The sequence below is a fragment of the Bradyrhizobium sp. genome (assembly GCF_049519115.1).
Classification (GTDB): Bacteria; Pseudomonadota; Alphaproteobacteria; order Rhizobiales; family Xanthobacteraceae; genus Bradyrhizobium.
The window spans coordinates 1-48,085 of sequence record NZ_JBEKRB010000045.1 but is presented as its reverse complement, the minus strand read 5'-3'; the positions used below and the strand labels follow the sequence as shown (position 1 = coordinate 48,085).

At 61.3% G+C, this 48,085-nt stretch carries 46 protein-coding genes; 18 read left to right on the top strand and 28 right to left on the bottom strand.

Annotated features, from left to right (window positions below; all coding sequences use genetic code 11):
* Window positions 1-431: 431 nt before the first annotated feature.
* From ABSE61_RS27445 to ABSE61_RS27415, 7 genes are read right to left on the bottom strand one after another with little or no spacing between them, the layout of a single operon-like run.
* On the bottom strand, window positions 432-1,355 hold the full coding sequence (locus ABSE61_RS27445) for a dihydrodipicolinate synthase family protein (protein WP_423874290.1): 924 nt from the start codon (window positions 1,353-1,355) through the stop codon (window positions 432-434).
* A 31-nt stretch (window positions 1,356-1,386) separates the two neighbouring features.
* A complete protein-coding gene (locus tag ABSE61_RS27440) occupies window positions 1,387-2,559 on the bottom strand; it encodes a M24 family metallopeptidase (RefSeq protein ID WP_423874289.1) in 1,173 nt (390 codons plus the stop codon).
* Window positions 2,552-3,652 (bottom strand): mandelate racemase/muconate lactonizing enzyme family protein, encoded by a 1,101-nt coding sequence (locus ABSE61_RS27435; RefSeq protein ID WP_423874288.1) that lies wholly within the window; start codon window positions 3,650-3,652, stop codon window positions 2,552-2,554. Before ABSE61_RS27435 ends, ABSE61_RS27440 begins: the two co-directional genes overlap by 8 nt.
* 1 nt (window position 3,653) lies before the next feature.
* Window positions 3,654-4,817: a M20 family metallopeptidase gene (locus ABSE61_RS27430; protein WP_423874287.1), complete on the bottom strand. Its 1,164-nt coding sequence runs from the start codon at window positions 4,815-4,817 to the stop codon at window positions 3,654-3,656.
* 20 nt (window positions 4,818-4,837) lie between these two features.
* Complete coding sequence (locus ABSE61_RS27425) at window positions 4,838-5,572, bottom strand: amino acid ABC transporter ATP-binding protein (protein WP_423874286.1); 735 nt, start codon at window positions 5,570-5,572, stop codon at window positions 4,838-4,840.
* A 24-nt stretch (window positions 5,573-5,596) separates the two neighbouring features.
* Window positions 5,597-6,322 (bottom strand): amino acid ABC transporter permease, encoded by a 726-nt coding sequence (locus ABSE61_RS27420; RefSeq protein ID WP_423874285.1) that lies wholly within the window; start codon window positions 6,320-6,322, stop codon window positions 5,597-5,599.
* 12 nt (window positions 6,323-6,334) lie between these two features.
* Entirely contained in the window at window positions 6,335-7,144 is an 810-nt protein-coding gene (locus ABSE61_RS27415; RefSeq protein ID WP_423874284.1) for an ABC transporter substrate-binding protein, read from the bottom strand.
* Window positions 7,145-7,329: 185 nt separating this feature from the next.
* On the opposite strand from ABSE61_RS27415, the gene ABSE61_RS27410 reads away from it, so the two are divergent.
* Window positions 7,330-8,253, top strand: coding sequence for a GntR family transcriptional regulator (locus ABSE61_RS27410; RefSeq protein ID WP_423874283.1), 924 nt, complete (start codon window positions 7,330-7,332; stop codon window positions 8,251-8,253).
* Between the two features lie 50 nt (window positions 8,254-8,303).
* On the opposite strand, the gene ABSE61_RS27405 is transcribed toward ABSE61_RS27410, so the two are convergent.
* Window positions 8,304-9,014 (bottom strand): GntR family transcriptional regulator, encoded by a 711-nt coding sequence (locus ABSE61_RS27405; RefSeq protein WP_423874282.1) that lies wholly within the window; start codon window positions 9,012-9,014, stop codon window positions 8,304-8,306.
* 152 nt (window positions 9,015-9,166) lie between these two features.
* On the opposite strand from ABSE61_RS27405, the gene ABSE61_RS27400 reads away from it, so the two are divergent.
* From ABSE61_RS27400 to ABSE61_RS27375, 6 genes are all read left to right on the top strand, one after another.
* Window positions 9,167-10,000 carry a substrate-binding periplasmic protein gene (locus ABSE61_RS27400; RefSeq protein WP_423874281.1) on the top strand — a complete coding sequence of 278 codons (834 nt, stop codon included), beginning with the start codon at window positions 9,167-9,169 and terminating at the stop codon, window positions 9,998-10,000.
* Between the two features lie 66 nt (window positions 10,001-10,066).
* Window positions 10,067-10,732 carry an amino acid ABC transporter permease gene (locus tag ABSE61_RS27395; protein ID WP_423874280.1) on the top strand — a complete coding sequence of 222 codons (666 nt, stop codon included), beginning with the start codon at window positions 10,067-10,069 and terminating at the stop codon, window positions 10,730-10,732.
* On the top strand, window positions 10,729-11,388 hold the full coding sequence (locus ABSE61_RS27390) for an amino acid ABC transporter permease (RefSeq protein ID WP_423874279.1): 660 nt from the start codon (window positions 10,729-10,731) through the stop codon (window positions 11,386-11,388). The genes ABSE61_RS27395 and ABSE61_RS27390 overlap by 4 nt, the downstream gene beginning before the upstream one ends.
* A complete protein-coding gene (locus ABSE61_RS27385; protein WP_423874278.1) occupies window positions 11,385-12,155 on the top strand; it encodes an amino acid ABC transporter ATP-binding protein in 771 nt (256 codons plus the stop codon). Before ABSE61_RS27390 ends, ABSE61_RS27385 begins: the two co-directional genes overlap by 4 nt.
* Before the next feature lie 39 nt (window positions 12,156-12,194).
* On the top strand, window positions 12,195-13,391 hold the full coding sequence (gene uxuA, locus ABSE61_RS27380; RefSeq protein WP_423874277.1) for a mannonate dehydratase: 1,197 nt from the start codon (window positions 12,195-12,197) through the stop codon (window positions 13,389-13,391).
* Window positions 13,392-13,401: 10 nt separating this feature from the next.
* Window positions 13,402-14,883 carry a mannitol dehydrogenase family protein gene (locus tag ABSE61_RS27375; RefSeq protein WP_423874276.1) on the top strand — a complete coding sequence of 494 codons (1,482 nt, stop codon included), beginning with the start codon at window positions 13,402-13,404 and terminating at the stop codon, window positions 14,881-14,883.
* Window positions 14,884-14,925: 42 nt separating this feature from the next.
* On the opposite strand, the gene eda is transcribed toward ABSE61_RS27375, so the two are convergent.
* Together eda and ABSE61_RS27365 are read right to left on the bottom strand one after the other, a co-directional pair.
* On the bottom strand, window positions 14,926-15,576 hold the full coding sequence (eda, locus tag ABSE61_RS27370; RefSeq protein WP_423874275.1) for a bifunctional 4-hydroxy-2-oxoglutarate aldolase/2-dehydro-3-deoxy-phosphogluconate aldolase: 651 nt from the start codon (window positions 15,574-15,576) through the stop codon (window positions 14,926-14,928).
* Window positions 15,573-16,475 (bottom strand): sugar kinase, encoded by a 903-nt coding sequence (locus tag ABSE61_RS27365; protein ID WP_423874274.1) that lies wholly within the window; start codon window positions 16,473-16,475, stop codon window positions 15,573-15,575. The genes eda and ABSE61_RS27365 overlap by 4 nt, the downstream gene beginning before the upstream one ends.
* 415 nt (window positions 16,476-16,890) lie before the next feature.
* On the opposite strand from ABSE61_RS27365, the gene ABSE61_RS27360 reads away from it, so the two are divergent.
* Entirely contained in the window at window positions 16,891-17,136 is a 246-nt protein-coding gene (locus ABSE61_RS27360) for a PilZ domain-containing protein (protein ID WP_423874273.1), read from the top strand.
* Window positions 17,137-17,241: 105 nt separating this feature from the next.
* Here ABSE61_RS27360 and ABSE61_RS27355 read toward each other — a convergent pair whose 3' ends face one another.
* From ABSE61_RS27355 to ABSE61_RS27305, 11 genes are all read right to left on the bottom strand, one after another.
* Window positions 17,242-18,882 carry an acetolactate synthase large subunit gene (locus tag ABSE61_RS27355; RefSeq protein WP_423874272.1) on the bottom strand — a complete coding sequence of 547 codons (1,641 nt, stop codon included), beginning with the start codon at window positions 18,880-18,882 and terminating at the stop codon, window positions 17,242-17,244.
* Window positions 18,879-19,424 carry a peptide-methionine (S)-S-oxide reductase MsrA gene (gene msrA, locus ABSE61_RS27350; RefSeq protein ID WP_423874271.1) on the bottom strand — a complete coding sequence of 182 codons (546 nt, stop codon included), beginning with the start codon at window positions 19,422-19,424 and terminating at the stop codon, window positions 18,879-18,881. Before msrA ends, ABSE61_RS27355 begins: the two co-directional genes overlap by 4 nt.
* 287 nt (window positions 19,425-19,711) lie before the next feature.
* Complete coding sequence (locus tag ABSE61_RS27345; RefSeq protein ID WP_423874270.1) at window positions 19,712-21,076, bottom strand: MFS transporter; 1,365 nt, start codon at window positions 21,074-21,076, stop codon at window positions 19,712-19,714.
* 75 nt (window positions 21,077-21,151) lie between these two features.
* The gene (locus tag ABSE61_RS27340; RefSeq protein ID WP_423874269.1) at window positions 21,152-22,216 is read right to left on the bottom strand and encodes a Rieske 2Fe-2S domain-containing protein; all 1,065 of its coding nucleotides are present in this window, start codon (window positions 22,214-22,216) and stop codon (window positions 21,152-21,154) included.
* Between the two features lie 2 nt (window positions 22,217-22,218).
* Entirely contained in the window at window positions 22,219-22,443 is a 225-nt protein-coding gene (locus tag ABSE61_RS27335; RefSeq protein ID WP_423874268.1) for a recombinase-like helix-turn-helix domain-containing protein, read from the bottom strand.
* A gap of 71 nt (window positions 22,444-22,514) precedes the next feature.
* On the bottom strand, window positions 22,515-23,522 hold the full coding sequence (locus tag ABSE61_RS27330; RefSeq protein ID WP_423874267.1) for a PDR/VanB family oxidoreductase: 1,008 nt from the start codon (window positions 23,520-23,522) through the stop codon (window positions 22,515-22,517).
* Between the two features lie 10 nt (window positions 23,523-23,532).
* Window positions 23,533-25,023, bottom strand: a complete 1,491-nt coding sequence (locus ABSE61_RS27325; RefSeq protein ID WP_423874266.1) for an aldehyde dehydrogenase — start codon at window positions 25,021-25,023, stop codon at window positions 23,533-23,535.
* 52 nt (window positions 25,024-25,075) lie between these two features.
* Complete coding sequence (locus ABSE61_RS27320; protein ID WP_423874265.1) at window positions 25,076-26,776, bottom strand: thiamine pyrophosphate-binding protein; 1,701 nt, start codon at window positions 26,774-26,776, stop codon at window positions 25,076-25,078.
* A 12-nt stretch (window positions 26,777-26,788) separates the two neighbouring features.
* A complete protein-coding gene (locus tag ABSE61_RS27315; RefSeq protein ID WP_423874264.1) occupies window positions 26,789-27,580 on the bottom strand; it encodes an SDR family oxidoreductase in 792 nt (263 codons plus the stop codon).
* A gap of 9 nt (window positions 27,581-27,589) precedes the next feature.
* The gene (locus ABSE61_RS27310; protein WP_423874263.1) at window positions 27,590-28,468 is read right to left on the bottom strand and encodes an IclR family transcriptional regulator; all 879 of its coding nucleotides are present in this window, start codon (window positions 28,466-28,468) and stop codon (window positions 27,590-27,592) included.
* A complete protein-coding gene (locus ABSE61_RS27305) occupies window positions 28,461-29,276 on the bottom strand; it encodes an alpha/beta fold hydrolase (RefSeq protein ID WP_423874262.1) in 816 nt (271 codons plus the stop codon). The genes ABSE61_RS27310 and ABSE61_RS27305 overlap by 8 nt, the downstream gene beginning before the upstream one ends.
* A 225-nt stretch (window positions 29,277-29,501) precedes the next feature.
* On the opposite strand from ABSE61_RS27305, the gene ABSE61_RS27300 reads away from it, so the two are divergent.
* The 10 genes from ABSE61_RS27300 to ABSE61_RS27255 all read left to right on the top strand — a co-directional run bounded on the left by ABSE61_RS27300 (window position 29,502) and on the right by ABSE61_RS27255 (window position 39,470).
* Entirely contained in the window at window positions 29,502-30,407 is a 906-nt protein-coding gene (locus tag ABSE61_RS27300; RefSeq protein WP_423874261.1) for an IclR family transcriptional regulator, read from the top strand.
* 48 nt (window positions 30,408-30,455) lie between these two features.
* Window positions 30,456-30,989 (top strand): cupin domain-containing protein, encoded by a 534-nt coding sequence (locus ABSE61_RS27295; protein ID WP_423874260.1) that lies wholly within the window; start codon window positions 30,456-30,458, stop codon window positions 30,987-30,989.
* Between the two features lie 109 nt (window positions 30,990-31,098).
* Window positions 31,099-32,049 (top strand): VOC family protein, encoded by a 951-nt coding sequence (locus ABSE61_RS27290; RefSeq protein WP_423874259.1) that lies wholly within the window; start codon window positions 31,099-31,101, stop codon window positions 32,047-32,049.
* Window positions 32,050-32,068: 19 nt separating this feature from the next.
* On the top strand, window positions 32,069-32,440 hold the full coding sequence (locus tag ABSE61_RS27285; RefSeq protein ID WP_423874258.1) for a hypothetical protein: 372 nt from the start codon (window positions 32,069-32,071) through the stop codon (window positions 32,438-32,440).
* A 17-nt stretch (window positions 32,441-32,457) separates the two neighbouring features.
* Entirely contained in the window at window positions 32,458-33,210 is a 753-nt protein-coding gene (locus ABSE61_RS27280) for an SDR family oxidoreductase (RefSeq protein WP_423874257.1), read from the top strand.
* 57 nt (window positions 33,211-33,267) lie between these two features.
* On the top strand, window positions 33,268-34,524 hold the full coding sequence (locus ABSE61_RS27275) for an MFS transporter (RefSeq protein WP_423874256.1): 1,257 nt from the start codon (window positions 33,268-33,270) through the stop codon (window positions 34,522-34,524).
* Between the two features lie 37 nt (window positions 34,525-34,561).
* Window positions 34,562-35,479 carry a LysR family transcriptional regulator gene (locus ABSE61_RS27270; RefSeq protein WP_423874255.1) on the top strand — a complete coding sequence of 306 codons (918 nt, stop codon included), beginning with the start codon at window positions 34,562-34,564 and terminating at the stop codon, window positions 35,477-35,479.
* A 146-nt stretch (window positions 35,480-35,625) separates the two neighbouring features.
* Entirely contained in the window at window positions 35,626-36,069 is a 444-nt protein-coding gene (locus tag ABSE61_RS27265) for a (2Fe-2S)-binding protein (protein ID WP_423874254.1), read from the top strand.
* Complete coding sequence (locus ABSE61_RS27260) at window positions 36,050-38,260, top strand: xanthine dehydrogenase family protein molybdopterin-binding subunit (protein WP_423874253.1); 2,211 nt, start codon at window positions 36,050-36,052, stop codon at window positions 38,258-38,260. The genes ABSE61_RS27265 and ABSE61_RS27260 overlap by 20 nt, the downstream gene beginning before the upstream one ends.
* A 73-nt stretch (window positions 38,261-38,333) precedes the next feature.
* Window positions 38,334-39,470 (top strand): FAD-dependent monooxygenase, encoded by a 1,137-nt coding sequence (locus ABSE61_RS27255; protein WP_423874252.1) that lies wholly within the window; start codon window positions 38,334-38,336, stop codon window positions 39,468-39,470.
* 81 nt (window positions 39,471-39,551) lie between these two features.
* Here ABSE61_RS27255 and ABSE61_RS27250 read toward each other — a convergent pair whose 3' ends face one another.
* The 7 genes from ABSE61_RS27250 to ABSE61_RS27220 form a co-directional block, all read right to left on the bottom strand.
* Window positions 39,552-40,367 (bottom strand): ABC transporter permease, encoded by an 816-nt coding sequence (locus ABSE61_RS27250; protein ID WP_423874251.1) that lies wholly within the window; start codon window positions 40,365-40,367, stop codon window positions 39,552-39,554.
* Window positions 40,364-41,179 (bottom strand): ABC transporter ATP-binding protein, encoded by an 816-nt coding sequence (locus tag ABSE61_RS27245; protein WP_423874250.1) that lies wholly within the window; start codon window positions 41,177-41,179, stop codon window positions 40,364-40,366. The genes ABSE61_RS27250 and ABSE61_RS27245 overlap by 4 nt, the downstream gene beginning before the upstream one ends.
* Window positions 41,163-42,140 carry an ABC transporter substrate-binding protein gene (locus tag ABSE61_RS27240; RefSeq protein ID WP_423874249.1) on the bottom strand — a complete coding sequence of 326 codons (978 nt, stop codon included), beginning with the start codon at window positions 42,138-42,140 and terminating at the stop codon, window positions 41,163-41,165. Before ABSE61_RS27240 ends, ABSE61_RS27245 begins: the two co-directional genes overlap by 17 nt.
* Window positions 42,137-42,859 (bottom strand): TetR/AcrR family transcriptional regulator, encoded by a 723-nt coding sequence (locus ABSE61_RS27235; protein ID WP_423874248.1) that lies wholly within the window; start codon window positions 42,857-42,859, stop codon window positions 42,137-42,139. Before ABSE61_RS27235 ends, ABSE61_RS27240 begins: the two co-directional genes overlap by 4 nt.
* Entirely contained in the window at window positions 42,837-44,582 is a 1,746-nt protein-coding gene (locus ABSE61_RS27230) for a hydantoinase B/oxoprolinase family protein (RefSeq protein WP_423874247.1), read from the bottom strand. Before ABSE61_RS27230 ends, ABSE61_RS27235 begins: the two co-directional genes overlap by 23 nt.
* Window positions 44,579-46,663 carry a hydantoinase/oxoprolinase family protein gene (locus ABSE61_RS27225; RefSeq protein ID WP_423874246.1) on the bottom strand — a complete coding sequence of 695 codons (2,085 nt, stop codon included), beginning with the start codon at window positions 46,661-46,663 and terminating at the stop codon, window positions 44,579-44,581. The genes ABSE61_RS27230 and ABSE61_RS27225 overlap by 4 nt, the downstream gene beginning before the upstream one ends.
* A gap of 188 nt (window positions 46,664-46,851) precedes the next feature.
* Window positions 46,852-47,817 carry a Bug family tripartite tricarboxylate transporter substrate binding protein gene (locus ABSE61_RS27220; protein ID WP_423874245.1) on the bottom strand — a complete coding sequence of 322 codons (966 nt, stop codon included), beginning with the start codon at window positions 47,815-47,817 and terminating at the stop codon, window positions 46,852-46,854.
* Between the last annotated feature and the right edge of the window lie 268 nt (window positions 47,818-48,085).

The window sequence follows — 48,085 nt, the reverse complement described above, 5'->3', positions numbered from 1 at the left end:
TCCATCATCGGGGCGACGGAAAATAGATAGTGTTGGTATTTCAATAGTTTAACCTACACTCCTAATAGGATAAGAGAAGAACGTGTGCACTCCAAACTAGACGAAAATTGCACACGTTTGTACCCGTTTTGACCTCTCGGTGCACACTTAGCTCACACCAAATAGGGAGTGCACACGACCTTCACTCAGTCGCCATCTGGAAACTGGCGCGTCCAGGTCCGAAGGAAGAACCGCTACGTGGCAGAGACCTTTCGCCGCCGCAAGGACGGCGAGAAATGGACGCTCGAGATGGAGTGCAATATTGATCGTAGCGGGTCACCGAAGCCGCGCGCTGCCGTGAAAGCCCCAACCTCCGGCGACATCATCGACCTGCATTCGCCAGCGGAAACCCTTGTCCGTCGGAATGTGCACAACCAAGCCGAGCTTCTTCGTCACGCCGCCAACGCGACGCTCGATCGCCGGTCGCTGGCAATCGAGCGCAAGACCTCCGCCACTTGCTTAACCATTGCCGGATCGAGATCGCGCAACGGCCGACGGACCGAACCGCCGTCGAAGCCGCGAAGGTTCATCGCAGCTTTGGTGGTTTGCGGCTGACCAAGTTCGCGCGCAAGCGCGCGAAACGGATACCAAAGCCGGTGAAGGTCACGCGCTTTCGCTGCATCTCCGTTCTCGATCGCGCGATAGGTATCAAGGATGAGTTCGGGCAATGCGCAGCTATTGGTCGAACTAATGCCGTCGAACCCACACATCATCGGACCGAGGAACGCGAGATCGGAGGCGCAGAACAGCTTGATTCGTCCACCGATCCGGTTCGCTATCTGGTCGATCGCGGTCGGCGACAGGTCGCCCTGCTTGACGCCAACCACGCCGTCAATATCGCTGAGCTGTTCCAGAATCGCCGGCGACAGCGTAATGCCGATGCCCGGCGCGTTGTAGACCAGCACGCCGGTGCGCGAAAGCGGAACGATTTCGCGGAAGAACGAGACGATCTGCGCATCCGTCACCTCAGATACAAACGGCGGCGTCACCATCGGCAGACCACCGAACTCACCGGCCAGCGTGGTCAATTCGCGGACCACGCGAACATCCGAGCCGGCGGTGCACAGCATTACCGGAACCCGATCGCCGACAACGTCCATGACGCGGCGGAACAGGTCGGCGCGCTCATCGGTCGACATCGCCGGAAACTCGCCGTAGGTGCCACCGATCAGAATGCCGTCGAAGCCGAGGCCGATCACGCGCTCGATGTTCCGCGCAAGGCCCGCATGATCGAAACTGCCGTCGGTCTTGAACGGCGTCACGGTGATATTGAACAGGCCACGCAGTCGCGCCTGACACTCGTTGATATCCTTCATGATCTCTTGTCCTCGTGTGCGTATTGGGTGATCAGGCGGCGAGCCGAAGCATCGGCCGGGCGACCTTGCCGAGCGGACGGCATCCCTTCTCCGTGACGACGACCGTTTCGCTGACGCCCACCGTGAACTGGCCGTAGATGCGCACCGCCGCCGGGATGTGGAACGTCATGCCCGGGCGCAGTTCGGTGGTGACGCCCGTATAAAGACTGAGAATGCCACCCTCGCCCCAATCGGGCGCGAACGAAATGCCGATGCTGTAGCCCGCGCGTTTCTTGAAATTCTCTGTGTAGCCGGCGCGATCGATCACCGCCTGACAAGCTAGATGCGGCGCCGCGCACGGCTCTCCGGGCTTGATGGCATCGATCGCCGCCTGCAAGCCATCCTGACAGGTCCGCTCCATGTCGATCGCAACCTGCGGTGCGTTGCCCAGCCACGCGCATCGCATCAGCGCCGCGTGGTAACGGTCGTGACACGCGGCCATTTCGAGAAACACGGGATCGTTGGCGGCGATTTTGGAGCGGCGCCAGGTACCGTGCGGGACGCCGGAGCGGCGGCCGACGGATACCAACGGCTCCATGCCGACATATTCGGAGCCTGCGGCGATCGCCTGCCCCATCATGGCCGCGACCAGATCGTTGTCGCTGGCGCCGGCCTTGATCGCGGCCAATCCTGCGCGCATGCCGGCATCGACATAGCCCGCCGCCGTTGCGATCTTCTCGAGTTCGGCCGCAGACTTGACGATGCGCAGCTGCTCGATGATGCCGGCGCCATCCCTGATTTCGCCGAGCTGGTCGCGCAACGCTTCATAGGTCGCAACGGGTAAGAACCAGCCGCGCTTGTCGATGGCGATGCGCTTGGAAGCCCAGCCGCGCGATTTGATGACATTGACCAGAAAATTTACCGGCTGATCGCCATCCTGGTAGACCTGGGCGCCGGAGATGAAAGTGTTGGCGACGAGGTTGAAATATTCGAGCTGGCGAACGACGAAGGCCGGCTCGCCATCGACCGGCAGCACCAGCGCCTGGAAGGTGTAGTAGCCAGGCGTCTGCTGACCGGTGAGATAGAAGATATTTTCCGGTCCGGTCACGATCATGGCGTCGATACCGGCAGCTTCGAGCAACCGGCGAGCTCGTGCGACCCGTTGTTCATATTCCGCTTTGGGAAAAGCCGATTCTGCACCTTGCAGGACGCCTGCACTATCCATTTCCGTAGTCTCCGATGAAGCGTGTGGTCGCGGGATTGAAGGTGACGCCAAGACCGGGCGCATCATTCGCCCGCACCGTGCCGTTATCGTAAGAAATGCCCGAAACAGGATCGTCGATCAGTCCGTCGGCACCGTAGAGCTCCGCAAAGGCGGGCGAGGTCGCACAGGCGACGTGAAGCGTAGCGGCCGTAGCGGCGGCGCCTTCATTCATCTGTCCGATCATGAAAGGCACATTCGAGCGAGCAAGCTGCCGCGCCGCGTGCATGGTCGGGGCTATGCCGCCGAACTTCACGAGCTTCAGATGCGCGTAGATCTTGCCGCCATAACCGCAGATCCTGGTGACATCGTCGAGACCTGCAACGCCCTCGTCCAGCATCACCGGGACAGGACTTTGCGCCGCCAGGCGATCGATGGCCTTCCAGTCGCCAGCGGCCACGGGCTGTTCGACATAGACGATACCGAACAGAGCGAGCGCCTTGAGATTGTCCAGCGCCTCCGCCTCCGACCAGCGGCCATTCGCATCCGCGGCAATCTTGATCTGGTCGCCGAATTTGACCCTCAACGCCGCGATCCGATGCAGATCCTCGGAAAAGTGCCCGGCGGCGACGCGCACCTTGAGATTCCGAAAGCCGCGATCGACGTAGGCCTGCGCCTGCGCCAGAAACGTCTCCTCCGATGAGATGAACAGCGACTGGTTGGTCGGCCAGACCATCACCCGTTCTCCGCTGCCAAGGAACGCCGCAACGCTCACGCCGGCGCGCCGCGCGACCAGGTCGTGCAATGCGCAGTCGATCAGCGCCCGCACGGGCGTGATCAGGCGCGCGCCCCATTCCGGCAGCTTCGCCAGCATGTCGGCCGGATCGCGCGCCCAGTCGACGGTGCTGACGGCGGCGATCGTCTCCTGCGTCACGGTTTCGGGCGCATAACCGTTGAGATAGGCGATATTCGCCCTGACCTCACCGACGCCGGAGGTCGCCCCATCGTCGAGACGCAAATAGATTTCCGAAAGCTGCGAGATGCTGCCGGACGAAGCGGTGTGCAGCACCAGATTGCCGCCATAGTGAAGAGCCCCCGAATAGAGCGATGCGCGCAACTCAGGCTCCGTTTTTCAGCATGGCGACCGCGACGTCGCGATAGATGAGGCTTGAGGTGATGAATTCATCCGTCGGCACGAATTCATCCGGCTTGTGGGCGACGGCCAGGTCGCCCGGGCCGATGACGGTTCCTTCGGCCCCGATCCCGGAAAAGTGCACGAGGTCGCAGCCACCCTGAAAGCCGTAAGGTCCCGGCTTGGCAACGCCGTGGGCACGGCTCGCGGCAAGGCTCGCCTGAACGATGGGGCGGTCGATCGGGGTCTCGGTCGCACCGCCGGTGGTCGCCTTGTAGTCGATGATCTCGGCGCGTAAACTGAAACGCTGACGAGCAAGCAGAAGCAGATCACCGATCTCACGTTTGACCGCATCCTCGTTTTCGCCCGGCACCATCCGGCGGTCGAGCAAGAGATCGCAGCCAGCCGGCAGCACGTTGTCGGCGTGACCGCCGTTGATCCTCGTCACCGTCAGGCTCGCGGCGCCGACCAATGGGTGGCTCCGATGGCGCACGACCTTCTCGTGATGCTCCGCGATCAAGCCAAGCAATTCGCCGGCGCGGTAGATTGCATTCTCGCCAAGATGCGGCGTACCGGAATGAGAGGCCACGCCGTGCACCCGCACGACCGGCCGCAGGCTGCCCTTATGCGCGGAAAACGTCGCGTTCGAAGTTGGTTCGCCGACGACGGCGGCATCGATCTTTGGACGTCCAACGGCGTAAAACTTGGCGCCCTCGCTCGCGATTTCCTCATCCGCGACGAAGACACCCAGCAGAGTACCGGACCATGCGGCCCGATCGGCTGCGAGCATGCGCATGGCTTCCAGCATCGACGCCAGCGGCCCCTTGCAGTCGCAGGCGCCACGCCCATAAAGCTTGCCATCGGCCTCTTTCAGAGAAAACGGATCTGAAGACCAGCCCTCCCCCACCGGCACAACGTCCATATGGGTGTTGAAAGCGAAAACCGGGCCGGCGCCGTTCTCCATTCGCGAGATCACGTTGACACGACCCGGTTTGTATTCCTGAAGCGAGACGTTGAATCCTTCAGCCACGAGCAGATCGTGTACATATTGTGCAGCCCTGGCTTCATGTCCCGGAGGGTTTTGCGTGTCGATCGCGATGAGAGCGGCGAGTTCTCGCTTCATACGACCGACATCGGGGGAAAAGGACATAGGCGGCGTTCCGGTCTTTATCAGTGGAGGATCTGGTCGAGGAAGCGCCGCGCGCGCTCGTTGACCGTGCCGTTGAAGAATTGATCGCTATTCGCGCTCTCGATGATCTCGCCCTTTTCCATGAAGACGATCCGATCCGCCGCACGGCGCGCAAATCCCATCTCGTGCGTCACCACGATGCTGGTCATGCCCTCCGCGCTGAGCGTCGTCATGACATCGAGCACCTCCCGGATCATCTCGGGATCGAGCGCCGATGTCGGTTCGTCGTACAGCATCAGTTTTGGCTTCATCGCCAGCGCCCGCGCAATCGCCACGCGTTGCTGCTGTCCGCCAGACAATTCGTCCGGGAATGAATCGGCCTTTTCCGGAATCTGGACCTTGCGCAACAGTTCCGTGGCAATGTCGTGGGCGTCGTCGCGGCTGAGACCGAGAATCTTGACCGGGGCGAGCATGATGTTTTCGATGGCGGAGAGATGACCGAATAACTCGAAATTCTGAAACACCATGCCGATCTGCCGGCGCACGAAATGGGCCGGCCGGCCGTTTTTGGTGATGTTCTCGCCTTCGAAAAAAATGTCGCCGCTGTCGAGCGTTTCCAGAAGATTGACACAGCGCAACAGCGTCGACTTGCCGGAACCGGACGGCCCGATCATGACAACGGTTTCGGAGGGACCGACCGTGAGGCTGCAGTTCTTGAGCACCCGCGACGAACCGAAGCTCTTATTGATTCCCACGATCTCAAGAAGATGCTGCATGGCGGCGACCGGTTGCCTCTGTATCTAGCGAACCGCAAATGGTTCTGTGATTCCGAGCATCCGCTCGGTCAAAGAAGTTTTCCGCATCCGCTGGCGCTTCTTGGGGTCGAGCGCGGTCTCGATCAGAACCTGGAAAACCATGAAGGCTGTCGTCATGGCCAGGTAATAAATTCCCGCCGCGGTCAGCGCTTCGAAATAGCGGAAATCCGCACTTGCGGTCTGATTGGCGACAAGAAGCAGTTCCTCGACCGCAATCACCGAGACGAGCGCACTGAGTTTCAGCATGCCGATCATCTGGTTACCGATCGGCGGCAGCACGATTCGCGCCGCCTGCGGAATAACAACGAGGCGCATCATCTGACCGGCGGTCATGCCGAGCGCGAGAGCGGCCGTGCGCTGGCCCTTCTTCACCGCCTGCAAACCCGAACGCAGGATTTCCGCCATATAAGCCCCTTCATTCAAGGACAGGGCCAGAACGGCGCAGACGAAGGCCGACAGTTTGATTCCGAATGAAGGCAGCACGTTGTAGATAAAGATGATCTGGAACAGGACCGGCGTCCCGCGAAACAGCCACAGATAGGCGAGCGTGACTATTCTCCCGGCCCGCGTCCGGCTCTCCTGAATCAGTGCAAGGACGAGCCCGATCACGACTCCGAAGAAAAGCGACGCAACGGTCAGCATCAGGGTCATTCCCGCTCCGCGCAGGAAGTTCGGCGAGACCAGATAGTGGAAGACGAGATCGATCGACATGGAAAACCCTCCTCAGTCGAACAGCGACACGGAGGCCGGAAATTTCCATGTTTCGATCAGTTTTTTGTAGGAACCGTCGGCGGCGATCTCCTTAAGGGCGGCCTCGAGCGCCGCCTTCATCGCCGTGTCGCCTTTGCGAACCGCCATACCGATGCGCGTGCTGTTTTCGAACTCACTACCCGCCACCGCGTAGACTCCCGGAACCTTGTCCATCAGTTCGACCGCGCCAGGCGTCGAATTATAAAAAGCATCGGCACGCCCTTGCCGAACCGTTAGCGCTGAATCCTGCGCGGTCGGCATTGTCATCACCGTGATTCCGGCAAGCCCCCGCTCGCGGCATTGCTTGTCGTCGTTCCGGGCGTAACTTTCCTGGATGCCGCCAAGCGTAACCGCAACGGTCTTGCCGCAGAGGGTGTCGTCGCGGCCCGTGATTTTCGAAGGATTGGCGGCCTGCACGATGACAAGGCTACCGAGCTTCAGATAAGGGACGAAGTCGACCTGGCTAGCCCGTTGTTCGTTGATATACATCGCCGAATTGATGATATCGAGGCGCCCGCCCTGCAGCGCCACGATCAGGCCCTTGAACTCCATGTTCATCGGGTTTGTCGCAACACCGAGCTTCTTGCTCAGCAGGCCGATCATGTCGATGTCGAAACCCGCCGGCTTTCCGTCCTTGGTGAATTCGAACGGCGAAAAGGTCGCGGCGACGCCGTACGTCAGAGTGCCTTTTTCGACCAGCGTTACGGCCGAGAGATCGGCCGCCATGGAGGGGGCGGCCAGGAAGATCGACAGGATTCCGCAGACAAGGCGCGAGCGTGGCATGACGACACCTATCAACTAGATTGTTTTATTGTAAAATAATGTACAATCTCATGTTACCCCGTCAAGCTCTTTTGTTCGGCAGTTTGCGATGAAACGTTCACCACACAGCTTTTGTTCTCGGTTGAGCCGGCATTTCTATTGTATTAAATGAAACGGAATATACCGTACCGCAGGGCTTCGCCGCTATGACTCGATCGACCCAGCAAACCCGATTCCGCCTGGCCAATCAGATTCTCGACGTCATTCGTGACGCACGGATGGAGCCGGGCCATCACCTTCGCGAGCAGCAACTCGCGGACCTCGTCGGCGTTTCGCGGACGCCCATCCGTTCCGCACTGGATCTTCTCGCAGAGCGCGGCGTCGTCGAAACGCGAAAGAACCAGGGGTTCTTTCTGCGGAAGCCATTCGACATCTTGCATCGGATCGAAATCGAGATCCCCTCGACCATCGAAGAAGAACTTTATACCAAGCTCGTTCGCGATCGGCTCGCAACTCGCATCCCAAATTCGGTCACGCAAAGTGAGATCTCACGCCGCTATGACGTCGACCGCGTTGCGGTGACGCGCACGCTTTCGCGCCTCGCCGAGGCCGGCCTGATCGTACGCAACCCTGGCCACGGCTGGACCTTCGCACCTACCCTTGATTCATTCATCTCGCTCCGCGCGAGCTACGAGTTCCGACTCACCCTCGAGCCCGCCGGCTTCCTGGTGCCTACGTTCAAACCGGATCACGCCGCAATCGAACGCATGCGCCTGCAGCATTTGTATCTCGCCTCTCACCCGGATATCGCGTCGGTCAGCAGCATGCAGCTGTTTGAGACCGATGCGGCGTTTCACGAAATGTGTGCCGAGTCCAGCGGCAACGCATTCTTTGCTCAGGCGATCCAATCCCAAAACCGTTTGAGACGGCTCCTGGAATTCGGCAGCTATTTCGACAGCCGTCGCGTGCGCGAATGGTGTCGCGAACACCTCGGAATCATCGAAGCGATTGCTTCCGGCAATTTCGCGGAGGCTTCTGTTCGTATGCGCAGCCACCTCGAACAGGCGTTAGCCTCGGCTCAAGTGGCGGCAAAGCAGTCAGACACGGTTCCACCAAATCGGGCGCCTTGACCTTGCAAGGGCTTCCGCTACGGCGGCGCCGGACGGAGTCGTGGCATCGATTAGAGACTTTCGCCAGCGTCATCGTTGATGAGATCGGGATTGGTTCGCATCAAGGCGACCGTCGTCTCGACCACAATGGATAGATGCGCGCGCAGGATTTTCTCGGCCGTTTCGGCGTCCCGCGCAACCACGGCTTTGAGGATGGCGCGATGCTGGCGGATCAGCAAATCGACGGGCGTGACCTCGGGCAGGCTGAGAAAACGGATACGATCGAACTCGGCCTTCTGGCTCTCGACGATCGACCAGATATCACCATAACCGATCGCATTCGCAAAGGTGCGGTGAAATTTGTCATCCGCGTCCGTAAAGCGGTCCGGATCGTTGCCGGCCTCTCGCTGTTCGGCGATCGCACGTTCGGCTTGCTTGAACGCCACCTCTGGTAACCCAAGCTCGGCTGCCTCGCGGATGATGCCGAGTTCCAACGCGTTCCTCACGAAGCGGGCGCGCTTGATGGCCCTAAGCGATATACGGCTGACGAAGGTGCCGCGCTGCGGCCAGACCTCGATCAATCCATCATCGACCAGCCGGACAATCGCCTCGCGAACCGGCGTGCGGCTGGTGCCGAAGCGGAGGCCGAGTTCATTTTCCGAGAGCCTCTCGCCCGGGCGCAATCTCATGCGGACGATGTCTCTCCGGATCGTCTCATAGATTGTCGCCGCGCTAACGGGCGTCTCGCCCCGTCGGGGTAGAGTCCGCTTCTCCTGAACCATATCTCTCCTCGAACGACCGCAGAACACCGCCTTGACAGCATCTTGTATACAAGTATACGTGTTGTATGTCCATGCTCCGATCGCCGAGGGCCGATCGTCCGAGCCTTCAAAAATAAAGCCGTCGCAACAAAGTCACGCGGGAGGATTGCCTGATGCCGTCACTGGAACGCAGCGTGTTTGCGCTGGCCGTTGTCGCCTGCATCGCTACGTTGGCTTCTCCGGTCAAAGCCGACGAAGCCGCACCCGCCAGCAGCCCCCGCGTCCAGGCGATCCAGAAGGCGGGCGTTTTTCGCGTCGGCGTGCTCGCCAACCCGCCATGGCTCGTCGAGAACACGAGCGGCAGCGGCGAACAATGGTCTGGGCCCGGCTGGACGCTTGCCAAGGAATACGCCCGCCTGCTGGGCGTGAAGCTGCAACCGATCGCGGTCTCACACGAGACGAAAGTGCCGGTGCTCGCTTCCAATCAGGTCGATATGACCGTTTCCCCGCTTTCGGTCACTCCGGAGCGCCTCAAGGTGATCGACTTCATTACTTATTCCGCAACCAGCCTTTGCGTGTTCGGCCGCGCGGATAACCCGAAGGTCGCCAACGCCAAAACCATCGACGACTTCAACAAAGAAGGCGTGATCGTCGCCTATTACACCGGAGGCGGCGAGGAGCACTGGGTCAAGACCCGCTTCCCGAACGCGACACTGCGCGGCGTTTCCACCGCCGGCACGGCGGCGCCCGTCGAGGAGATCATGGGCAAGCGTGCTGACGTCACGCCCATCAACCGGATTCCCTGGGTGGCGCTCAACAAGAAGGTCAAGGGTCTGAAAGCGCTGCCGGAGGGAAACAACTGCCAGGACAGCAAGGAAATGGGCACCGACATCGGTTCGGCCATCGACAAGAACCAACCTGAGTTCCTCACCTGGCTGAAAGCTGTCGCGGCGCGCATGCAGCCTGAGCTTGCAGCTGATGAATCCCGGATGATTGAAAAGATGTAGCGCCCGCCGGGCCACTGCTCCGCAGTCCTCAGGCTTGTCCCGCCCCGACCGATCACTGGCCGCATCATGGATCTGGACTTCTCACCCCTGATCGATAGCTGGCGCTTCCTCGCCTCAGGCCTTGTCCTGACGATCCTGCTTTCGGTCGCCGCCGTCGTTTGCAGCTTTGCTCTCGGTCTGGCCGTCGCTCTCGGCAGAATGTACGGGCCAGTATGGCTGCGCGCGCCCTTGGTTTTCTATATCGATTCCATGCGCGCGATTCCGGTTTTTGTCGTGCTGGTCTGGATCTATTTCGCGGTGCCGATCATTTCCGGCTATAGCTTCGATCCCTTCTGGGCTGCACTGACCGGCATCACCATTCACGTCGCTGCCTATGTCGCCGAGGTCGTCCGCGCCGGAATCACGTCCATTCGCAAAGGACAGATCCAGGCCGGTCTCGCCATCGGCATGTCAGGCGCTCAGATCGTCCGAAAAGTTCTATTGCCGCAGGCGACGGTGCGGATGCTGCCGGCCTTCGGCTCGATCGTATCGGTTACGATCAAGGATACGGCTATCGCGGCCGTCATCGCCGTGCCCGAGCTGATGCGCCAGGCCGAGACCGTGGCTGGCCAAAGCTACCGGCCAATCGAAGTCTTCACCACCGTGATGGTGATCTATTTCCTGCTGATTTTTCCCGTCACACGTTTGATCGACCGATACTATATCCGCGTCGCGCATCTGGGCCGTTCATGAACCTTGACTGGTCCATCGTCTGGCAAAGCCGTTGGCCCCTGCTCGAAGGCGCGCTGGTCACCATCGTCTTGACCGCACTGACCATGATCATCTCGGTACCCGGCGGTATCGCGCTGGCGTTGATGCGCGGTTCGCGTTTCAAAGCCATCGCGTGGTTTGCGACAGGCTGCGTCGAACTCTTCCGCAACCTACCACTTCTGCTGCTGGTCTATTGGGCTTTCTATGTCATGCCGGTGCTGACTGACCTCAGTCTGCCGCCCTTTGCCACGGGCCTGACCGCACTCTGTCTGAATGTCTCGGCTTACAATTCGGAAACATTTCGCTCGGGCATCAACTCGATCCGCAAGGGCCAGTCGGAAGCCGGACTTGCGCTTGGCATGAGCCGATCGGAAGTCTTGCGTAAAATCGTGCTGCCGCAGGCCTGGCGGCGTGTACTGCCGATCCTCGCCAGCACCTGGGTTTCGCTATTCAAGGACACTTCGCTCGTCTCCGTCATTGCCGTGGGTGAGCTCGCGCATACAGCCATGCAGATTCGCTCGCAGAGCTTCCGGGTGCTGGAAATGCTGACGGCGATGGCCGTGATCTATTGGTTGATGGGCTACCCGCAGGCCAAGATCGTCGACTGGATCCATCGGAAATATGGAGTGCGGGAATGACCGCTTTCGCGCGCAAGAACGCCGATAAATCACCGACACTGGTCTATGCGAACGTCCAGAAATGCTACGGCACTTTCGTCGCTGTCGACGGCGTCTCGTTGCACGTCAATACCGGCGAAGTTGTCTGCCTGATTGGCCCCTCCGGCTCCGGCAAATCGACGCTGCTCCGATGCACGAACGCGCTGGAGACGATCGACGGCGGCGAAATCCGCTTCGAAGGCAAGCGATTGCCAAAAAAGGAAGCCGACATCCGCCTGATACGCCAGCGGATGGGGATGGTATTCCAGAGTTTCGAGCTGTTCCCGCACAAGACGGCACTGGAGAACGTCGCCATCGGACTGACCACCGTCAAGAAGATGCCGGTCGAGAAAGCCAACGCGCGCGCCCTGGCGCTACTCACGAAAGTCGGACTAGCCGACAAGACGGCCAACTATCCCGCGAACCTCTCCGGTGGTCAGCAGCAGCGTGTGGCGATTGCCCGGGCGCTCGCCATGGAGCCGCATGTCATGTTGTTCGACGAGCCAACCTCGGCACTTGATCCCGAAACCGTCGGCGAGGTGCTGAACGTGATGCGCAACCTCGCGCAGGAAGGCATGACCATGATCGTCGTCACGCACGAGATGAGCTTTGCCAGACGCGTCGCCAATTGGGTCGTGGTATTCGAACGTGGAAAACTGCTCGAACAGGGCCCACCGCAGCAGATATTCGAAACCCCTACTGTCGAGCGGACCCGGGATTTTCTAAGCCACCTCGGCTGGAGCGGCTGAGGTCGACGAAACAACACCCTCAAACAACGGACGAATAATTTGGAACAGACCTGGCGTTGGTGGGGCCCGAACGACATCATCACCCTGGCACATATCTGCCAAGTGGGGGCAAGCGGCATTGTCACGGCCTTGCACGACATCGCGACCGGAGAACTCTGGTCATCGGACGCCGTCGCCGAACGCAAGCGGACGATCGAGACAGACCACCGCCTTGGCCTGCGCTGGAGCGTGGTGGAAAGCTTGCCGATTCACGAGCGGATCAAACTCGGCGAGGGCGACCTCGGAGAATTGCTGGACACCTATCGACAGTCTATGCGAAACCTTGCCCAGCATGGCGTGACGACCATCTGTTATAATTTCATGCCCGTGCTCGATTGGGCGCGGACACAACTTCGCGCTCCGCTGCCCGGCGGCGGCAGCGCGCTCCGCTTCAATGTGCATGAATTCGCAGCTTTCGACTGCTACATGCTGCAACGCGACGGCGCGGACGGCGAATATAGCGCCGAGGTTCTCGACCGGGCAAAATCCTGGTTCGCCAAGGCAACCGAAGGCGACAAGCGTCAACTGCTTGCCACCATCATGGCTGGACTACCTGGCGCTTTCGACCGCTACGACGTCGATGGATTGAAGACGATGCTGGCGTATTATCGTGGCATCGACCGCACTCGCCTGCGTGAGAACCTGGCCCATTTCCTGCGCGAGATTATTCCGACGGCGGAGGAAGTCGGCATCCGGATGGCGATCCACCCAGATGATCCACCAAGGCCCCTGCTCGGCTTGCCGCGCATCTGCAGCAGCGCCGAGGATATCACCTTCATTCTAGATGCGGTGCCCTCGCCGTCGAACGGCCTGACCTTTTGCACGGGCTCACTCGGCGCCAGCTACACCAACGATCTGACGGCCATGGTACATCGGTTTGCGCCGCGCATCTATTTTGCTCACCTGCGCAATGTCACGAAAGAGAAGGACGGCTCTTTCATGGAAGCCGATCACCTCGGCGGCGACAACGATATGGTGGGCGTCGTCAAAGTGCTGTTGGGTGAACAAAAACGCAGGCGCGATGCGGGCGAGGCAAACTGGCGCATTCCGTTTCGCCCTGACCATGGCCATGAACTGCTGGACGACGTCGGCAAGGCGACGCATCCCGGCTACCCCGCGATTGGCCGCATGCGAGGACTGGCGGAAATCCGCGGTGTGATGACGGCGCTTGCGGCCGAACACGGTTTTCCGATTTAGGAGCAACTGGTTGTCTCCCCGCTTGCGCCTGTCAGCCGCCAACCTCTCTGCACTGCCTGCAAATCTGGCGCGGCCGGTGTACGATCGTTCGGCCTTACGTACCGGCATCGTGCATCTTGGGGTCGGGTCCTTTCATCGTGCGCATCAAGCGGTTTACACGGACAACGTGCTTGCAAGCGGCGATCTGCGCTGGGGTATCGTCGGTGCCAGCTTGCGAAATTCCGATGCGCGCGACGCATTGAAACCGCAGGACTATCTCTACACGCTAAACCTGCGGGCTGAGACGGAAACGTTGCGTGTTATCGGCAGTTTGCAAGATATCCTTGTTGCGCCCGAGAACCCCGCAGCTCTCATCGAAACGCTTTGCCAGCCATCGGTCGCCGTTGTCAGCCTGACGGTAACTGAGAAAGGCTATCACTACGATCCGGCGACCCGCGCACTCAACGAAGACGATGCCGATATCCTCCATGATCTCGCCCATCCACACGCGCCGCGCACGGCCTTCGGCTTCATTGCCGCCGCCATTCTTCGCCGACGCCGGCTCGGTATCACCCCCTTCACGGTCCTGTGCTGCGACAATCTCCCGGCCAACGGCAGCACATTGCACGGCCTGCTGTCCCGTTACGCCCAACTCGTGTCGCCAGATCTCGGCGGCTTCGTGCGTAACGAAATCCGCTGTCCCGACACCATGGTCGATCGAATCGTTCCGGCAACGACGGATGACGATCGGCAGCACCTGAGCGAAACCGACGGCATCGACGATCGTTGGCCGGTGGTCGCCGAGCCCTTCACCCAATGGGTGATCGAGGATCGTTTTTCCGGCGCCCGCCCGGCCTGGGATGAAGCCGGCGCGACGTTCGTCAGCGACGTGGCCCCGTTCGAGTCCATGAAGCTTCGCATGCTCAACGGCAGCCATTCGGCGCTGGCCTATCTCGGCTATCTTGCGGGCCACGACACCGTGGCAGAGGCGATGGACGACGACGCCCTGGCCGGTTTTGTGGAAGGTCTCATGACCGACACGATACCGACGCTCGATCTGCCTTCAAATATCGACGTCGAAGCCTATAGGTCATCCCTGCTGACGCGGTTCCGCAACGGGGCGCTGCATCATCGCACATGGCAGATCGCGATGGACGGCTCTCAGAAGCTGCCGCAGCGCATTCTTGGCCCCTTACGCGAACGTCTCGCAAAGGGATTGCTGATCGAACGCCACGCGCTCGTGGTTGCCGGCTGGATGCGCTACGTCACCGGCATTGACGAGCGTGGCCGGCCGATCGACGTCCGCGATCCGCTGCTGAACTCCTTTCAGGAAAGACTTCACGGCGCTGGCGGCAATGCCGTGCGCATCGTTGGAGACTTATTGGACCTCAAAGCTATCTTCGGCGACGATCTCCCCGCCGATCAACGCTTTAGGCAGGCGGTCAGCGACGCTTTGAGCAATATTTATTCTTTGGGTAGCCGACAAGCAGTCGATCGTCTCGCCAGATTCTGAAGACGTCGTTGGCCGAGTGATCGATTTGCAATCCCGTCAGTCCTAAGTTCTGCGCCGCAGCGCAGCCGCAGACCGGGCGCGTGCCTCGATGGCGGACCACGCGCCGGCGCGAATGTCTGAAGCAGGCGCAATCCACGATCCGCCAACCGCGACCACTTGCGGATGCGCAAGCCACTCGGCGATGTTGGCTTCATTGATGCCGCCTGTCGGACAGTAGCGCACGGTAGGGAACGGCCCGCTCAAGGCGCCCAGCGCCGCAAGGCCACCGGCCGGGACGGCGGGAAAGAATTTCACCAATTCGAAGCCGCGCGTCGTGCAGGCGAGCAATTCCGAGGCGGTCTGGATCCCCGGCACGAAAGGCATGTCGAAATCCACCGCGGCCTGGAGCAGGTCCGTCGTCATGCCCGGGCTGAGCGCGAACGCGGCGCCAATTTTCGCAGCGCTTTTCATGTCATCCGGAGTCACAACGGTTCCCAGGCCAACGATCGCTTCAGGCACACCGCGGAGGATCGCCTCCGCCGCCGCCAGGCCTGCATCCGTGCGCAGCGTAATTTCGACGGCGCGCAGGCCACCTGCGATCAGCGCACGGGCAAGGGGAACCGCATCGTCGACCTTTTCGATTGTGATGACGGGCACGACCGGAGCAACTGCGAACATGGCTTCCAGCCGGGCGCGGGCCTTGTCGGAACTCATGCGATTGTTCCTTTCATAATCAGGTGAACGGGCATGGCGTCCCTTGGGATTACGGCACCGGGCCACTGGATCACCGCGCCCGCAAGGCGATGGCCCGCGCGCGCCGCTTCTACCACTGATGCACCGGTTATGCGGGCAGCAAGATAACCGGCGTTAAAGGAATCACCGGCAGCCGTCGTATCGACCGGTTGAAGGACCGCGTCGAGCAAGACTTCGATGCGATTACCTTCCGAGTACACGATACAGCCGCGTGGACCCATCTTGACGACAATCTCGGCGATGCCGGCGGCACGCAGACGCTCAGCGCAGCTATCGGCATCGGAGTCGCCAAACAGAAGCTGCTCATCATCGAACGTCGGAAGCGCGAGGTCGACATAGGGTAAGAGGTTCTCGAACACCCGCCTCGCCGTCGCTGCATCGCTCCAGCCGCGCGGACGATAGTTGCCATCGAACGCGACGAGGCCGCCGTTGAAGCGGGCTTTCGTCAAAAGTTCAATGAGCCGTGCCCGCCCTCTGTCACTATAAAGCGACAGGGTAATGCCGGACAGATAAAGCCAATCGAAGTGCGCCAGGCGTTCGAGCGCAAGGTCATCGACGAGCTCGAAGAACTCCCGCGCCGGCGCCCGGTCGCGCCAATATAGAAAACTTCGCTCGCCCAAGGTATCGCGCTCGATCATGTAAAGGCCCGGTAGACGACCCGGCAACCGAACCACCTCATCGATATTTATTCCCTCTGCGCTCCAGGCGCTGAGCATCATACCGCTCAGCGGATCGTCGCCTAGAGCGGTAACATAGGAGATCTCGACGCCAAGCCGGGCGAGATAGAGCGCGGTGTTGAGCGTGTCACCGCCGAAAGCTCGACAGAACGATCCAGCGCCAGCATCGGATAATTCCACCATGCATTCTCCGATCGAGGCTACTTTCATCAATTTACTTTCGGTGGAATCGCGGGCAGCGTCGCCAGCGGGGACACGAGAAGCATGTCCTGCCTCGATGTGTCCATGTTGCTGTATCTCCGATTGTTTGTTTCCCTGGGGACCAGACTGCCGCATTCTAAAGCTTCCAACAATGCAAGTTTAAGCAACCGACGACGCAAGTTCACCCTCCATCGCATGTTCCAGCAAGAGCACGGTATGCGCGCGACAATTGAGCTGCGGGCGATAGCTGATATCGCCTTCGGTTCAACCCCTGAGAATTTGATGTCTGCTCTCCAGAAGCGGAGATTTTGCTTGGTTGCCAATTCGTTATTGGATGGCGCCGTTTCAGTAGGTCGCGGTTAGCCCATTTATGAGAATTTTGGCTTAACTTGACCGAATGGAGCGACGAGCAACACAGCGGCGGCGGGTTCTGAAAGGCGGATCGATTGAGTTCGACGGCAGGACAGTCGAATGCGTTTTACGAAACATTTCCCCAGCGGGCGCGGCACTACAAATAGACCGTCGGCTTTGTATTCCTCACGAATTCAAGCTCAACATTCCACACGGTGAAATCAGCCAGAACTGTCGCGTCGTGTGGCGTACAGAAGCGCTGATCGGCTTGGCCTTTGAAGTGGCGGCCTGATTAACCTTCAACGGAAGTCAAACGGCGCCCTGCCCTCGTCCGCTTTCCCCAAAGCCCGACGTTCCCTGAACGTTGGCTTCTGACCCAGGCTCTGTAAAAGGGTATTCACCCAGCCCGGGCTACCGAATGCAACTCGTTGACAAGCACGCGCATGTTTTCGCTGTAGTCGACGGGCGCTACGACGAGATGTACGCCGCCTTCTCTGAACGCAGCTTCCAGCATCGTCGAGAGTTCAGAAACCTTGCCGACGCGTGAGCCCTTGGCGCCGTATGACTTCGCATAGGCGACGAAATCAGGATTACCGAAGTCGAGGCCGAAGTCGGGAAACCGGTCGACTTCCTGTTTCCATCGGATCATACCATAGGCGTGATCCTCCAGCACGAGTACGACAAGGTTCAGCTTGAGCCGCACGGCCGTCTCAAGCTCCTGCGAATTCATCATGAAGCCGCCATCGCCGCAGACGGCGAGCACGCGTTTGTCAGGATGGATCAGCGACGCCGCAATCGCCGAAGGGAGACCCGCTCCCATGGTTGCAAGCGCGTTGTCGAGCAGCAGCGTATTGGCGACGCTGGTGCGATAATTGCGGGCAAACCAGATCTTGTACATGCCGTTGTCGAGAGCAACGATGCCATCTGACGGTATGACCTGGCGGACGTCGTGCACGATGCGCTGAGGCGTCAGAGGAAATCGATCCTCCGTCGAGCCCTCAGCAAGGCGGGCGAGAATCCCGTCCCGCAGACCCAGCAATGCCGAGGCGTTGGGGAGTTTGCCTTCCAGGCGATCGGCCAGACCAGCAAGGCTGGCGCCAACGTCTCCGACGATCTCCGCCTGCGGGAAGTATACTTGCTCGACCGTCGCCGGCGTGGCGCCGACATGGATCACCTGCGGTCCATCATGGCCCATCAGAAAAGGGGGCTTCTCGACGGTGTCATGGCCGATCGAAATAATCAGGTCGGCCTGGTCGATCGCCTCGTGAACCCAATCCCGCTCCGACAGAGCGGCCGTGCCCATATAGAGATTGGAGCCCGCATTGACGCTCCCCTTCCCCATCTGGGTGTTGAAGAATGGAATCTTGCATCGCCGTACGAACGCCGACAGCGGCTCGGCGAGCCGCGGGCGGCTTGCGGCGGCGCCCAGCATGACAAGAGGCCTGCAGGCGCCCACGATCATGGCTGCGGCGCGCTCGATTGCCACCGCCGGCGCAACCGCAAGCTCGACGACATGCGGGGAAATGATCTCCGCAACCGCTTCATCGGCCGCGATATCCTCGGGGAGTTCGAGATGCACGGGGCCTGGCCGCTCCTGCTGCGCAACCCTGAAGGCGTCGCGAACCAGCGTCGGTATGCTTTGCGCAGCGACGATCTGCGTCGCCATCTTGGTGAGCGGTCGCATGGTTGCGACGATATCAACGATCTGGAAGCGCGCCTGACGGCTGCTTCGGATCGCCTTCTGTCCGGTGATCATGACCATCGGCATCGCGCCCAAATGTGCGTAGGCCGCAGCCGTCGTCAGATTGAGCGCACCGGGACCCAGCGTCGTCAGGCAGACGCCCGCACGTCCGGTGAGACGCCCGTAAGTAGCCGCCATGAAGCCGGCAGCCTGCTCGTGTCGTGTCAGCACGAGCTTGATCTTCGAGCGCCGCAGCGAATCCAGCACGTCGAGATTCTCCTCGCCGGGAATAGCGAAGATATATTCTACGCCCTCGTTCTCGAGGGCGGCCAACAGCAGATCGGAGCCTTTCGTCACGTTGCCGGAGCTCCGCTAGTCCGAGCTTCAGCTTTCTCCGCCCGGTGCGGCAGCGTCCAGTTCGGCCGAACGAAGTGACAGGTGTAGCCGTCCGGATATTTCTCCAGATAATCCTGATGCTCGGGCTCTGCCTCCCAAAACGGTCCGGCGGGCGCTACCTCAGTGACGACCTTGCCCGGCCAAAGGCCGGAAGCATCGACATCGGCGATGGTGTCTTCAGCGACCCGCTTCTGCTCGTCGTTGGTATAGAAGATGGCTGACCGGTAGCTCGCTCCCCGATCATTGCCCTGGCGGTTCAACGTCGAGGGATCGTGGATCTGGAAAAAGAATTCCAATAGCTTTCGATAGCTGATGACTTTCGGATCGAAGGTGATCTCGACGGCTTCCGCATGGTTGCCATGGTTGCGGTAGGTCGCATTCGGCACCTCGCCGCCGGAGTAGCCTACCCGCGTGGAAATTACGCCGGGATATCGGCGCAGCAGATCCTGCACGCCCCAAAAGCAGCCGCCGGCAAGGATTGCTCGTTCCGCTGAAACTGTCATGCCTGTACTCCTTCGGTTCGCTGCGGGCGTTGTTCCCGAGGCTCACCCACGATAGCACAGTGAAGTTGGACGATACAGAGGTGCAAATATCCACGAACGAGCGTGAACCAACGCTGTTATCCGACAACCCGATAGGCTTTCTGCCGACACCTCGGGTTCCCAATGCGATATCGCATCACTCGAAGTAGTGTCTACGCCGTTTCGCGCAATTTTCGGCCTGCAACGCAACGCATTCGTGACAACGCAAACAGCTTGCGGCTAACGAATGCAGTTAAGCACTAGCCCGACTATTTCTCCGGCCCGGCAGCCGCGGACCCAAAGTCGACATTCTTTGTTTCCGGCCCCAACGCTGCTCCGACGAACACGAGGACGGCTCCGACCACCACCAACACCAGGACGGTGTATTTGAACGGCATGAGATATGAGAGCCAAGTCTGATAGAAAACGTAGAACGCCGGCAAGATGATTGCGAGGCTGTAGCCCAGGCCGAAGCCGGAGGCCCTGACCGTGGTCCTGAAGCGTTCGTTGACATAGACCGTTCCGAGCGCGCCGGGCGCAACGACCAGCACGGTTGTCAGCGTCGTCAACAGCATCACGCGCGGCAGATCGCCGGGAACGGTATTGAGAAGCAAGTAGTAGCAAAGCGTCCCGAGCGTCGCCGTACATACGCTTGCAACAAGCAGGTAGGTTCGACGCCCGATCACCTGGCTGAACGCGCCACCGGCAATATAGACGACGCTCAACGCGAGATAGGCGATAACGAGCGCGCTCGTCGTCTCGATGCTTCCGACCTTCATCTGCACCGCCAGCAATCCGGGCATGACGGCGAGCGATGCGTTGAGGAGCAGCCAGAAGCCCGTCATCACGACAAACACCTGCAAGAAGCTTTTCAGGTTTTCACCGGTGAACAGCATCTTGATCGGCGAGCTGGTATGCGCGGTTTTGTCTGACTTGCGCCAGATCTCGGATTCTTCGACCGAGTTCTTGTAGTAGTAGGCGAGTACGAAGGCCATGATGGCGCCTACGAAGAAGGGAATTCTCCAACCCCACTCCACGTAAGGCGAGCCGGGCCCCCTGGCCGAAAACACCAACAGCACCGCCAGCGTCACCAGCGAGATGCCGGCGGTGCCAAGCGGCGCGGCACTCTGGATCACCGCGCCATAAAGACCTCGCTTTTCTTTCGGGCAATACTCCATCGCGAGCGGATTGGCGGAGGTGTATTCCCCACCGAGAAAGATTCCATCGATCAACCGCAAACCGATAAAAATCCAGATCACGGCTGGACCCAAGGTCCGGTAGCCGGGCAAGAGGGCGATCAACAGCGTCACCACGCCAAAACCCATCACCGAGATGATGGTCGTCCGCTTTCTGCCGATGGTATCGGCGAAGTGGCCGAAGATGAACGCCCCCAGCGGCCGGCCGATCAGCGTCGTCGCAAAGATCATCGCGGACGCAACCGCTGCGATACCCGGCGGTAGATCTGCTGGGATGAAGTAGGCCATGGCAGGGGCCAGCGCGATCACCGGCAGGAAGATGTCGTAATTGTCCACGAAAAATCCCGCCGCGGCGCCTCCGATTGCGTGACGCGCCTGCGGGCTCAGTTTGTTGTGCGCCGGCGCTGCGACCGCATTCTGTTTTGCGAGATCATCCATGATGTCTTCTCCGTTCGTAGCCGTACCGCTACGCATGTTTCCGCCGTGCATCGTGCGCGCGGCTCCGCGCGCCCGTCATTTTCCCGCGACTTCAAGTTCGACCAACTGCTTGCGCGCCTGCTGCGCCAGATAGCGGCGCAACCGGATCACGCCGGCATCGTGCTGGTAGAGCATCTCGTATTTTTCCAGGCCCGGCTTGACGCCGGAAAGGATCTCGCGGTCCTGCTCGAGAACGGCCCAGTGACGGGGCTCCAGATTGGTCTTGTACAGGAAGCGCCAGACATCGCGTTGCCAGCCGCTCACCTTGCGGACGCGCCAGAAGAACACGCACATCGTGTTTTCGTCGATCGGGGTACCAAAACCGACGATTCCGAAATTGCCGCCAGGTCCGCCCGATGGCGGGTAGGGAATTTCCAACCGAACATAGATCGCGCCCTTATCGACGAATTCGCTCCAATCGAAATTCACATCGCGCTGGCCTTCCTTCTCAAAGAAATAGCCGTGCGGTGTATCGCGGGTGACGAAGTGGGCCTGGGTGTCGCCCTGATACATGGTGTGGGAGTTGGCATGCAGGAATGTGCCATGCATGGGATCCATGAGATTGTCGAAGGCATAACGCCACGCCATCTCCCAATCCGCATAGCACAGGAAGTGCGAGTATTCCGGATCGACCAGTTGCTCGGGCGGCTCGAATGCGGGAGCTTCCTGATTCAAGGCGTCGCCGAACCAGACAAAGATCGCATCGGCGACCTCACACGAAGGATAGGTCTTCACCGCCTTCTTGCCTTCGAGCGGACAACCGGGCTGGCCGGGGACCTTCAGCACCTTGCCGTCGGGTCCGACCTCGACGCCGTGATAATTGCAACGCAGCCGATCGCCTTCGTTGATGCCGCGCGACAGCGGCACCGCGCGATGCGGACAACGATCGACCTGCACGTGGATTGTGCCACCGGAGTCACGCCACAGCACCAGCTGCTCGCCGAGCCGCGTGAGACCGAGCGGCTTGCCGCCGGCCTCGACAAAGCGCGAGGGAAGGATCGGCCACCAGCGATTGCGCAACCCGGTGCGCAAATAGGCCTGAACCTGCTGATCGGTCGGTGCGGTGCTATTAGCGGAACGGTCCAGTGTCGCGACGCTCATGATCAAGCTCCCAGTTCCTGCATCACAGCGGTGAAATTCTCTCTGGTCCACGCGCCGCCACTCGGCGGCCGCACGCGCGAGGCGTTCAGTCCAGCGATCAATTCGTCAAGCTCTCGGGCGCCCTTGCTGAACACGCCCTCGATCGCGTTGGCGAGTTCCTGCTGCCATGCGGTTGGCGGTTGAGTCCGGGTTTGATGCGGACTGAGGTAGGGAAATTGGTATTCCATAGCTTCCTCCCGATCAGGGTTCACTCGATATCGTTCAAAACCTCGGCGCATCCGCCGTGGCAGCAATGCAATCAAATATCCAGAACAAGGCGCGAGCCCGCCTTGGCCCGCGACACGCACGTCATCATGGTCTGGTTTGCCGCCCGCTCGGCCGACGACAGGATGCTGTCGCGATGGTCGACCTCGCCGGACACAACGCGGGTCTCGCAGGTGCCGCAAATTCCCTGTTGGCAGGAACAGGGAACTTCGATGCCGGCGTCATTCAAGACATCGAGGACTGTGCGATCTTCAGGCACGGTGAGCGTGAGGCCCGAGATGTTGCAGACCACTTCGAAACTGCCGGAGGCGCCCTCGTCGGCACGGCTGCGCGGTGCGAACCATTCGAAGCGCACCGCATCCTGCGGCCAGGCCGTCGTCGCCTCCTCCACAGCCGTCATCAGCCCCTCGGGCCCGCAGCAATAGATCATCGCGCCGGTCTGAACGCCCGCGAGCTGCGCCTCGACGTCAAGACGTGTGCCGGCCTCGGAACTGTGCAGTGAAATGGCGCCGCCGAGCGCGCGGATCTCATCGAGAAAAGGCGCGTCGCTATCCCGCTTGTTGCAGTAGAGCAATGTCCACGGCCTACCGTCGGCGCTGGCCTGCCGCATCATCGGGATCAGGGGCGTCACCCCGATGCCGCCTGCCACGAAGATGTAGCTCTCGGCGTCTTCAAGCGCAAAATTGTTGCGCGGCGCGCTCACGGTCACGAGTTCACCGGGGCGAAGCCTCCGGTGCACGAAGGTCGACGACACGCCGCCGCCGACCGCGCGAATGCCAAGCCGATAGTGCGAACGATCCGACGGATCGCCGCACAACGAATATTGCCGCAAAGTGCCGTCCGGCAGGCGAAGATCGACATGGGCCCCGGGTTCGAAGGGCGGCAATAGCGTGCCGTCAACGGCTGAAAGTTCCAGCGACAGCACCCCAGATGCTTCCCAGCGCATGGCGCGCACGCGGACCTGCAAGCTCGATGGCGCGGCCACGCTCGGCGCGTTCGCATCGGTCCCTGCAGGCGTGGTCATTTCTGCGGTGTCTGACATCTCACCTTCCTCACACCGCGATCGCCGCCCAGGGATGCGGCCGGTTGCCAAGGTCAACATAAAGCGATTTCTGTGCCATCCAGGCGCGGATGCCGTTGCGACCCTTCTCACGGCCGACGCCGCTCTCCTTGGTCCCGCCAAACGGCGTCGAAATCGAGAATTGCTTGTAAGTGTTGATCCAGACGGTGCCCGCGTCGATGCCGCGCGCCACGCGCCAGGCCTTCGGGAAATCCCGCGTGTAGATGCCGCAGGCAAGGCCATAGGCATTATCGTTGGCTTCCTGCATTAGTTCCGCTTCGTCGTCGAACGGCAGCACGGCCAATACAGGGCCGAACACTTCCTCGCGGCAGAGCGCTGCACGGTTGTCGAGACCGGCGATGATGGTGGGCCGATAATAGGTGCCCTGCTGATAGTCAGCCCCTTGCGGACGCTCGCCGCCGGTCAGCACACGCCCGCCATCGGACCGCGCCCGGGCCACATGGGCCTCGACCTCGTCGCGATGCTGTGGCCTGATCAGAGGTGCGACCTGGGTCGCCTTGTCGAAGGGATGACCGATCCGCAAGCTTTCGGTCGCGGCCACGAGCCTCGCCACGAATGTATCGTAGATGCTGCGTTCGACGAACAAACGCGAACCGGCGATGCAGGACTGCCCGGTCGAAGAAAAAATGCCGAACAAGACGCCGGCGCAGGCGATGTCGAGATCGGCATCGGCGAATACGATCGTCGGCGACTTGCCGCCAAGTTCAAGCGACACCGTCATCAGTTTGTCGGCGGCCTTGCGCGCCAAGGCGCGACCGGTTTCGGTGCCGCCCGTGAAAGAGACTTTCTTGACCGCCGGATGCGTTACCAGCCGCTCGCCGACGATCGCGCCGGCGCCGGGCAGCGTAGAGAACAATCCGCGCGGCAAGCCCGCTTCATCGATGATGCGTGCGAGCTCGAGCGAGACTAAAGGGCTCCAGGACGACGGCTTGAGCAGGATCGCGTTGCCGGCTGCCAGCGCCGGCGCCACTTTTTGCGCATCGGAGGCGATCGGCGAATTCCACGGCGTGATGCCGGCGGTGACGCCAAGCGGCTCGTGCACCGAAAATGTCAGGTACTGACCCCGCGACGGGGTGAGCGCCTCTTCCATGGTCTCGAGCGCTGCCGCCATGTAGCGGAAGGTTCCGGACGCACTCATCGCCAGTGCAAAGGTTTCGGTCAGGGTCTTGCCGGTGTCGCGCGACTGTACCTGCGAGATGCGCTCGGCGTTCCGCGCAATGCCGTCAGCGATCCGATAGAGAAATGTAGCACGCTCATGCGGCAGCAGCTTCCGCCAGGCCGGATCGTTGGCGGCCTCTTCGGCGCGCTCGATCGCAAAATCCACATCCGCGGGCGAAGCTCCAGATAGCCTCGCGTTCAACGACCCGTCCGCCGGGAAATGCGAGACGATTTCCGCGCCGCGACCGCGGCACCACTCGCCTCCGATATAAATCCTGTCCTGCGTTTCCATGAGAGTGCTCATCGGCGCGCCCCTGGATCACGACGGTGCCGGCGCGGTTGAATACCCCGCAGCATCACACACGCCCTCCCGCTGCACCGGCCGGCGGACCGGCAAAGCTTTGCCGGAACGGTCCGATCGCGACCATGTCGATTTCGATCAGGCAAGGCCCCTTCACGGCCATGGCGCGATCGAGCGCGGCATCGACGTCCTCGATCCGCCGCACAGTCTCGTGCGGCAGGCAGAACGCCCTGCAGACGTGCGAGAAGTCCGGCGTCAGGATGTTGGAGTAAACCCTGCGGCCGCCATATTGCGCGTCCTGGATATTGCGGATGACGCCATAGCCCTGGTCGTTCATCAGCAGGAAAACCATGTTTGCCTGCATTTCGACGGCAGTGGCAAGCTCGCCCAGCATCAACTGCGAGCCACCGTCACCGAGCAGCGTAATGGTCTTTGCCTCAATGCCGGCCATGGCCGCGCCGATGCCCATCGCGATGCCCTGACCGATGCCGCCGCCCAACGCGTGCACGCCAAGATGCGGCGCGGCCAACCGCACATAGCGGTTGCCGAAGGTGCTGTTGGAAATCGTGACGTCGCGCACCCAGGGATGACCGTTGCCGCTGACCCGCCGGCTCAACGTATCGGCGAGCGTCCCGTAAGGACCGAGATTGTCGCGTAACGCCGCCTCGGACTGGCCGCGCGTGGGTGCGATCTCCGCAAGAAACACGGCGTCGGTATCAAGTTGCTTCGGCAATCGCTGAAGAAGGCCTTCCAGGACCAGCCTCGCGTCGCCGCAGATAAACTGCTCGACCGGATAGTTGCGGCCGCTTTGCAGCGGGTCGGCATCCACCTGAACAAGCGGCGGCAGCGCCATCCGGTTATTCTTGGTCTCATTGCCGCGCAATCTCGAACCGATCACGATCATCAGATCGGCGCGGGCATAGATCGCTTCGGCATCGCGCGTCATGTTGAAGGCGCCGAGATTTCGAGGATGGCCTTCGGGCACGACCGCGCGCCCATTGGTGCTGGTCACCGCACCAAAGCCGCGATCGACGAGTTCAAGCGCAGCAGTAGCCGCCCCTCGCGATCCGCCGCCGAGCCAGAGCAGCGGCCGTTTGGCTTGCCGCACACGCGCCGCCAGCGCATCGAGTTGAGAAGGCACAGGCACGGCGCGCGGGATGTCCAACGTACCGCCAACGTCGCGGCGCTGGACCTTCAGCCGCTGCACATCGACCGGGATTTCGAGCGTGACCGGTCCTGTCGGCGCCGTCAGCGCCTGACGCGCGGCCGAAAGCAATGTTTCCACCGCAGCCGACGGCTCCCAAATACGCAAGTACGCCTTGCTGATGGCCTTCAGCATGTCCGGCTGCCGCGGCACGTCGTGGATCGCGGCTCGATCGCGATCGACAAACTCGCGATCGACCTGGGTCGTGATATGCAGCACCGGAGAGCCCGCCGTCAGCGCTTCGACCTGTGAGCCGGCGGCATTGCCCGCTGCCGTGCCGGTCGAGGTGATGCAAACGCCGAGCGACCGCGAGACCCGCGCATAGCTATCGGCCATGTTCATCGCGCCCGCTTCGCCGCGGGCCGGCACGAAACGGATTCGTCCATGCCGCGCGATGGCGTCAAGAATCGGCATATTGTGAATCGAAATCACGCCGAAGACCGTGGTGACACCGAGATCGGCGAGCGCACGTGCAATCGCATCTCCAACGGCTTCCTCATGTAGCGTGGTATCGGAAGGAGTGATATGCTCTTTGGCAAAAGGAATATTCATGATCGTGATCCGTTAGATGTGTCGTGACACGCCGCCGGAAATCTCGAGGCTGGCGCCAGTGATGTAGCTTGCGGCGGGCGAGCCGAGAAAAACGATGGCCCGCGCCGGTTCTTCCGGAACGCCCAACCGCCCAAGTGGAATTTTCTTTTCGCGCGCGAGGTTCGAAAACCAATCCTCGCGGGACTGCGTCTTGTCAGTCCGCGCCTCGAAACGCCGCTGCCATTGGCCGGAATCGACCAGTCCCAAAAGCACGGTGTTGACGCGAATTTGCGGCGCGAACTCGCTCGCCAGCGACTTCAGTAAATTCTGCACGCCGGCGCGTGCCGCCGAGGTGCAGACCATGTGCGGCTCCGGCTGCAACGCCAGCAAGGAATTGACCCCGACGATGGCGGGGGAATCGCTTGCTTCCAGTAACGGTTTGAAGGCGCGAATGGGCAGAATCTGGCTGAAGAATTTGAGATCGAATTCCTCCCGCCATTGCGCGTCCGACGTGGCCTCAAACGTGGAAACAAGCCCCTGCCCGGCATTGTTGACCAAGAGGTCGACCCTGCCACCGCTCCACGCCCCGACCTCGCGGGCAAACGCACTGACCGCCCCGGTGTCGAGCACGTCGCATGTCTGCGCGAGCACGCTTCCCGGCTTGAGGTCGTCGAGGAATGTCTTGGCGCTCGCGAGCCTCGCTTCGTTGCGCCCGCAGATCGCGACCCGCGCCCCGCCTTCGAGAAGCAGCTTGGCGGTCGCAAGCCCAATGCCCGAACTTCCGCCGGTGACGACCGCGATGCGATTGGCAAGTTTGAGGTCCAAAGCCGCCTCCTACGCCAGGCTACGTCGCGCAGCGGCGCGATGCGGCTCACCGGTCCCGGACGTCTCGGCAAGGTTTCCCTGGTCGCCGCGCCAGCCGAGCCGTTGCGAAATCTCGGTGGCGGCGCTTTTCATGCTGGTCGCAATTTGCGCACGGCGAGCGGCACCGGCAAAATCGGTCGCGTGGCCGCTGACATTGATGGCTGCAATCGGCGTGCCGGTGGCGTCGAAAATCGCCGCGGCCACCGAACTGATGTCTGCTTCATAATTGCCGTCGCTCCAGGCCAGTCCGGCCGCGCGGTCGGCCTCGAGCTGGGCATGCAACTGTGCAAGCGTGACCGCGGTATGCGGCGTGACCGGCGTCAGCGTCGCGCCGGCGTAAAGTCTGTCGACCTGCGCGGCAGGAAGATTGGCAAGGATGACGCGGCCCATATTGGCGGCATGAGCCGGAAGCCGGCTACCGACACGGATGTTGCTTGCGAACACATGGTTTGGAACCCGGCGAACCAGATAGACGATCTCCAGACCGTCGAGCACACCGAGATGGGCCGACAGCCCAAGTGTTTCGGCTAACCTCGTGAGGACCGGAACCGCCGTCTGCACCAGATCCTCGGAAAAGAACGCCTGCGCCGTCAGGCCGATCAAGCCGACGCCAATGCGCCAGCCATTGCCTTCAGGGCGCGGCTCGATGAAACGTTCGGCGCTCAGGGTGCGAAGCAGGCGCACCAACGTCGTGCGGTTGATGCCGAGCGCCCTTGCCGTCTCCGACATATTCGTGACCGCATCACCCTCGCCGATATGCCGCAGCAGGCGTGCGGCACGCTGGACCGGTGGCGACAGATACTGATCGCCGCTATCCGCATCTTCATCGAGATCAAATCGTTTAGACATGAGCGTCTTCTTCCACAAAGGCGGTCAGAAAGTTCGCGACGATCTTTGGCTCTTCCTGCGGCAAAGCATGTCCGGATCCTTCGACCTCGTGGTAGCGCGGCTTCGCCTTGAAGGCGTCGCGTGCGGCCTGGGCGTTGGCCGGCGGCGTGATCACGTCCTTTGAGCCGACGGCGACAAGGGCCGGTACCGACACCGTGGCGAGGTCGGAGACCATGTCGCCCGCGCCGAGCGCGTGCACCGCCTGCGCATAACCGTGCGGATGCACCGCCGCCATCGCACGCTCGACGCCGGCGAGCACATGCGGCTTCGTTGAGGGATCGCCGACCAGCCGCCCCGCTCGCTTTTGGCTGAACGCGACCGGGCCGAGCACATTCAATTCATCGATGCGTTGCTGCACGCCTGATGGCAGAGGTTCACCTGCGGCAACGCGATAACCGAGCGCCGGCGACAGCAACGCCAACGCGGAAACGCGCCCGGGATAGTTGGCTGCAAAGCTTGCGGCGAACAGCGAACCCAGCGAATGCCCGACAAGGACGGCGCGGGACATGCCGAGCAGGTCCAGCACACCTGCCAATGCGACGGCATAGTCGCGCGGTGTTGGTGACGCCTTGGCGAGGGGCTTCGATTCCCCGTAGCCCGGTGCATTCCAGGCGATCGCTTCAATCGAGAGCGGCAACGCCTGCATCAACGGCTCGAAACTGAGCGCATGGCTGCCGACGCCATGCAGCAGCACGAACGTGCAACGCGCCTTGTCGGCACGACGACGGAAAACCTCGATCTCCCCGGCAAGCCCGCGCTCTAATGCCACGACTGCACCTGTTCAAATATGAACCAACCGTTCGATAGTGAATATAAAGGACCTGTTGTTAACCTTTTGTCAAGTGGCACCCGGAAATCGGAGCCGGATACCCCCGCATCGTCATCCATCGAACCTCGAAATCCATCTTGCGTCCGTGTTTAATATACTATACTATGTTTTACTAGCGAAATAGCCATATGCGATCGTACCGGCGCAAACGGGCGAGAGATCGAAGTGACGAACAAGCGCTCCCCTGAAAAAGACCTGACGTCGCTGACCGCCGAACTGCCGGCCGATATCGACGAGCGCTATCTGGTGCCGGCGCTGATCCGCGGTTTGGACATCCTCACCATTCTTTCCGGCGATCAGCAGACTCTCACCTTGTCGGAAGTCGCCGCAGCGCTGGGGCTGACCCGTTCCTCCGCCTACCGGCTGCTTTATACGCTCGGTGCGCTCGGCTACGTCGCGTTTGACAACAGCACCAAATGCTATCGCCTCGGCCCGCAGGTCTTGAACCTCGGATTCGGATATCTCGCCGCGCGCGATCTGGTGGAAGTGGCGATGCCGCATCTTCTTCGCTTGCGCGATCGCACCGGCTGGTCCGCGCATCTTGGCGAACTCCACGGGCGCGAAGTCGTCTACCTGACGCGCGTGGCGACGCGGCGTTCGATCGCAAGCACCGTTCATGTCGGCACCCGGCTGCCGGCACGCCGCACCACCATGGGCCGCGTGCTTTTGTCCGGGCTGCCGGAGGCTGAGATCCGCAATCTCTACGACGACGCCGCGCTTGCCGGGGACACCCCGCCCACCAATCTCGCCGACCTCTTGAAACAAGCTGCAGAAGACCGCCGCGAAGGTTGCGTGGTGCAGAATTCGGTCTACGAGCCGGGCGTCGCCAGTGTGGCGGCGCCCATCCACGACATGACCGATCGCGTCGTCGCGGCGATCAACATTTCGGCCGTGGCGCTCTTTACCAACGATGCCGAACTCAACGGCGCGCTCAAAGCGGAAGTGATCGCGACCGCGAAGGCCATTTCGCAAGACCTCGGCTCCCAAGACCTAGGCTCCAAAGACCTCGGCCGCCACGCGGCAGGCCGCGGAGCCGCGCCACCCCGCAAATCGTCGGGCTCGCCGCCCTGATCGATTTGCTCAAACCATCGAGAACCGCACCAGCAAAGGAGACCGAACATGGACGATACGACCCGACCACAGAAACATTCCTGGGACCGCCCGGACTGCACAAGCTTCGATGACTGGATGAAAAGCCGTGTCGCGCGCGTCTCCGACCGTCCTTACGACTGGAACGCATTGAAGTTCCAAGCCGACTTCGATCCGAAATATCGCCGGGCCCAGAAGCGCTTTATCGGCACGGGTGGCACGGGCGTTGCTTCGGATACCAACGTGATTCCGGCCGAGCACTTCACGCTTTCGAACATGATCATCCCGGCCGGCGGCGAGGGACCGATGCACCTCCACGTCGATGCCGAGGAAGTCTTCTTCGTCCTGCGCGGCAAGATCAAGGTCATGGTCGAAAAAGACGGCGAGCGTTGGGAATCGATCCTCGGTGAGCGCGATTGCATCTCGGTGCCGCCCGGAGTCTACCGCGGCGAGATCAACGTCGGCGAAGAGGACGCGATCATGATGGTGATGATCGGTTCGCCCAAGCCGGTGACGCCGACCTATCCGGCGGATCACCCGCTGGCCAAGGTGAAGCGCGGCTGATCGTTCCGAAACTCACGGGCGCGCTAGCCAAAATGCGGCGCGCGCCTCGTTCCGGCAAGGCATGGCGCGAGACCGGCGCGCAGGTTTGATGATGAAGGGAATGGCGATCATGGCGCTCGTTGGTATTGATGCAATTGTGTTCGGTGTAGCTGACATGGCCGCCGCAGCGCATTTCCTGGACGACTGGGGCGTGACGCAGGTATCGGCCACGGACGACCGCCTGGTCTACCGGACGCGCGACGGCGCGGAAGTGATCGTCCGCCCGTACGACGCGCCCGATCTGCCGCCGCCGATCGAGAGCGGCAATACGGTGCGCGAAGTGATCTGGGGCGCTGCGAACAAGGAGGAACTGGAGAAGAGTCTTGCCTCGATTCGGACCCTCGAAAGCTTCCGCATCGGCGCCGACGGCTTGTCGCGCGCCACCGATCCCAATGGTCTCAGTGTTGCCTTCCGCGTCAGCCAGCGAACGCCGGTCACGATCAAGCCGACGCTGCCGAACGCGCCAGGTTCGCATCAGCGCGTCAACCAGCGCTCGCCGATCCACACCCAGGCACATCCCATCAATATCGGCCACGTCGTGGTATTCGCGGCGGACTTTCCGGCCATGCGTGCCTTCTATACCGAGAAGCTCGGCTTCGTGATCAGTGACGAATACCCCGGCCACGGCACATTCACACGCTGCCAGCAGGTCGGCGATCACCACAACCTGTTCATTCTCAACCGGCCGGGCAAGGCGGGCATCAATCACGTCGCCTTCACCGTGACAGACATCCACGAACTGATCGGCGGCGGCATCGCCATGAGCCAAAAGGGCTGGAAGACCGAAATCGGTCCCGGCCGCCACCCGATCTCATCCGCCTACTTCTGGTATTTTGAAAATCCGCTGGCGGCGCCGCTTGAATATTACGCCGACGAGGATTACTGCACCGCCGACTGGAAATCCGGCACCTTCGAGCGCAAGCCGGAATTGTTTGCGGAGTGGGCTATCGCCGGTGGCATCGACGGCAAGACCCGCCGCCAGAGAACGGCGATTGATCAGAGCGGCCGCGGTCACGCTTAGCGCCAAACCGATAGAGCGAATGAGTATGCCCCCCGAAATCAGACGTATCATTGCGGTAGAGGCGCATCGAAGACGATCCGGGCATTGCCCGGTGCGTCTCTATTCGCTTGGAACCGGCGAGACCTTCGAGATCAATCCGACCGCCGATGGCTTTGTCGATATGACCTCGGGCGTGAGCGCGTGGACGGCGGAAGGCCGGATCGTGCTCGCCGGCAAACGAGGCGCGATCGACCTGCATCTGACCGGCGACGTCGCCTTCGACGGTTACGATCACATCAGCGACGAGGCCTTCACCGGCCGCGCCGGTGGTGGCACGTCGGTCACGATCTACGATCGCGACCAGACTAACTATTTTCAATATGCCGTCGCCACCAAAGCGGTACAGATCTAGCGGAGGCCTGGACCAGTATGGACAAAAGATTCAGCGGGCGGCGGATCGTCGTTACCGGAGCCGGGCGAGGCCTCGGCTTCTCCTATGCCGAGCGGCTGTGCCGCGAAGGCGCAAGCGTGATCATCGCAGAGATCGATCCGGCGCTTGGCTCTGAGGCGGAAGCGAGCCTGAAAGCCCGGGGTCTCGATGCGCGCTTCGTGCAGGTCGACATCTCCTCGGAAAGCTCCGTGGCCGAGATGGCGCGGATCGCGCGTGAAGGCTGCGACGGCATCGATGGTCTTGTCACCAATGCCGGATGGGCAAATGGCGTCGGCGGCAAGACCTACGACGAACTGACTACCGAGGTCTGGGACCGTATGATGGCCATCAACGTCCGCGGCACCTGGCTGACGGTGCGCGCGATCGCGCCGATGATGCGCGACGGCGGCTCAATCGTGACGGTTTCGTCGGATACGATTTACTGGGGCGCCCCTCGCCTGCTCCACTATGTCACCAGCAAGTCCGCCATTGTCGGCATGACCCGCTCGCTCGCGCGTGAGCTTGGCGAGCGGATGATCCGCGTCAATTGCCTGCTGCCGGGGCTGACCGTCGGCGAGGCCACCAAGGGAATTCCCGAGGAACGCTGGAACGATTATGCGCAGAAACAGCTCCTGAAGCGCAAACAGATGCCTGATGACGTCGACGGCGTCGTCGCCTTCCTGATGTCGGACGATTCAAAATTCATCACCGGACAGACGCTCGCCGTCGACGGCGGATTTTCCATGCACTGAGGTCTTCGAGACCGTGGGGACACCACTCGCCTGATCTCACCAGAACTGGAGAATGATTTGCAGTCGAAACGGTGGGTGGGCGTGATCGTCCTGATGATCGTCGTGAGCATCGCTTACGTCGACCGCATCAACGTGTCGTTGATGATCACCAATGCCGACTTCCTTCACGCGCTCGGGCTTGAGGGCGACAGGATCGCGCAAGGACGCCTCGTTTCGCTGTTTCTGTTCGGCTACGGCCTCTCGGCATGGTTCATCACGCCCCTGTTTGAATTCCGCTGGAGCGTGCGCACCAGCCTTTTGATCAGCGTGTTGCTCTGGACGATTTTCACGGGCGCCTCCGCGGTCGCCTCCGGCATGGCGGCTTTCCTGGTCTGCCGGCTCCTGCTTGGCGGCGCGGAAGGCCCGCTATTCTCGCTCAAAACCATGTATGTCAGGGAACACTTCGCCCCGAACGAGGTCGGCAAACCGAATGCGGTAAGTTCGCTCGGTGTCAGTATCGGCCTCGGACTTGGCTATTCGATCGTCAGCTTCCTGATCGTGCATTTCGGCTGGCGCGACTCGTTTTGGGCGCTCGCGGCACTCAATCTTGCCATCGGCCTGCCCCTGATTGCGCTGTTCATTCGACCCTCTGCCGCCCCGCGTCCCGCCAGCCGCAAAGAGGGCTCGGCCGTTTCGCTGTTTCTGTCCGCACTCCGAACGCCGCATCTGTTCTGGATCCTCATCGTCGAAATCTGCACGCTGAGCTATCTGTGGGGCGCCAGCACCTGGCTGCCGTCCTATTTGAAGGAGGCACGGCATTTCTCGCTCAACGAGATGAGTATTTTTGCCGGCCTTCCCTTTTTCGTCGGCGTCGTCTCCAACGTTGCCGGGGGATCGGTCGTCGATCTTCTCCCGAGGTCGAAGGCGCCGGTCGTGATCGTCATTGGCGGCATCATCACCGCGATCTGCGTCACCTTGGCGATACTCGCCGAAAACCCCTACGTCGCCGCTTCCGCGCTGATTTTTGCCGGCGCCGGATGGGGCTTTCAGTCGCCTGCCATACCGAGCCTGGTGCAGCATGTGGCAAAGGACGGCACTGTCGGCACGACCTACGGCATCATCAACGGGATTGGTAATCTCGTCTCGGCGCTGATGCCGATGATGATGGGGGCTGCGATGACGTCCCGCTCCGGCGATAATCTGGCGCAAGGTTTCTGGCTTCTGGTCGGCACCCAGCTGTTGACCGCGGTCACAGGTCTCGTCCTGGTCGCGAGGCTCGGCAGAAGGACGGGAGAGACCAGCCACGCGGCCTCGCTTGCAGCTGACGCTCCATGAGTATTTCGGCTCACATACCTGAGGCGAGGATTTAGGTATGGACCGCCTGACGAGCATGGACGTTTTTGCCAGTATCGTCGCAAATGGCAGCTTCGCCGGTGCAGCGCGCCAGGCCCAGGTATCGCCGACCGTCGTCAGCAAACATGTGCAAGCGCTCGAAAACTGGCTCGGTGTAAAACTGCTCAACCGCTCGACCCGGCGCGTGGCCCTGACGGAAGCCGGTGAAGCCTTCTACGAACGCTGCAAGCGAATTCTCAGCGATGTTGAAGATGCTGCGGGCATGGCGGGCGAACTACAGACCACGCTTCGCGGGCGGCTGCGCGTCAGCGCGCCCGGCCTGTTCGGTGTCGAGCTGGTCACGCCCGCGGCAGTCGTGTTCATGGCCGAACATCCGGATGTCAGCATCCGGCTCGATATCAATGATCGCTATGTCGACGTTCTCGGCGAAGGCTACGACCTCGCAGTGATCGTAGGCCAGTTGCCTGACTCCTCCTTGACCGCCCGACGGCTGGCCCCGATACGATTTGCGACCTGTGCCGCGCCCTCCTATCTAGCGCGACGCGGAATTCCTGAGCATCCGTCCGAATTGGCGCATCACGATTGCCTGCAATACACCGGCTTTCTCTGGAGCCAGAACGAATGGCGCTTCGTGGCACCAAGCGGCGACCCGGTGAGCATCCAAATCTCGCCGCGGTTCGCATCTGCCACCTTGGCGTTGCGCACAGCCGTCATTCAAGGCGCCGGCATATTTCAATGTCCGACCTACGCAGTCGGCGACGACCTCGCCGCCGGCCGGCTGGTGCCGATTTTGACCGAATATTCGATTCCCGAGCTCAGCGCCTACGCCGTCCACGCGCAAGGCCGCCATCGATCGGCAAAACTCGGCAGCTTCATCGATCTGCTTGCCTCGCGTTTCGGCCCGAACCCGCCTTGGGACCGATGGCAGGCTAAATGAAGTGCATCGGCCATTATCCACGTTTTGGAAACTCAGTCTTTTCAGTTTGAAATATTGTCCGCCGCCTCAGCCTGCTCGATAGTTTTTCTTTTAAACGCCGCGCGCGGCGTCCCGCGCGCCTCCATTGACGGGCGGAGGACAGCAGAATGCAGTTCAAACTCAATGGCCGGCCGGTCGATTTTGACGGCGATCCGCAAACGCCTCTGCTTTGGGTCATTCGCGATTGGGCACAGCTGACCGGTACGAAATACGGCTGTGGCGTCTCGATATGCGGAGCCTGCACCGTGCATGTCGATGGTGAACCGGTCCGATCCTGCGGGTTGCCGATCGAAGACGTGGCCAACCACACGGTTACGACGATCGAGGGTTTGTCGAAGGATCGCTCGCATCCGGTGCAGAAGGCCTGGATCGAAAAGGACGTACCGCAATGCGGCTACTGCCAATCCGGGATGATCATGGCGGCCGCAGCGCTACTGCAAAAACATCCGGAGCCAACCGACGCACAGATCGATGAGGCCATGACCAACCTGTGTCGCTGCGCGACCTATCACCGCATCAGGGAGGCGATCCATGCAGCGGCCGGTGTTTGATCTCGGCGAACAAGCGGGCGCCACCAGTCGCCGTGGCTTTCTCAAGGGCGCAGCTCTCGCCGCCGGCGCCCTCATCGTTCCAGTCTCGTTAATGCGGCAAATCACGGCTTCCGAAGAATCCAGCTACGAAATCACCGACTGGATCCGGATTGAACCGAGCGGCCGCACGATCATCGGCGTCTCGCAGTGCGAGGTTGGACAAGGGATCTATACCGGTCTGTCGCAGCTCGTCGCCGACGAACTTGAAGCGGATTGGGCGTCGGTCAGCGTCGAGTTCGTTACCGGCCGCGACGCCTACCGGACCGCAGCCGCCAACGAAGAGCTTCAGCAGTTCGTCGGCGCCTCGATGTCGATGACTCAATTTCATCAGCGGGTCCGGATCGCGGGCGCGCAGGCGCGCGAGGCATTGATTCAGGCCGCCGCCGCGCGGCTTCGCGTTCGCACGACCCAGTGCGAAGCGAAAAACGGACGGGTTACACACCTGCAAACCGGCCGTTCGCTCGGATATGGTGACCTCGCCCGCGACGCTGCGAAGCTTCCACTGAACCCGACCCCGCAGCTGAAGCCGGCGTCGGAACGGCGTCTCATCGGTCAAAGTCTCAAACGTCTCGACACCCCCGCCAAGGTCGACGGCAGCGCGATCTTTGGTATCGATGTCCGTGTTCCGGACATGCTGTTTGGTGCGGTCCGGATGGCGCCGACGCAAACCGGCAAGTTTGTCGCGGTAAAAAACGAGGCGGAGATTCTCGCCCGCCCCGGCGTCAGGGCCGTGGTCAGCGCACCGTTCTGGCCGCAACCTGCCCACACGACGATCATTGTTGTTGCCGACAGCTACTGGATCGCAAAGCAGGCCGCCGATGCGCTCGTCGTCGAGTTCGACGACGGTGCGGCGGCTGGCCTGAACAGCCGGAAGATCATGGACCAGCGTCTTGCCGCGCTGGACTCGGACAAGGCAGTGGTCGCGACCAACATAGGCGACGCTGCCTCCATCCTGAATGCCTCCAGCAACAAGGTGATCGAGGCACAGTATCATACGCCCTACCTGGTTCATGCCACCATGGAGCCGGTGGTCGCAACCGCACACGTGCGCGACGGTGAGATCGAAGTATGGGGCCCGATCCAGGGCCAGGACATGGTCCGCAAGACACTCGGCAGGTATTTTAATATGGCCCCCGACAGGGTGATCGTGAACACGACTTTCTTGGGCGGGAGCTTCGGCCGCAAATATGTGCCGGATTTCGTTCTTCACGCCGCGGTCGCCTCGAAAGCGGTCGGCCGTCCCGTCAAAGTCATCCGCTCCCGCGAGGAAGATATTCGTCACGGCTATTATCGACCCTGCGCGTCGGCGCGATTCCGAACGGTGCTTGGGACCGATGGATATCCAAAAGCGATGCATGCCCGCGTGGTCGGAGAATCGCTCTACGCCATGATCAAGCCGAAGGCGATGGAGGCCGCCGGCGGGTGGGACGAAACCATGCTCGACGCCATCTACGATCTCGCTTACGCGGTGCCCAACCTGATCGTCGACAACGTCAACGTGAAGCAGCCCATTCCTGTCAGTTTCATGAGAAGCGTGGGAAGCACGTCCGCGGTGTTCTTCCTTGAGAGCTTTGTCAATGAACTCGCTGATGCTGCGAACATCGATCCGTATCTCTATCGCCGCCATCTGCTTGCCCATGATCCCCTCGCCGTCGCTGTGCTCGATCGGGTGGTGGAGGCGTCGGAATGGAACAAGCCGGCGCCGCGCGACATTCACCGCGGGCTCGCCTTCAACCTCTACACCGGTCGAGGTGGCGCGTTCAAAACCTATGTGGCCCAAGTTGTAGAGATCGAGATGGTGAAGGGCCAGATCGCGGTTCGCCGTATCGTTTGCGCGGTCGACACCGGAACCGTGATCAATCCCGGGCTCGTCATGGCCAATATCGAAGGCGGCATCGGCTTTGCGTTGACCAATACGCTGAAGAGCGAGATAACCTTCGCCAACGGTGGGGTGGAGCAGAGCAACTTCCACGACTATCCGCTGCTTGGCCTGTCGGAGATGCCCCGTGTCGAAGTCCTGCTGATGGACAGCGATCGTCCGCCGCAAGGATGTGGCGAGGTGTCATTGGCGCCGGTTGCGCCCGCGGTGGCGCATGCTGTTTATCGGGCCACCAACAAGCGGCTTCGTGCCATGCCGTTTGCGCAAGTCTAAGTTTACGCAGGTCTCAGTTTGCGCAGGTCAAGGCCGCACGACGATCATACGCTGGAATGAGCAGGCAGGCTAAATGGCGCGACTGAGAATTGGAATCAGCGGAGGCGGTGTCGGAGGGCTCGCCTCTGCCATTGCGTTACGAAAAGCCGGCCACAACGTCGAGGTGCTTGAACAGGCCTCTTCGTTCCGCAGGGTTGGTGCCGACATCAATCTGACGCCGAACGTCGTCCGCGCGCTCGACGGCTTTGGCGTGGTGCCGGCACTCATGGAGACCGCGGCCAAGCCGACCCACCGCATCAGCCGGATGTGGGATAGCGGCGCGGAAACCTCGCGGCTGGAGATGGCGCAGGCGGCCGAACAGCGATACGGCGCGCCGCAATTGACGATCCATCGCGCGGACCTGCTGAATGCATTACGGACGCAGTTGCCGTCCGACGCCATCCGGCTCGGATGTCGCGTTGGCGGTGTCGAGACAGCTGACGACCACGTCAAGGTCGCCTTCATCGAGGGCGGCGAAGACACCTTCGACGTTCTGATTGGCGCTGACGGAATTCATTCACCGACCCGCACTGCCCTGTTCGGTCCGGAATATCCAGAGTTCACCGGGCTCGTGTCCTATCGCAGCGTGGTCGATAGCGCGAAATTGTCCGTACCCAACATGGAGGCCTTCACCAAATGGTGGGGGCCGACGCCGGACCTGCAAATTGTCACCTTCCCGCTCAATCGCGGCCGCGAGACCTTCGTCTTCGCCACCACAGCGCAGGACGATTGGCGCGAGGAATCCTGGACGATGCCGGGCGACGTCACGGAGTTGCGCAAGGCCTACGCTGCATTTCACCCCGAGGCCCGCGCGCTTCTTGACGCTTGCAGCGAAGTGATGAAATCCGCGCTCTATGTACGCGATCCGCTGCCAGGCTGGTCGCTCGGTCATGCAACGCTGCTCGGCGATGCCAGCCATCCCATGACGCCGTTCATGGCGCAGGGCGCCGGCATGGCGATCGAGGATGCGGTCGTGCTCGGCCGGGCACTCAAAGGGGTATCAAAACGTAACGTGCCAGAGGCGCTGGCACGTTACGAAAATTCGCGCAAGGAACGGACCTCCCGGGTCCAGATCGGCTCGCGCGGCAACGAATGGCTCAAGGAAGGCGTCAATGCCGATTGGGTCTACGGCTATAACGCCTGGTCGATCCCACTCACGGACGCGACCTAGTCGGCCATCCACACTTACTCCTGATTTGGAAGCAGGCGGCGGCAAGAACTGGTCGACATCAAGCCTTGCGGCGAAGTCTCATCAGTTAGCGAACTGCCCGACCGATCGATCGTTCCGGGCGCGATGCGAAATGTGCCAGGGCAGCAGCAGGCGTTCGGCATAATCGACCAGGAAAAATAGCACCGTGCCGACGATTCCGAGCAGCAACAGCGAGACGAACACACGCACGGTGTCGAACTGCCCCTGCGCCACCAGGATCTGAAATCCGATGCCGTAGTTGCCGGCAACGAATTCGCCGACGATGGCGCCCACCAGGGCAAATGAAATCCCGACCTTCATTCCGGCGAATAGGCTCGGCAGCGCGCATGGAAAGCGAATTTTGGTCAGCACCGCCCAGGACGACGCCTTCGATACCCGCGCCAGATTCAGCATATCGGGATCGACCGAGCGCAAGCCAAGCACCGCATCGATGACGATCGGAAAGATCGCCAGCATTAAAGCGATGGCAATCTTCGGTTCGGGGCCCGTGCCCATCCAGATCACGAATAGAGGTGCGAGCGCGACCTTCGGGATCGAGTTGAGGGCGACCAATAGCGTATAGGCCGTCCGCTCGAGAAATCGCGAATAGATTATGCCGACAGCCAGCGCGACGCCGAGCACGACCGCGAGAACAAAGCCCAGCAGGGTCATGGCGAGCGTAAAAGTGAGGTGACGCAGGAACAACGCCGGCGCCTCCAGAAACGCGGCCGCGATCATCGACGGCGACGGCAATATCAGCGGCGACGGATGGAATACCCGCACGCCGGCCTCCCACAGCAGAAGTGCCACGGCGAGCACGGCGATAATATCGCGCGTTTCGCTTTCACCGCTGAACAGCCGTCTAATCCGTCCCATCATTCCTTGACGATCCCAAGCTCGGCGAAATGATGCCGGATGCGATGAACGTAGCCGGCAAACTCGGCACTGTCGCGGACCGCGAGCCGGCGCGGGCGCGGCAGATCGATACGGATGGTATCGACGATCCTGCCGGGCGACTTGCTCATCATCACCACGCGATCGGATAAAAACACCGCTTCCACAATCGAATGGGTGATGAACAGCAAAGTTTTTCGGGTGTCTTGCCAGATTTGCGCGAGCTCGACGTTGAGGTCGTCCCTCGTCATCGCATCGAGCGCACCGAACGGCTCGTCCATCAAGAGCAACTCTGGATCGGCCAGCAGCGCGCGGCAGATCGACGCCCGCTGACGCATGCCCCCGGACAGTTCGAACGGAAATCGATCCTCGAAGCCGGCGAGGCCGAACCGCATCAGGAGTGCCATCGCGCGGTCGCGTTCGGCCAACGTCGGCTTGCGGGTAAACTCGATCGACAACAGCACGTTATCGAGGATGGTTCGCCAGTCGAGCAGCACGTCGCGCTGGAACACGACGCCGAGCCTGTCGGGCGGCCCGTCGAGCTGGCGGCCGGCCACCCGCACCGATCCGGCGCTCACACCTTCCAGCCCCGCAACCAGCTTCAGAAGCGTACTCTTGCCGCAGCCGGATGGGCCGACCACACTGACGAACTCCTGCGGCTGAATATCGAGATCGATGTCAAGCAGCGCGGGAATGGAGCCGCGCGTGGACGCGTAGGTCTTGGCAACCTGACGGAGAGAGACGTAGGCATCAGTCGCGTCGGGCACGGGAACCGCGATCTCACTCGACAAGGACATTGGTGTAGTAATCCGAGACATTCCAGCCCGCATTGACGACGCCTGCTGCTTCCATAGATTTGAGCGCGGCCTCCCAATCCTCTTTGGCCTGCCAGCCGATCGGCTTGCCCTTGCTGGCCGGCGTTTCAAAATAGTCGAGCGTCAGCTTGATCTGGCCAAGCAAAATCTTCTCGTCGAGACGCGCATCCGGGCGCTCGGCGATCATGGCCTTCACGCCCTCCTCTGGATTCTCGTGAAGCGCCTGCCATGCGCGCTGCTCGACCTGAATCAATTTGCGCAGGGCCGGCCCTTTGGCTGCAATCGTGTCTTCGCGCGCAACCAGGCCATAGCTTGGAAAGGCGATGCCGGCATCGGAGGCCAGCAGGCATTTCGATGGCCGTGACTGCTCGGCGATCGGCAGCGCCGAGCCGACGGTCGACATCAACCCATCCGCCCGCTTCGCGATATAGGTACCCCATAGCGCGGCCGGATCGACCACGTCGAGCTTCAGATCGTCGCGCGTCAGACCGCCGGACTTCAGGTAGACATCGACGAAGGGTGACCAGGGACTTGCCGCAAATACAACGACCCTCTTACCCCGGAGATCGGCGACTTTGCCGATCGGGGAATCCTTGTCGACGAGAATGCACAGATCCGTGCGGCGCTGGAAGGTCGCAATGGACCTGATGGTCGCTCCCTTGGCGCGCGCCGATCCGACCAGCCCGACCTGCACCTGCCCGACATCGGCCTGGCCGGCATTGACGAGTTGAATGGTGTTGCCGGAGCCACGGCCGTCCTGGATGTCGACGTCGAGTCCAGCCTCCTTGAACCAGCCTTTGAACTGAGCAAGATGGATCGCCGCCTGCACGCCCCATGGCGAAAAATCCAGCCGGACCGACAGCTTGTCCGCTGCCGATGCCGGTGCAACGGCGGCGGCAACACAGCCAAGAAAGAGCAACGTGGTTAGCAGCAATCGCCTCATGTCTTCGACTCCGGTTTGATCGGATCAATATGATTGCCCTTCGCATCGGATCGCGAAGGCCCAAGCAGATAACCTAGCACCATCTCGACGACATGCTGACGGCGCTTGTGCAAACGCCGCCGTACCGTCAAATCACGGTCGAGCAACCATGACAGGGTGTGCTGGTTTGAGAGAAAGAAATACGCCAATCCCGAAATCGACAGATAGAGGTCGATCGCATCGACATCGGAGCGGAAAATGCCGGTGGCCTGCCCTCGCTTGAGCAGGACCTCGATCGTATCGAGCAGTCCCCGATAAAGCGGCTTGATCGATTGCGAGCGCTTCAAATATTGCCCGAAATTGATGTTCTCGATGCTCATCAGCCGGATCAACTCGGGCGTCGCCACAAAGTGGTCGAAGGTGCTCTCGACCAGCCGCCTGATTCCTTCCACCGGTGGCAGTTCGCGCAAGTCTTCGTCCTGCTGACGCTCGCGCAGGCCCGCATAGATGCCCTCCAGCACGGCGAGGTAGAGCGCGTCCTTGGAGCCGAAATAATGATAGATCAGGTTCTTGTTCGCACCGGAATGGGTGGCGATGCGATCGACGCGGGCACCGCTTAAGCCATAAGAGACGAATTCATTGCGAGCTGCCGCCAGAATCCTGGCGCGGCTTGCTTTCGGATTGCGCGTTGCCTTGCGCGTGACAACCTCAGCCACCTCAACCGCCATGGTGCCTGCCATCGGGAACATCTGCACGCAACGCGCGAAGCCGCCCGGTCGCGACCACATCGAGCTGACCGGAAGGCGAAAGGACGACCGCGTGCTGCTCAGCCGCGTAAGCCTGTGTGATCTTGCCGTCGAGCACGTCCTCGACAACCAGTTCAGGATCGCGCGCCAGCGGATCGCCAAAACCGCCGGCTCCGGCCTGCTCGTGAATGATCAATGTCCCCTTGCCGATACGGGTCGTGATCTTTCCAGGCAATGCGGTCCGCTCGTTGCCGATTTCCATGAAATTGCGCGACTTCCCGCCAGGACTGCCGCCGGAGAGGCCGTAAGGCGCGAACCGCACGCGATCGGTGCGCATCTGCAGAAGCGCTTCGTCGGCGAGGATGCGGTAACTCCGGCGGATACCGACGCCGCCGCGATAACGCCCTGCGCCGCAGCTGTCGGGCACGAAGGAGTAATCCTCAATCCGCACCGGGTGCTCCGCCTCCATCACCTCGACCGGCATGTTGGACAAATTCTGCGACGCATTCGTCACGGCCTCGACCCCGTCCTTGTCCGGGCGGCCGCCCCAGGCGCCGCAGATCATGTCGACGATGATGAAAGGTTGCCGGTTCGGGCGCAAGCCGCTGATGCAGATCACGCTGTTGCCGCCCTCGCCCGCGGCCGGCACCCGGTCCGGCACGATCTGGGCGAGCGCGCCAAGCATGGCGTCGAACACCCGGTAACCCGTCAACGCCCGGGCCGCGCATGGACCTGGCATGACGGGATTCAACACCGATGCCTCGGGCACTTTCACCTTGATGCAGCGGAATAGCCCGACATTGTTGGGCAGGTCCTTTGCGAGCACACAGCGCACGCTGAGATAGGTCAGCGAATGGGTGAAGCTCAGCGTCGAATTGAGCGCACCGCGAACCTGCGGCGAAGAACCGGTGTAATCGACCAGCAACGTTCCGTCGTCGTTGACCGTGATCGCAACCTTGATGGGGATTGACTGATCAGAGAAACCGTCATCGTCGATGTGATCGAGAAAGCGGTAGGTGCCCTTGGGCCAGGCCCTGATCTCCTGGCGGGTCATCCGTTCCGCATAGTCGAGCAACTCCTGCATATAGGCGTCGACCTCGTCGGAGCCGTAACGCTGCATCAGCTTCTCTAAACCCCGCTTGCCGACTTGCGCGGCGGCAAACTGCGCCGACAGATCGCCCCACACACGGTCCGGTACCCGCACATTGATCTTGATCAGCGCCTCCAGCGTCTTGTCGAGCACGCCGCGGTCATAGAGCTTGAGCGGCGGGATCCGCAGACCCTCCTGATAGATTTCGGTGGAATCCGAGGCATTCGAACCCGGCACGCGGCCGCCCACGTCGGTGTGATGACAGATCACGACTGCAAAGGCCCGTCTTGCGCCGCCGTAAAAGATCGGTACGAACATGAAGATGTCGGGCAGATGCATGCCGCCATGGTACGGATCGTTCATGATGACGACGTCGCCTTCGTGAAGATCGCCCTCAAATTTCTGCAACACCGACGCCATCGCTTCCGGTATGGCGCCAAGATGCTGGGCAATGGTCTTGGCCTGCGCCACCATCTGGCCGTCGCCCGCGCATAACGCTGCGGAGAAATCCATGACGTCCTTGACGATCTCCGAGCGCGCGATGCGCACGACGGTGTAGGCCATATCGTCGGCGATTGAATCCAGCCCGCTCTTGATGACGGCAAACGTGATCGGATCCACCTTCATGGCGCAAACTCCAGCACGACACAGCCGATCGCGTCCTTGTGCACGCGTGCATCCGGCGGCACCACGATCGTGGCATCGAATTCTTCGATGATCAGCGGACCCGAACGCGGCGTGCCGTCAATAGCCGCGCGATCGACGATGTCCACCGAGCGCGCCGGCTCGCCGCGCGCAAAGGATATCTGCCGCGAGCCCGAGCTCGGCGCCCCGGCGCGCGGAGCGATTTTCATGGCGCGAAAATCGAGACGGTTGTCGCGCAGGCCTCTGCCCGCGACACGGACCTTCATCAGTTCGATCGGTGTGTGGTCGCGATAGCCATAGGTCTTGAGATATTCGGCGGTGAAACGTTCGCGGATCTGGTCGAAATCCTCGCCTTCGAACGGCACGGTGAGTTCGGTCGCCTGACCTTCGTGGCGCAAGTCCGCCTCCCACAGGAACGCCGTGCGTTCGGCATGATAACCATCGCCGGCCAACTGGGCAGCGACCTGGGTTTGCAGTTCGCGCTTGACGGCGCGGAGATCATCGATCGTCATCCGATCGACGCGCTGGCCCACGGTCTTCAGTCCGGTATGCTCCACGTCGGAAGCTAGCATGCCGAGCGCACTGAACACGCCGGACATCGGCGGCACGACGATGCGCGGAATCCCGAGTTGACGCGCCAGATCCGGCGCATGCACCCCGCCATTCCCCCCAAACGCCATCAGCGTGAAATCGCGCGGATCGCGGCCTCGTTCGATGGTGACCGCGCGCACGGCTCGCGCCATCGCAGCGTTGGCGACCGCGCGGATGCCATGCGCCGCATCGGCGAGCAGCAGATCAAGCGGCTCGCCGACGTGGTTGTGAATCGCGGCTTCGCTGCGCGAGCGGTCGATTTGAAGTTTACCGCCGGCGAGCGAGTTCGGATTGATGAAGCCGAGCACGACATTGGCGTCGGTCACGGTCGGCCGGTCGTTGCCGAGGCCATAGCAGGCAGGCCCCGGCATAGCGCCGGCCGACTGGGGACCGACGACGAGCAACCCGCCCTGGTCGATCCCGGCCAGCGAGCCGCCACCGGCTCCGACCTCGGCGATATCGATCGCAGGCACTTTCAGCATGTAGCCGCCCGCTTTGATGAAACGGCTCGACGTCGAGATGCCGTCGCGGAATTCATATTCCGACGTCATGGTCGGCCGACCGTCCTCGATGATGACCGCCTTGGCGGTGGTCCCACCCATGTCGAACACGATGACATCGCGGTCGTCGCGGGCGATGCCGAGGCGCGCCGCGCCGACGACGCCGCCCGCCGGTCCCGACGCCACCACCATCACCGGCTTTTCGCAGGTGACATCGGCCGCAAGCATGCCGCCGTTGGACGTCATGACCAGGATGGGCGCCTTGATGCCGATGTCGCGGAGACCGCTTTGCAGACGCTGGAGGTATTCGCGCATGGTCACGAGCAAATAGGCGTTCACCACCGTGGTGCTGGTGCGCTCATATTCCTTCATCTCCGGCAGTACGGCGCAGGAGGTCGTGACGAGAAATTTCGGGAAGCGGGCCCGCAGGATGGCGGCCGCCTCGAGCTCATGGGCGGGATTTCGATAGGAGTTGATGAAGGCGATCGCGACCGCCCCTATGTCCTGCGCCATCAGCGCCTCACCGGCGGCCACGACGCTTGCCTCCGACAACGGCTCGACCACCGAACCGTCAGCCGCCATGCGCTCGACCACCTCGAGCCGATGGCGGCGGGGCACCAGCGGCGCCGGCTTATCCCAGGTGAGATCAAACATGTCGGGCATCCGGATGCGCCCGATTTCCAGCACATCGCGAAAGCCGCGGGTTGTGATCAAGCCCGTACGCGCGCCCTTGCGTTGCAGAATCGTGTTGGAGCCGACGGTGGTCCCGTGCAGCACCTCGGCGACGGCCGAAGGATCGATCGAAAGCTCCGCAAGCAGCTGCGTCACGCCCTCGACGACGGCGATACTGGGATCGGCCGGCGTCGATGAAATCTTGCTCTGATGGATCAGGCCACTATCGGTCAACAGCGCGATGTCGGTGAACGTGCCGCCGATATCGACCGCAATCCGAAAGCGACTGATCGCACCCATTTGCCTTCACCTATATTGACTAACTGGTTAGTCAATATCGACCGGGGGCACCTGTCAAGCCGATGGCCAGCCACGACGACCACATGATCGCGCGAGGTGGGCCTCGGAAATATATGACCAGGTGACGCTGGGCGCGGGGTGATGTCGACCCTTGAGCGATCATTCAGACGCGCCGCTCTGCGATACCGTTATTCGATGGTTATTTTGGCCGATCGTGCAATTCTTCGGTACTTGTCGTTCTCATCCAGAATGAACCTGGAATATGCTTGTGCAGACATCGGTGTGGAGAGCATGTCAATTTGCTTCAAGGCTTCTTGAAAATCGGGCATGACCGCAATTTCCTGCAAAGCATTCTCAAGCCGAACCACGATCTCCAATGGCAGCTTCGCGGGACCGGAAAGGCCGTACCACAAATTGGCTGTGATCGAAGGATAGCCGGCCTCGGCCATCGTCGGGACCTCGGGGAAAAAAATCGAGCGTTCTGCACTCATGACAGCCAGCGGACGCAATTGCCCGGTTTGTATTCCCGAAATTTGAGCCGCCGCTGCATCGAACATCAATTGGATTCTGCCGGCAATCAGGTCGACCACTGCCGGACCTGATCCCTTGTATGGCACGTGGGTCAGCTTTACGCCGGACGCAGCCATGAACATCTCTCCCCACAGCTGCGGTCCGCTGCCGTTGCCGGAAGATCCGAAATTTAGCTCGCCAGGCTTACTTCGGGCATAGGTGACGAGATCAGCGACCGAATGAATGGGTAGCGTGGAATTCACGCTGAGCATGGCCGGTGCTGTCGCGATCAAGCCGATGTGCGAGAAATCCCGAGATGGATCGTAGGTGATATTCGAATAGACGACTGGGGCAGTGCCGTGAGTAGCGCTCGACGAGAGAAGAAGCGTATAACCGTCCGCCGCCGCCCGCGCCGTGACCGCAGCGGCAATGGTGCCAGCCGCCCCACCCCGATTTTCAATGACGACATTTTGATTCAGCAGTTCGGAAAGCCGCTTCGCAAACTGCCGTGCGACCAGATCGCCCGCACCTCCCGGAGGTACGGCGACGATCAAGGTAATCAGCCTCTCCGGATACTCGGCTTGCGCCGGATTCAAAAATACCGCGATCCAGACTCCGAAAACGAACGATATCCAGAACCGCATGGTCAACCTCACCCTGTTTGTCTGTTCCGCGCGATTTGTCTATTTAGCGAGGCGATGCAAGAAACAGGCTACGTGACCGTCCACGAAAATGCCCATGGCGCAGCGGCCACTGCGTGAACTTTGTTCAAGGCGAACCCACCGGATTTGGCTAAGAGCCGGACTGAAAAAGAAGCTGAGTGATTTCAGCCAGTTGTGATTCCTTCGGATTTGCAAAGATTCGAGGGAGAGCACGATGGCCTGGACTGAAATCACTCGCCGACATTATAGG

What these genes read in the sequence shown, in the direction of transcription:
- ABSE61_RS27340 (WP_423874269.1), bottom strand. Translation starts at nt 22,216, where the DNA reads ATGAGCGTCGCGACACTGGACCGTTCCGCTAATAGCACCGCACCGACC.
- ABSE61_RS27260 (WP_423874253.1), top strand. Translation starts at nt 36,050, where the DNA reads ATGCAGCGGCCGGTGTTTGATCTCGGCGAACAAGCGGGCGCCACCAGT.
- ABSE61_RS27330 (WP_423874267.1), bottom strand. Translation starts at nt 23,522, where the DNA reads ATGTCAGACACCGCAGAAATGACCACGCCTGCAGGGACCGATGCGAAC.
- ABSE61_RS27270 (WP_423874255.1), top strand. Translation starts at nt 34,562, where the DNA reads ATGGACCGCCTGACGAGCATGGACGTTTTTGCCAGTATCGTCGCAAAT.
- ABSE61_RS27425 (WP_423874286.1), bottom strand. Translation starts at nt 5,572, where the DNA reads ATGCAGCATCTTCTTGAGATCGTGGGAATCAATAAGAGCTTCGGTTCG.
- ABSE61_RS27230 (WP_423874247.1), bottom strand. Translation starts at nt 44,582, where the DNA reads ATGAAGGTGGATCCGATCACGTTTGCCGTCATCAAGAGCGGGCTGGAT.
- ABSE61_RS27345 (WP_423874270.1), bottom strand. Translation starts at nt 21,076, where the DNA reads ATGGATGATCTCGCAAAACAGAATGCGGTCGCAGCGCCGGCGCACAAC.
- ABSE61_RS27410 (WP_423874283.1), top strand. Translation starts at nt 7,330, where the DNA reads ATGACTCGATCGACCCAGCAAACCCGATTCCGCCTGGCCAATCAGATT.
- ABSE61_RS27235 (WP_423874248.1), bottom strand. Translation starts at nt 42,859, where the DNA reads ATGGCAGGCACCATGGCGGTTGAGGTGGCTGAGGTTGTCACGCGCAAG.
- ABSE61_RS27295 (WP_423874260.1), top strand. Translation starts at nt 30,456, where the DNA reads ATGGACGATACGACCCGACCACAGAAACATTCCTGGGACCGCCCGGAC.
- ABSE61_RS27385 (WP_423874278.1), top strand. Translation starts at nt 11,385, where the DNA reads ATGACCGCTTTCGCGCGCAAGAACGCCGATAAATCACCGACACTGGTC.
- ABSE61_RS27400 (WP_423874281.1), top strand. Translation starts at nt 9,167, where the DNA reads ATGCCGTCACTGGAACGCAGCGTGTTTGCGCTGGCCGTTGTCGCCTGC.
- ABSE61_RS27390 (WP_423874279.1), top strand. Translation starts at nt 10,729, where the DNA reads ATGAACCTTGACTGGTCCATCGTCTGGCAAAGCCGTTGGCCCCTGCTC.
- ABSE61_RS27280 (WP_423874257.1), top strand. Translation starts at nt 32,458, where the DNA reads ATGGACAAAAGATTCAGCGGGCGGCGGATCGTCGTTACCGGAGCCGGG.
- ABSE61_RS27255 (WP_423874252.1), top strand. Translation starts at nt 38,334, where the DNA reads ATGGCGCGACTGAGAATTGGAATCAGCGGAGGCGGTGTCGGAGGGCTC.
- ABSE61_RS27240 (WP_423874249.1), bottom strand. Translation starts at nt 42,140, where the DNA reads ATGAGGCGATTGCTGCTAACCACGTTGCTCTTTCTTGGCTGTGTTGCC.
- ABSE61_RS27440 (WP_423874289.1), bottom strand. Translation starts at nt 2,559, where the DNA reads ATGGATAGTGCAGGCGTCCTGCAAGGTGCAGAATCGGCTTTTCCCAAA.
- ABSE61_RS27420 (WP_423874285.1), bottom strand. Translation starts at nt 6,322, where the DNA reads ATGTCGATCGATCTCGTCTTCCACTATCTGGTCTCGCCGAACTTCCTG.
- msrA (WP_423874271.1), bottom strand. Translation starts at nt 19,424, where the DNA reads ATGACAGTTTCAGCGGAACGAGCAATCCTTGCCGGCGGCTGCTTTTGG.
- ABSE61_RS27365 (WP_423874274.1), bottom strand. Translation starts at nt 16,475, where the DNA reads ATGGTGGAATTATCCGATGCTGGCGCTGGATCGTTCTGTCGAGCTTTC.
- ABSE61_RS27265 (WP_423874254.1), top strand. Translation starts at nt 35,626, where the DNA reads ATGCAGTTCAAACTCAATGGCCGGCCGGTCGATTTTGACGGCGATCCG.
- ABSE61_RS27395 (WP_423874280.1), top strand. Translation starts at nt 10,067, where the DNA reads ATGGATCTGGACTTCTCACCCCTGATCGATAGCTGGCGCTTCCTCGCC.
- ABSE61_RS27430 (WP_423874287.1), bottom strand. Translation starts at nt 4,817, where the DNA reads ATGTCCTTTTCCCCCGATGTCGGTCGTATGAAGCGAGAACTCGCCGCT.
- ABSE61_RS27360 (WP_423874273.1), top strand. Translation starts at nt 16,891, where the DNA reads ATGGAGCGACGAGCAACACAGCGGCGGCGGGTTCTGAAAGGCGGATCG.
- ABSE61_RS27320 (WP_423874265.1), bottom strand. Translation starts at nt 26,776, where the DNA reads ATGAATATTCCTTTTGCCAAAGAGCATATCACTCCTTCCGATACCACG.
- ABSE61_RS27335 (WP_423874268.1), bottom strand. Translation starts at nt 22,443, where the DNA reads ATGGAATACCAATTTCCCTACCTCAGTCCGCATCAAACCCGGACTCAA.
- ABSE61_RS27290 (WP_423874259.1), top strand. Translation starts at nt 31,099, where the DNA reads ATGGCGCTCGTTGGTATTGATGCAATTGTGTTCGGTGTAGCTGACATG.
- ABSE61_RS27225 (WP_423874246.1), bottom strand. Translation starts at nt 46,663, where the DNA reads ATGGGTGCGATCAGTCGCTTTCGGATTGCGGTCGATATCGGCGGCACG.
- ABSE61_RS27325 (WP_423874266.1), bottom strand. Translation starts at nt 25,023, where the DNA reads ATGAGCACTCTCATGGAAACGCAGGACAGGATTTATATCGGAGGCGAG.
- ABSE61_RS27405 (WP_423874282.1), bottom strand. Translation starts at nt 9,014, where the DNA reads ATGGTTCAGGAGAAGCGGACTCTACCCCGACGGGGCGAGACGCCCGTT.
- ABSE61_RS27310 (WP_423874263.1), bottom strand. Translation starts at nt 28,468, where the DNA reads ATGTCTAAACGATTTGATCTCGATGAAGATGCGGATAGCGGCGATCAG.
- ABSE61_RS27245 (WP_423874250.1), bottom strand. Translation starts at nt 41,179, where the DNA reads ATGTCCTTGTCGAGTGAGATCGCGGTTCCCGTGCCCGACGCGACTGAT.
- ABSE61_RS27415 (WP_423874284.1), bottom strand. Translation starts at nt 7,144, where the DNA reads ATGCCACGCTCGCGCCTTGTCTGCGGAATCCTGTCGATCTTCCTGGCC.
- ABSE61_RS27445 (WP_423874290.1), bottom strand. Translation starts at nt 1,355, where the DNA reads ATGAAGGATATCAACGAGTGTCAGGCGCGACTGCGTGGCCTGTTCAAT.
- ABSE61_RS27220 (WP_423874245.1), bottom strand. Translation starts at nt 47,817, where the DNA reads ATGCGGTTCTGGATATCGTTCGTTTTCGGAGTCTGGATCGCGGTATTT.
- ABSE61_RS27285 (WP_423874258.1), top strand. Translation starts at nt 32,069, where the DNA reads ATGAGTATGCCCCCCGAAATCAGACGTATCATTGCGGTAGAGGCGCAT.
- ABSE61_RS27250 (WP_423874251.1), bottom strand. Translation starts at nt 40,367, where the DNA reads ATGATGGGACGGATTAGACGGCTGTTCAGCGGTGAAAGCGAAACGCGC.
- eda (WP_423874275.1), bottom strand. Translation starts at nt 15,576, where the DNA reads ATGAGTTCCGACAAGGCCCGCGCCCGGCTGGAAGCCATGTTCGCAGTT.